The sequence below is a fragment of the Gemmatirosa kalamazoonensis genome (assembly GCF_000522985.1).
Lineage (GTDB): Bacteria > Gemmatimonadota > Gemmatimonadetes > Gemmatimonadales > Gemmatimonadaceae > Gemmatirosa > Gemmatirosa kalamazoonensis.
Genome location: NZ_CP007128.1, coordinates 576,716 through 633,924, shown reverse-complemented (window position 1 = coordinate 633,924; position 57,209 = coordinate 576,716). Strand labels below are relative to the sequence as shown.

Sequence of the window (57,209 nt, the reverse complement as noted above, 5' to 3'; positions counted from 1 at the left end):
GCATCAACTCGTTCATCAGCCCGTCCTGGCTCAGCAGGAGGGCGACGCGCCGACCGTAGAACGCGTCGGCGAGGCCGGGGTCGATCCGCATCGCCCAGTAGAACGCGTCCGCCGCGCTGCCGGGATCGACGGCGACGTTCCGCATCCCGTACTCGAGGTACGCGTGGGCGTCGTTGGTGTCGGCGACGTCGCCGAGGCGGGGGCGCTTCGGGAGGGAGGCGGGACGCTGGGCCGGGAGGGAGGGGACCAGCAGGACGGCCGCCAGGAGGGCGGCGAGCAGACGGCGCATGCGGCGGGAACGGCGGGGAGGATGCCCCCGGGACCGCGCGCCAGCGTCGGCACGCCCTGTTCCCGGGGGCTCCTCCCAATCTTACCGTTCAGCCCGCTTTTGTCACGAACACCGTTCGGCGAGCCGAGCCTGCCGGCTCAGGGGGCGCTCATCGACACGACGATCGCGCCCGCGCCGTGGTCCAGCCCCCATCGGGCGGACGCCGTGATCCCGTCCACGAACTCGATCTTCGTGATGCCGAGCGACGACAGCTCGCGCAGCGCGCTCACGCCGCCCTGCATCCGCGTGGTGCCGAGGTAGACCTGGATCTCGCTCGGCTTCTGGAACGAGTCGACGCCGCGCGTCTGCAGCCACCGCGGGCGCAGGCTGCTCACGAGGTCGAACACGTTCGGGATGTGGGCGTTCGAGATCTCGTCCGCGGTGAGCGTGTTCGTGCGCGCCCCGCGCTGCGAGCGACTCGACGCCTCCGTCTGCGGGGCGGGGCTCGACGGGCTCTTGGCGCCACCACTCGCGCACGCGACGGCGGCGAGCAGGACCCCGGCGGTGAGCCACCGCGACGGGCGGGGGTGGGACCGGATGGACATCGAAGGAGGGGCTGGGGGAATGCGTAGCGGGCGCGAGCGCGGCGCCGTTCCGTCAATCATGCAGGCGGTCACGCCACGTGCAACCCGCCGAGCAGCGCGCGCAGCCCGAGCCACGCGAGCACGATCCCGCCGACGAGCAGCGCCGCGAGCCCGAGGAGCACGAGCACGACGACGGCGCGGCTCGCGGCGCGCGTCGCCGCCGGCGCCTCGCCGTGCCGCTGCAGCAGCGCGACGTTGCGCGAGTTCGCGCGCCACGCGACGTCGAACACGTCCCCGATCACCGGCACGGCGCCGAGCACCGTGTCGATGGCGACGTTGAGGAGCATGCGCGTGAGCAGCGCCGGCGACGCGCCGCGGCGCGCGGCGGCGAGCACGATGTAGCCGGCGAGCGCCGCCCCCGCGACGTCGCCGATGCCGGGCACGAGCCCGATGACCGCGTCGAGCCCGACGCGCACGTTCGTGCCGGGGATGCGCACCGCAGCATCGAGCGCGCGCGCGAGCGCCGCGAGCCGCTCGCGGTCGTCGGGCACGACGGCTCGGCGCTCAGCCACCGAGCACCCGCTCCGCCGCCTCCGCCGACGTCACGACGGGCACGACCTCGAAGTCGACGAGGTCGGACCACCGCGCGATCCACGCGTCGAGCGCGGCGCGGTCGTCGCACTCCATGACCTGGTAGCAGCCGCGCAGATCGTCGGTCACCCAGCTCGCGACGTAGCGCAGCCCCTCCGGCGCGAGCCGCCCGCGCTCACGGAACCGCTCGTACACCGGGCGCGCCTGCCCGTCGCGGAACGTCTCCAGGACCATGAACAGCATGCGCCGGGTGCCTAACGGTGGAGCGACGTCAGCACGGCGTGCCGTCGCGCGCGTCGAGCCGGAACGGATACCAGCCGCCGGGCGGATCCTCGTCGGCCTCGCCGGCGATCTCGTCGTCGGTGATGATCTCCACGCGCACGCCGTCGGCGGCGATCTGCGGGCTGGTCCACCGCACGCTGCCGTCGGCGTCGACGCGCGTGACGTCCTCGCCGGAGGCGATGTAGAGCGCGTCGGTGGAGCGGTGCAGGCTCACGAAGTACGATCGCAGCGTGATGGTCCGGGGCGCACCCGGCCACGGCGGCACGAGGTGCACCTCGTGCCCGAAGCCGACGGCGAGCAGGTCGCCGATCTCCAGCGCCTGATGATACACGTAGAGCTGCGCGCCCGGCGCGGCGTACAGGTCGAGCCGCATCTCGGGCGCGCTGCCACGCTGCACGAGGCAGTGCAGGTCCGGCGGGCCCGTGCGCACGGAGCCGAGCGCGTGCGCGGGCACGTCGACCCAACGTTCGGGCGCCGTGCGGCGGAAGGTGACGGAGCGGCTCAATCGTCACCCGGGCTCGTTCACGATCGCGAGCGAGAAGCCGTCGTAGCCCTTCGCGCCCACGGTCTGCACCACGGTCGCGCTCACGCGCGGCTCGGCGGCGAGCGCCTCGGCGAACCGTTGCACGCCGCGCACGTTCGCGTCGGTCGTCGCCGGATCGGCCACCGCGCCGCCGCGCACGACGTTGTCGACGATGATCACGCTCCCGCGCCGCGACAGGCGCAGCGCCCACGCGAAGTAGTCGGGGATGTTCGCCTTGTCGGCGTCGATGAACACGAGGTCGAACGGCGCGCGTCCTTCGGCGGCGATCTGCGGCAGCGTGTCGAGCGCGCGGCCGAGGCGTAGCTCGACGAGCGTCGTTAGGCCGGCACGCGCGAGGTTCGCCCGCGCGACCTCGGCGTGCTTCTCGTCGGCCTCCAGCGTGACGAGCGACCCGCCGTCAGGGAGCGCGCGGGCGAGCCAGATCGTGCTGTAGCCGCCGAGCGTCCCGAGCTCGAGGACGCGGCGCGCGCCGATCATGCGCGCGATGAGGTGGAGCAGCTTGCCGAGCGCCGGCGTCACCTGGATCGCCGGGAGTCCCGCCGATTCGCTGGCGGTGAGCGCGGCGTCGAGCACCTCGTCCGGCGGGAAGAGCAGGTCGCCGAAGTACCGGTCGACGGCGGTCCACACGTCCTGACTCATGTCGCGCGCGTGCGTGACGCAATGAGAGGGAAAGGATGAGCAAGCCGCTGGAATATGGTCGCGCTCGCAACGCAGGCGCGCCAGGGCGGTGCAACGGCGGATGCACGAATCGCGTGACGCACGCCGCATCCCGGCGCGCGCGCCTCGAGCTAGTCGAGCTCGGGACGCAGGTCGGTGACGTGCACCGGCACCCGCTCGGCGAGCGCGCGGGCGACGAGGGTGCGGTGGCAGTGCGCGGGGTCGGCCTCGAAGCACAGCAGCGCGACGTGGCGGCCGCCGCGCACGAGCTCCTCGAGGCGGTGCAGGTCCTCCTGCGCTTCCCACGTCGCGAGATGCTCGCCGAAGATGCGGTGCATCTCCTCGTGCTTCCCGCTGCGCGCCGCCGCGCGGCCGTCCGCTGGGGTGCCGAGTCCGCGCAGGTGGAGGTACTCGATGCCGGCGCCGTCGAGGTTCGCGGCGAGCGCGGTCTTGGAGAACCCCGCGCGGCGCGAGCTCGCGACGGCACGCACGTCGACCAGCAGGTCCACCTTCTCGCCGGCGAGCGCGGCGAGGAAGCGGTCCATGGTGGTGCCCTGGTAGCCGATCGTGGCGACCGGGTGGACGGCTTTCTTGTTAGGCATGTGGCTCGGCGATGGTCTGCGGACAAACCTAGCCGAGCCGCAGCCGAATCACCTGCTCCAGGGCGGCGCGACCCCGACGGAGCGGGCGTACGCGATGAGCTGCCCGAGGTGCTCGTGGAGGTCGCCGGTCATGCCGAACGCGGCGCGGGGGAGCGTGGTGTTCCACGGCCGGTAGGTGCCGGTGAGGCTCGCCGGCGCGACGCCGGAGAGCTGCGCCTTGCAGTGCGTCCACGACTTGTCGAGCTCCGCGAGCACGAGCGACTTGTCAGCGATCTTCTCCAGCCGCGGCAGCGCCTCGCGCGGCGCGCCGAAGTCGGCGGGCGCCTTCGCGGCGACGGACATCGGCGCGAAGTAGTACCACTCGCCGGCGACGTGCATCAGCGCCTCGGAGATCGACCGCACCCCCGGCGCCGGCCGCCACGCGTACTTGTCGGCGGGGATCGCCGTCGCGAGCGCGACGATCTTCGCGTGCAGCGTGTCGAGATCGGCGAGGTACTGGTCGCGCAGGTACGCGGCGGCCCGCACGTCCATCACGTCGCCACCGTCCTGCGCGAGCGCGGGACGCTTCGGCGTGGCGACGAGCAGACCGGCGACGATGATCGTCGGGAGGAGACGGCGCACGGGGACTCCTTGTGAGGGGTGCGCCCAAGCTAGGAACGGGCCGGGTGGGAGACCCGCGGGATGTGGCGAAAGGCCGGACGAGCGTGATGAACGGCGGACACCTAGCGGCGGGACGCCTGAGGGCGGGACGTCAACGGCGGGACGTGAACGGCGGGACGTCAACGGCGGGACGTCAACGGCGGGACGTCAACGGCGGGACGTCAACGGCGGGACGTGAACGGCGGGATGTCTCCCGCAGCAAATCGTCCCGCCGTATTCGTCCCGCCGTATTCGTCCCGCCGTCAGTCGTCCCGCAGTAAGGTGTAAGGCTACCAATCCGTCGGCACGTAATCCTTCAGGAAGTTCCCCCACACGTGCTCTCCCGTGTTGAACCCGGCGATGATCGGGTCCACGATGCGGGCCGCGCCGTCGACGATGTCGAGCGGCGGATGGAAGCGGTGCTCCGCCGTCTTCCGCTCCGCGATCTCGATCGGGTCCTCGTCGGTCACCCACCCGGTGTCCACGGCGTTCATGTGGATGCCGTCGGCGTGGTAGTCGGCCGCGGACGTGCGCGTCATCATGTTCAGCGCCGCCTTCGCCATGTTCGTGTGCGGGTGGCGCGTCGTCTTGAAGCGGCGGTAGAACTGCCCCTCGACCGCCGACACGTTCACGACGTGCTTGTCGCGCTCCGGCGTGCGCAGCATGAGCGGCTTGAGGCGCGCGTTCAGCAGGAACGGCGCGACCGCGTTCACGAGCTGCACCTCGAGCAGCTCCACGCTCGGCACCTCGTGCATGCGCATGCGCCACGAGTTGTGGCCGCGCAGATCCACCTGCTGCAGATCGCCGTCGAGCCGTCCTTCGGGGAACAGGTCGCGCTGCGCGAGCAGCTCGTCGGGGAGCAGCGGCACCTGCGACAGCGCCGCCGCGTGCGTCATCCCCGCCGCCTCGACCACGCCGGCGAGCTGGCGCACGGCCGCGGATCCGTTAGGCGCCGACCCGTTAGGCGCGGTGCCCTCCGGCAGCATGTGGTAGCCGCGCAGCCCCTCGTAGTCGCCGAGGAGGCGCCGCACGTGCTCGGGCTGGTGCGCCAGCGGCCCCGTCTCCGCGTCCATCATGTGGCGATAGAAGTCGGGCGGGCGCCGGACGGTCTGGCAGGCGTTGTTGACGATGAAGTCGAGCCGGTCGCGCGTCTCCATCAGGTGCGTGCAGAACGCCTCCACGCTCGGCGTGTGCCGCAGGTCGAGGCCGAAGATCTGCAGCCGGTGTCCCCACTCCGCGAAGTCCGCCTCGCGCGCATAGCGCGCCGCCGAGTCGCGCGGGAAGCGCGTGGTGACGATGAGCGACGCGCCGGAGCGGAGCAGCTTGAGCCCCGCCTGGTAGCCGATCTTCACGCGCCCGCCGGTGAGCAGCGCGACGCGGCCGCGGAGGTCGGCGAGCTCGCTGCGCTTCGCGTAGTTGAACGCCGCGCACTCGGGGCAGAGCTGGTCGTAGAAGAAGTGGACCTGCGCGAAGTCCCGCTTGCAGATGTAGCAGTTCTGCGTCTCGTGGATCTCGCGGTGGTCGTCGTCGACGGTGCGCTGCTCGAAGTCGACGGGCGCGAAGATGTTCTTCGTCGCGGCGACGGTCGCCTCGCGGCGCGCGCGGCGGATGCCGGTCTCGGTGAGGACGGACTCCGCGCGACGCACCTTGTCCTGCTTGCGCTGCCGCTTCGCCTCCTTCACGAGCTGGCGCCGCGAGACCGCGTCGGGACGCGACACCTGGCCGGCGGCAGCGAGCAGCCGGGTGCGGTCCTCCTCGCTCAGGCTGGCCAGCAGGCCGCGGTCGGCGAGGATGGACTCCAGGAGCTCGGCGGCCTCACGGGCGCGCTCGGCGAGGGTCTGGCCTTCGAGGACGTTCGGATCGGTGGGATACGGCATGGGGCTGGTACGACGCAAGTGATTGTAGTCTTTGAGGATAACCCCATTCGGCGTTTTCTGCGACCCGGCCGCGACGATTCGATGCGGTGCGGCCGGACGCGCGGCACGAGCGGGGCCTCATGCTCGCTTGCCCACCTCACGTCGAGGCGCGTACCTATGGCCATGCCTGCGACCCACGCGGAGTGGACGGTCGACATGCTCGACGCGCTGCCGGACGACGGCCAGCGCTACGAGATCATCGACGGCGATCTGCACGTGACGCCGGTGCCTGGCGAAGCACACCAGGACGTCGTGGGCGACCTGTACATGCTGCTGCGGACGTATCTCCGCGGCTCCGGCGTCGGGCGCCCAATGGTGTCGCCGTCCGATGTCCGGCGTGGCGACCGCCGGCGCAATCGCGTCCAGCCCGACGTGTTCGTCGTCCGGCTCGTGGACGGCCGTCGGGCGCCGTACCCGTACGAGATGTCCGACCTCCTGCTCGCGGTCGAGGTCCCGTCACCGAGCAACCCGTCGTACGACTATCACACGAAGCGCGAGCTGTATCTCGCGAACGGCGTCCCCGAGTACTGGGTGCTGAACGCCGAGGCGCGCAACCTGTCGCGGTGGCGCGGCGTCGCCGACCCGGGCGAGGTGCTCGTCGAGTGGCACCCGGACGGGATGGCGGCGCCGCTCGTGATCGACCTGCCGGCGTTCTTCGACGAAGCGGTCGCGTGAGGATGGCGGAGTGGCTGCGTGGCTGCGTGGCTGCGTGCTGCGTTCGATTGGTACGTTCGCCCGGGGTCGCGTCAGCTAGTATGGGCGAAGGGGGGGAGCCCCCCAGCTATTAGCTCACGCAGCCACGCAGCCACGCAGCCACGCAGCCACGCAGCCACGCAGCCACGCAGCCACGCAGCCACGCAGCCTACGGACAGTTCGCGTACGGCGGCGTCCCCTGCTGCGCGGCGCGGAGCTGCAGCGCGTCGCGGTACACGTCGAGGTAGTAGTTCGTGTTCGTGTACGCCGCGTCGTCGGGGCCGCCGCCGTGCCAGAACTGCGTCCAGTCGGTGTCGGTGAGCGTCGCGTTCGGGTCGCCCTGGACGCTCTTCCACGTCGCCTCGGTCACCGGCGCCGTGAACAGCGCGGGGTCGATCACCATGCGCCGCCGCCGGAAGAAGCCGGGGCCGCGCACGCACAGCGTGGGCGCGACGTGCCATCCCCAGTTCACGAAGCAGCTCGGGTTGTTCTTCGTGGGCGTGTGCAGCGAGCCGTCGATCCAGACTTTGCGCGGCGTGAGGTGCATGCCGAGCATGAGGCGGCACATCTCGTGGGCGCGCGCCCAGCAGCCGTCGTCCGGATAGAGGAACGGGATGCACGGCGGCGGCACGGTGAGCGGGTCGCAGGTCGTCGCGGCCATCGCGTCGAACACCTGCTGCGCGCGCGCCTTCGAGATGCAGCCGCGCCACCACCGCCACGGCCACAGCCAGTACCAGAGGTCGCGCAGGAAGTCCACCAGCCAGCGCAGCGGCTCGAGCGCCCACGGCACGCGCGGCGGTGGCTCCGCGTCACCCGGGAAAGGGGGGACGGGGCCCTCGGGGTCCGGCGTGAACACGCGCACGTCGACCACGTTCTGCGCCTCGTCGGCCGTCACGAGCAGCACGCGCCCGGTCTGCTCGGCGTCGAGCACCAGGCGCTCCATCTCCGCGGCGTCGGGCGCGTCGCGGCGGATGGCGAGCCGCGCCTGCGCCACCTCGAGCCGCACCTCCAGCCCACCGTCGTCGAGCGCGCGCACGGCCTCCACGCGCGAGACGACGGGCAGCAGCACGCGCCGCACGGTGTCGCCCGCCGGATCGACCTCGAGATAGACTGGCCGACGACGCGCGCCGAGTCCCTCGAGCACGCGCGCGAGCGCCGCGTTCTCCCGCGTCGCGTCGAGACGCGCGCGCCGCCCCCCTTGCAGCTCCACGGTGTGCCCGCGCTCGTCGCGCTCCACGCGGACGATGCGGCCGACGATCGCGTTCTCGTTAGGCATCGCGGCGCTCCGGTGTTGCCGATCCGGCCGAGCTACCTGGCGTCGGCCGCCGCGGCGTAGATCGCGTCGAACAGGAGCTTGAACGTTCCGTGCGGCTGCGCCCTCTGCAAGATCTCGGGGCCGAACAGGACCACGCGCCCGCGCCCCACGCGCGCGTCGACCGCCGCGACGCCATGCTCGAGGTACTGCTGTCCCCACGCCCAGCCGCTGCGCAGCGGCGTCGCCGAGTCGAACCACGCCACCGCGCGCACGCCCTTCGCCGCCGCGTCGGGGCCCAACCGGAAGACCGGGCTGTCGTCGAAGAACACATCGGCGGAGGACGGCATCCCGAGCGCGATCGTGCTCGTCGTGTCGACGCGCACCCGGAGCAGCGAGCCGGGGACGTAGAACTTCGTGCGCGGCAGCGGCGCGCCGTTCTCCACGAGGTGGTTCTCGACGGGGAGCTGCAGGTACGCCGCGAGGTTCACCGCCGAGGTGCCGATGGCGATCACGGTGCCGCCGCGCTCGACGAACTCGCGCACGCGCGGCAGCGTGCGCTCCGCCGTCACGCGTCCCACCTGATCGCGGTACTCGGCCGGGAGATCGGGGATCACGCTATCCGCGGCCGCGCCGGCACGCCGGCCGGTCGCGGCACCGGGAATGGCCCCGGTGACGAACACCAGCACGTCGTACTTCGCGTTCAGGTTCCCCGCGTCGAGTTGCGGCGCGAACACGCGCTCGTAGGGAAACGCGAACTGCTCGAGGATCCACCGCGTCCAGCCGGACGGCATGGAGCCGCCGTACTGGTCCCACAACCCGATGCGCGGCGCGCGCACCGACGCCGCGTCCGATGGCGGTGCGGGCGACGCGGCGACCGTGATGCCTAACGGCGCGGCCACGCGGCGCAGCGCGTCGGCGTTGCCGGCGGGCACGAACCACGCGCCGCTCGCCGGCACCCGGCGCACCTCCACGCCCGCGGCGAGGAGCCGGTTCGCGGCGGTGAACGCGTCGTTCTGCCGCGGGTCGAGCAGGAAGCCGCCGCTGGACGCGGGGATCGCCGCCGCGGGCGGCGCCACGTTCCACGCCGTCACGCGCTCGAGCGGCAGCCCCGCCGGAAGCGCGTCGAGCACGCGGTCGAACCGGACGCCCATCTGGTACGCGAGGGTCCACCCGGCGTTGTCGTACGGCGGCGTGGGCGGCGCGCCGGGGTAGGGGAACACGTCCGGGTGCACCTGCGGCTCCATCATGTCCATCACGTGCGGCCGGAACGCCTGCGCCGCGGGGACCACGAACGATCCCGCCGCGTAGCGCCGCCCGCCGACCTCGAAGTCGCGCGTCGCGCGCTGCACCGTGATGCCGGTCTCGCGCAGCGCGTTCACGAGCTTCACCGCGGTCGGGAAGTCGGGCTGGTCGCGCGGGACGATCCACGCGCGCGGGTCGCGCAGCTCCGGCGCGTGCATCGCCGCCCACTTCGCGGAGTCGCTCGCGTCGGGCATCCGCTCGGCGATCGCGGCGTCGCGGCGCGGGTTCGCGGTCCACGTGTCGCGGCTCCCGCGCTCGATCGACGCGCGCCCCATGCGGTAGATGTCGTACAGCAGCGCCTCGCGGTTGCGCGACGCGTAGTCGAGCACCGCGCGGTCGAGCGACGTGGAGTACTCGATCGATTGCCGGAAGTGCCACGCCTGCGGCGCCACGGGGAGCGCCAGATCGCCGCCCGGGATCTGGCGCTGGAGGACCAACGGGACGCGCTGCGGCGTGGGCCCGCCGATCATCTCGGTGAGCACGGCGATGATGTTGTGGAACGTCGCCGTGTTGCGGATGCCGCCGTTCCACCAGCCGTCGTACGGCCCGCCCGAGCGCATCGTCGCGCCGCCCTTGCCCTCGAGCGCGAGCCGCGTGTGCATCGCCGCGCCGAGCGACTGCAGGCCGAGAATGAGCGCCGGGTCGAGGTTGTAGTTGTACGGGTCGCGCAGCGGCGGCGAATACACCACCGTTCCCGCGGGCCCGCTCTGGTGATGGTTGTACAGGAGCTGCGGGAACCACTCGTGGTACAGCACGCGGTTCTCGTTCTCGGTCTCCGCCTGCGTGCTCGCGAAGAAGTCGCGGTTGTCGTCGTGCCCGATGTACTTCTGATAGAGCCGCGGCAGCCCGGCGAGCGAGCGAGTCGTCGGATCCGTGCGCCGCATGTACCAGTCGGCGACGAGGTCGTTGCCGTCGGGGTTCGCGTGCACGAACAGGATCACGACGTCGTTCAGGATGCGCCGCGTCTCCTCGTCGTCGCGGCTGACCATCTCGTAGACGATCTGCCCGAGCTGCTGCGCGCCGAGCGTCTCCGTCGCGTGCAGCCCGCCGTCGATCCACACCACGGCCTTCCCCTCCTTCGCGAGCGCCAGCGCCTCGGCGTCGGTCAGGCCTTCCGCTCGCGCCAGGCGCGCGGAGATCTCGCGGTAGCGCGCGAGCCGCGCGTGGTTCTCCGGCGACGTCACGATCGCCATGAGATGCGGCCGCCCCTCGGCGGTCTTCCCGATCTCGACCACCTTCATGCGATCCGACTCCCGGTCGACCGTGCGCCAGTAGTCGGCGATCTGTCGGTAGCTCGCGAGGAAGTAGTCGTCGCCGAAGTTCGCGCCGAGGGCCTCCTTCGGCGTGGTGATGTGGCGTTGGGCGGAGAGCGGCGTCGCGAGCGTGCCGAGGGCGATCAGTGACGCGAGTCGCGAGCGAATGGGCATCGTGTGAAGAACGAGGGTATCGGACGGAGGGACGAGGCGAGTACTTCTGGGGATCCAAGAGCGATTGTGGAGATCTCGAGATCCTGCCAATCGCCTTTGGATCCCCAGAAGTCCTCGCCTTACATCTCACCCCTGTTCGCTGGATCGTTCGCCGGCAGCACGTCGCACGCCCAGGGGCTCTGCTTCCACGGCGGGATCGGCGTCGACTCGCCGGCGTGGGGCACGAACTTCGACCGCTCGACGAGCTGCAGGCGGTGGATGTAGCGCGGGCAGTTCGGGTAGATGCGGCGCGCCGTCACGCGGACGACGAACTGCGCCTCGGGGTACGTCGCCGCGAGTGGGTCGTCGAGCGCGATCGCGGCGGAGCCGTCGACGCGCATGCGCCGCTGCCGCTCGAAGTCGATGAACAGCAGTCCAACGCCGGCGTGCACGACGACGTTGCCCATCGACAGGAACATCCCGTTGCCGTCGTAGCACGGGAACGCCAGCGTGCGGTCGTCGAGCACGCGTACGAACCCGGGATCGCCGCCCTTGTACGAGCACGTCGGCTGTCCGTCCGCGTCCGCGGTGGCGAGGAAGAACATGTCGAGCCGCTCGATGAACGCGCGGTCGTCGTCGGTGAAGCGATCGTGGACCTTCACGTCCTCGAGCCGGTCGGCGAGGCGGCGGGTGTCGAATCGGTCCTGCAGCGCGCGCTGGCCATCGTGATAGACTCCCGTCATGGCTCCTCCTCGGACTGTCCAGGCACCAGAGTACGACCTCGCCGCCCGCCGGCGCGAGATCCCGCTGCTCGCGACGACCATCCCGATGAACAACTGCTCGCAGGCGCCGCAGACGCTCGCCACGCGCGCGGCGGCCGAGCGGTACCTCGACTCGTGGGCCGGTCGCGGGATGGACTGGGACGCGTGGATGGAGGAGGTCCGGCTCGCGAAGGCGGCGTTCGCCCGGCTCGTCGGCGCCTCGCCCGACGAGATCGCGATCTGCTCGTCGGTCTCCGAGGCCGCGAACCTCATCGCGAGCGCGCTCGACTTCGGCGACGACCGCCGGGAGCTCGTCGTGTCGGAGGCGGAGTTCCCGACGGTGGGGCACGTCTGGCTCGCCCAGCGTGGGCGCGGCGCCGAGGTGCGGTGGGTGCCGGTGCAGGGCGGAGCGGTGGCGCTCGACGACTACGCGACCGCGGTGACCGAGCGCACGCGCCTCGTCTCGGCCTGCCACGGCTACTACCAGAACGGCGTCGTGCAGGACGTCGCGCGGATCGCGAACGTCGCGCACGAGCGCGGGGCCCTGCTGTTCGTCGACGCGTACCAGACCGCGGGCGCGGTGCCGATCGACGTGCGCGCGCTCGACGTCGACTTCCTCGCCGCGGGGAACCTGAAGTACCTCATGGGCGTGCCCGGCGTCGCGTTCCTCTACGTGCGGCGCGAGCTGATCGAGCGGCTGGAGCCGACGATGACGGGATGGTTCGGCCGCGCCGATCCGTTCGCGTTCCGCGTGTCGGAGCTCGACTGGTCGCCGACCGCAAGCCGCTTCGACCTCGGCACGCCGCCGATCCCGAGCGCGTACGTCGCGCGCGCCGGCATGGAGCTCGTCATCGCCGTCGGCGTGGAGCGCATCCGCGCGTGGCACGAGACGCTCGCGCGGCGCCTGCTCGACGGCGGCCGCGCGCGCGGCCTGACGGTGCACGGGCCCGACGACGTTAGGCACAAGACCGCGTCGACCGCCTTTGTCGTGCGCGACGCGCACGCCGTGGAGGTCGCCATGCGCGCGCGCGGCGTGCTTCCCTCGGCGCGCGGCCCGGTAATCCGCCTCGCGCCGCACTACTACTCCACGCTCGACGACGTCGACGCGGCGCTCGACGTGCTGGTCGACGTGATCGATTGAACCGCAGAGGACGCAGAGGACGCAGAGGAGACCTTCTCGCTCTTTGTTCTTACCACAGAGGACACAGAGGACACAGAGGACACAGTGGAGTTGACCCGGTTTTGTGGACACCTCACCCATCGGTCTAGGTTGAGGGAGGAGGGAGTCCATGACGAAGTCACAGCACGTGCGCCGGGTCTTCACGGCGGAGTTCAAGGATGAGGCGCTCCGCCTGCTGGAGACGCGACGCGCGCGTGGCGGCTCGGTGACCGGCGTCGCCTGCGAACTGGGCGTCCGTCCGGGCCAGCTGCGCGAATGGGCGCAGCAGGCGGACCGCGCTACGAGCACACCCGTCAGCGCGGTCTCGACGAGCGGCGAGACGCTCGAGCAAGAGGTGCGGCGGCTCCGACGCGAAGTCGCGACGCTCAAACAGGAGGCCGAGTTCGCAAAAAAAGCCGCGGCGTTCTTCGCGAGGGAGTCGCGGTGAAGTACGCCTGCATCACGCGGCACCGCGACTCGTATCCGGTGCGCCTCATGTGCCGCGTGTTGGCCGTGGCGCCGTCGGGCTACTATGCCTGGCGCCGCGGGGCGAGCCCGACGGCCCACGCGCTCGCCGACGAGGTGCTGCTGGCGCGCGTGCGCGTCGCGCATCGCGAGAGCCGTGGCACGTACGGCGCGCCGCGCGTGCATCAGGAGCTCCGCGCGCAGGCGGTGCGCGTGGGCAAGAAGCGCGTCGCGCGGCTCATGCGCGCCGACGGCCTGGTAGGGCGGGTACGCCGGCGCGGCGGCGTGCGCACGACGCACTCGGCGCACGCGCGGCCGATCGCGCCGAACGTCCTCGCGCGGCAGTTCGCCGTGCACGACGGCGACGCCCCGCGCGCCCTCGACCGCGTGTGGGTGAGTGACGTCACATACGTCCCGACGCGCGCGGGCTGGCTCTATCTGGCCACGGTGCTCGATCTCGCGTCGCGGCGCGTCATCGGTTGGGCGATGCGCGACACGCTCGAGGTGGATCTCGCCCTCGCGGCGCTGCGCATGGCGCTCGGGGCGCGGCGGCCGGCGCCGGGCCTCGTCCATCACTCCGATCGCGGCGTCCAGTACGCCAGTGCCGAGTATCAAGCGCTGCTCACCCAGCACAGGCTCGTCGCGAGTATGAGCCGGAAGGGGGACTGCTGGGACAACGCGGTGGCCGAAAGCTTCTTCGCGACGCTCGAACTGGAGCTGATCACGCGCAGCGACTGGCGCACGCGCGACGAGGCGCGGCGCGCGATCTTCCGCTACATCGAAACGTGGTACAACCGGCAGCGGCGGCACTCGACGCTCGGTTACCTCAGTCCCGCGCAGTACGAAGCGCAGCTCGTGCCGCCCAGCGCGGCATAACCCGGGTGTCCACAAAGGCGGGTCAAGCCCACAGAGGACACAGAGCAAACCAACACGAGTGGTTCTCCTCTGTGTCCTCTGTGTCCTCTGTGGTTCAACACAAGAAGGAAGAGGCAGTCCTCTGCGCCCCTCTGCGTCCTCTGCGGTCAAAAACGCCGAGCACAACGTCATGAAAGACACCCCGCGCGAGACGTTCGCCTCCCGCTTCGGCACGCTGATGACGATCGTCGGCGTGGCGCTGGGGCTCGGCAACGTGTGGCGCTTCCCGTACATGGTCGGGAAGTTCGGCGGCGCGGCGTTCGTGCTCCTCTACGTCGTGATCTCGCTCGCCATCGGCGTCCCCGCGCTCATGGCGGAGTTCGCGCTCGGCCGCCTCACGCGGCGGGGGCCGGTGGGCGCGTTCGCCGGCGGCGGGTTCCCCGCGGGCCGGGCGGTGGGATGGTTCTTCTTCGCCGTCGTCATCGCCGCGACGGGGTACTACACCGCGGTCATCGGCTGGGTGCTGTACTACGCGGTCGGGCAGGCGGTGGCCATCGTGAACCCGTCGTTCGACGCGTCGGCGATCCTCCCGCCGGACACCGGGTTCGCGCCGACGTCGTTCGTGCTGCAGCTCCTGTGCACGGGGCTCGTCATCGTGGCCTGCGCGCTCGTCGTGCACCGCGGGCTGCGCGCCGGGATCGAGCGGGCGAGCAAGATCATCGTCCCCGCGCTGCTCGTCGTCATCCTCGTGCTGCTCGTGCGCTCCGTCACGCTGCCGGGCGCGATGGCGGGCGTGCGCTGGTACATCTTGAAGGTCCGATTCGCGGATCTCAACGCGGGCGTGCTCGTCGCCGCGCTCGGCCACGCGATCTTCTCGCTCTCGTTAGGCGGCACGTTCATGGTGGTGTACGGCTCGTACCTCGACGCGCGCGAGAGCCTCGCGCGGCCCGCGCTGTGGACCGTGTTCGGCGACACGGTCTCCTCGCTGCTCGCCGGGTTCGCGGTGATCCCGGCCGTGTTCGCGCTCGGCCTCCAGCCGACGTCGGGGCCGGGGCTCATCTTCTCCACGCTGCCGAAGGTGTTCGCGGCCATCCCGTTCGGCCGGGCGTTCGGGGTGCTGTTCTTCGCCGGGCTGCTCGGCGCGGGCTATCTCTCCGACGTCGGCGCGTTCGAGGTCCTCGTCGCCGGGCTCACCGACAACACGCGCCTGTCCCGCGGGTGCGCGGTCGTCGTCATGTCGGTGGCCGCGTTCGTGCTCGCCATCCCGCCGACGATCAACAACGCCGTGTTCGTGCCGTGGGACCTCACGTTCGGCTCGGGGATGCAGACGCTCGGCGCGCTGTTCGCCGTGCTCACGGTGGGGTGGTGCGTGAATCGCTCGGCCGCGCTGCGCGAGCTGGGACTCGGCGGGCGCGGTGCGTGGTTGTATTACTGGATCCGGTTCGGCATCCCGCTCGCGATCGTCGCGGCCGGGGTGTGGTGGCTCCTGACGAGCGTGCTCGGCACGGTGCGCGCGGTGTGACGGACGAGAGACGGGGTCGATGTTCCTGCTGATCACCGGCGCGAGCGGCGTCGGAAAGACGACGGTGCGGCGGCTGGTGCAGGGCGGCTTCGCGCGCGTGCTCGATGCCACGGAGCTCTCGGACGTCGCGGGCCCACCGCAGGCGACGCCGAGCTGGCGGCAGCACGCCGTGGAGCACGCGGTGCAGCGTGCGCTCGCGGCGCAGCGCGCCGGCCGCCACTTCCTGCTGTGCGGCGATCCGCTCGCGCCGGCCGAGCTGCTCGCGGCGCCGTCGGCGGCACGATTGAAGGGGCTCGCGGTGTGCCTGCTCGACGCGTCGGAGGACGCGCACCGCCGGCGGCTGTTCCTGCGCGGCGACACGCCCGCCGACATGGCGCGCCACGTCGCGTTCGCCGACTGGCTGCGCGCGCACGTCGTCGACGCGGCCCGGCCCCCGCGGTGGACGACGCAGGTCATCGACACCAGTGAGCTGCGCGACTACGAGGTGGCCGCGCGCGCATGGCTGTGGATGCGCCGCGTGATCGGCCTCCGCGCGCGGCTCCGCGTCGCGCGCCGCTGAGCCTCGCCGAGCGCCTAACGCGGCAGCCGGCGCAGCGCGAGCGCGCGCGTCTCCATCGGGTCGAGCGCCACCGCCCGCGCGTACTGCGCGTCCGCCGCGCGCGCGTCGCCGGACAGGGCGAGCGCGAGCCCGTACGTCGCGAGCGCGTTCGCCGTCTGCGGGTAGATCTCGGCGATCGTCCGCGCGAGCGGCACCGCCTCCGCGACGCGGCCGGACTCGATCGCGTTGCGCGCGAGGAGGTCGAGCCAGTACCAGCGCCCGTCCACCTGCTTGAACTTCGCGGTATCCGGCGGCGGAGGCCGGAACACCTCGCGCGCACGGGCGTACGCCGCGTCCGCGCCGCGCGCGTCGCCCGTCACCGCGAGCACGTGGCCGAGCAGCAGGTGCGCGCTCGCGAGCGTGGGGAACAGCTCCGCCAGCGCGCGCGACAGCGCGAGCGCGTCGGCCGTGCGCCCGTCGGCGAGCAGCGCGCGCACCACGAGATCGGGACCGACGAAGTACGCATCCCATCGCGCAGCGGGGACCGTGTCGTGCCGCGCGCGCAGCACCTTGACGTAGGCGTCGACGCCCTCGTCGTGGATGCGCTGCACCGCCGCGTCGATCTGCGGCAGTCGCTGGCTCGCCGCGTCGGTGCGATACGCCTCGATCTCGAGCGTGACGTCGACGCTGTCCGCCATCGTCGCGGCGCGCGCCCGGTCGAACCACGAGTTGTACGTGTCGCCGCCGACGATGCCGAAGTCCTTGCGCGCGACGCGCAGCGCGCCGGTGGCGTTCAGCATGATCCAGCGCGAGCGCGGGTCGCGCTCCAGCGGATGCGTGAGTCGGAACGGGATCGCGACGGGACGCGTGACGCCGTGCATGGTGAGCGATCCCTCGGCCACCCAGTCGTCGCCGGCGCGCCGGAGCCGCTCGCTCTGGAACGTGATCGTCGGGTAGCGCGCGACGTCGAAGAAGTCGCTCGTGCGCAGGTGCTCGTCGCGGTGCGGCCACCCGGTGTCGATGCTCCCCGTCTCCACGACGACCGTGACCGACGAGTTGCCGGGCGCGATGGAGTCGTAGAGGATCGTGCCGTGCGTCTGCGTGAAGCGGCCGCGGACGTGGGTGAACCCGAAGCCGATGGAGAACTCCACGCTGGAGTGCCCCGCGTCGAGCCGGAACTCCAGCGGCGGGCGCGCGGGCGCGGCGTCGTGGCGGAGGGGGAGGGGGAGGGCGCAGAGCAGCGACGTCGCGAGCAGGCGGCGCATGGCGGTGTCCGGTCGGTGTTCCCCATCCAACACCGCCGGGGCCGCGGATCTTACATCGCTCTACCGCACTCTACCGCGCCCGCCGGTCGACGACCACCGCGCCGCCCTTCATCACCCACACCACGTGGTCGGTGACGGCGCCGACGTCGCGCAGCGGGTCGCCCTCGACCGCGACGACGTCGGCGTAGAACCCCGGCGCGACGCGCCCCAGCTTGCGCGGCCTGCCTAACAGCTCGGCCGGCACGGTGGTGGCCGACGCGAGCGCCTCGCGCGGCGTGAGCCCGGCCTTCACGAGCTGCCCGAGCTCGCGGGTATTCTCGCCGAACATCCAGTAGACCGCGTCCGAGCCCATGGCGATGCGCACGCCGGCGCGGTGCGCGCGGCGCGCGGTCTCGAGGTTGAGCAGCCGGAACGAGTCGAGCGCCGCGACCTGCTCCGCGGTGTAGCCGAGCCGTGAGGCGTTCTCGGCGTAGAAGCGATTGTGGTCGATCGTCGGCACGTACACGGTGCGCGTGCGCGCCCACTCGCGCAGCGTGGCGTCGTCGAGCCCCGCGGGATGCTCCACCGATTCGGCGCCGGCGCGCATCGCGGCGCGGCCGCCGGAGTCGCCGTAGGAGTGGATCGCGATCGGCTTGCCGTAGCGGTGCGCGGCCGCGGCGGCCACGCGCATCTCCGCGTCGGTGAACGTCTGCACGCCGGTGACGTTCTGGAAGCTGCCCGTGGACCCGTACATCTTGATCCAGTCCGCGCCGGCGTCGACCTGTGCCTTCACGGCGACCTCGATGTCGGCCGAGTCGCGCACGCGGCCGCGCTCGGGCGCGGCGTTGGCCTGCACCTTCGACAGCCCGAAGCCCGCGACGAACATCCGCGGCCCGAGCATCGCGCCCTTCGCGATGGAGTCGCGCATGGCGATGTCGGTGTAGTTCGACGCGCCGAGGTCGCGCACGGTCGTGACGCCGGTCTCCAGCGTGTGCCGCGCGTTCTCGGCCGCCATCATCACCACCGAGTCCTTCGATCGCGGCCCCGGCACGTTGGGGTGCGCCCGGTCGCGCCAGTACGTCATGTGCGTGTGCACGTCGATCAGCCCCGGGATCGCCGTGTAGCGCCGCAGATCGACGACGCGCGCGCCCGCCGGGATGGACCGCGCGCCGGTGCCGACCCGCACGATCGTATCGCCCTGCACGAGCACCACCGCGTCGCGCACCGGCGGCCCGTCGGCGTTCACGAGCGCGCGGAAGCGGAGCGCGGTGATCGGCTGCGCACCGAGCGCGCTGCCGAGGAAGAGCGATATGGACAACGCGATAGCAGGGCGCATCTTCATCCGCCGAGTGATAGAAAGGATCTGCGTAATCTGCGTAATCTGCGGACTACTGCTGTTGGAAGAGCGTTCGTCCGCAGATTACGCAGATTACGCAGAACTGTCGCCATTCGTCGAAACCATGCCCGTCTCCACGTCCAGCTCGAAGCTGATCTACGACTGCCTGAAGCAGGTCGGCGTGCGTCTCGTCTCGGCGCTCCCCGAGACGTGGCTCGTGCACCTCATCCGCATGGCCGAGGACGACCCGGAGATGACGCTCGTGCGCCTCGCGAAGGAGGAGGAGGGCGTCGGGATCTCGGCGGGCGCGCACCTGGCCGGGGTGAGGTCGGCGATGCTCATGCAGAACCACGGCTTCCTCGCGTCGGTGAACGGCATCGTGTCGTGCGCGCAGCTCTACCGCATCCCACTCCTGATGCTCATCAGCCACCGCGGCGAGTTCGGCGAGCGCGACCCGTGGCAGACGGAAGGCGGCGGCGTGACGGAGCACGTGCTCGACGCGCTGCGCATCCCGCGCGCGCGGCTGGAGTCGCCCGATCACGTCGCGAGCCGCATCGCGAAGGCGCAGACGCTCGCCCAGTCGGCCAGCCGCCCCGTGGCGCTGCTGCTCTGCCGCGACCTGATGTGGGAGGAGGCGTGAGCGCCATGAAGCGCGTCGACGCCATGCGCGCCGTGTACCCGCAGCTCGAGGGGCGCGTCGTCGTCACCATCATGGGCGCGGTGGCGGCGGAGCTCCAGTCGATCGGGCACCGGCCCAACTTCTTCTACCTGCAGCACGCGATGGGACTCGCGTCGTCGCTCGGCCTCGGCATCGCGCTCGGCCGCCCCGAGCTGCAGGTCGTCGTGTTCGACGGCGACGGCTCGATCCTCATGAACCTCGGCGGCCTGACTACGTTGGCACGCTACCGGCCGCGCAACCTCGTGCACGTCGTGTTCGACAACGAGAGCCTGCTGTCGGTGGGCGGCTTCCCGACCGCGACGTCCACGGGCACCGACATCGCCGGCGTCGCCGCGGCAGCGGGCGTGCCGCACACGGCGACGGTTCGCACGATCGACGAGTTCACGCGCGCGTTCGACGAGGCGCTCGCGCGGAAGGATCTGACGACGATCGTCGCCAAGGTGGAAGCCGTCGGTCCGTCGGGATACGTGACGGATCTGTCGCTGCTGGAGAACCGGTACGAGTTCCAGCGCTGGTTGAAGAACGTTGCGGTGTGATGCTCCGCGCGAGAAACGACGAGCCCCGAGTCTTCACTTCCATGCCCCTCCTCATCGAGCTGGTCGACGCCCTGACATCCGGCCGCGTGCGCGTCGTGGATCTCACGCAGCCGTTAGGCCCCGAGACGCCGGTCATCGGCCTGCCGCCGCAGTTCGGCGCGTCGCCCGGCGTGACGATGGAGACCATCTCGCATTTCGACGAGCGGGGCCCGGGGTGGTACTGGAACGTGCTGCACCTCGGCGAGCACACCGGCACGCACTTCGACGCGCCCGTCCACTGGATCACCGGGAAGGACCTCCCCCACAACGCGTGCGACACGATCCCCGCCGAGCGGTTCGTGGGACCGGCGTGCGTGATCGACGTGACGCGCGAGGTCGAGGCCGACGAGGACTTCCTGCTGATGCCGGAGCACGTGGAGGCGTGGGAGCGCGAGCACGGGCGCATCCCGCCGAAGTCGTGGGTGCTGCTGCGCACCGGCTGGAGCGCGCGTGAGGAGCCGCTGCGGTTCCTCAACGTGCACGAGGACGGGCCGCACAGCCCCGGCTTCCACAAGAGCACCTCCGAGCTGCTCGCCCGCGACCGCGACGTGCTCGGCGTCGGCGTGGAGACCGTCGGCACCGACGCCGGCCGCGCGGGCACGTTCGATCCGCCGTTCCCGAACCACGCGACGATGCACGGCGCCGGGAAGTTCGGCCTCGCGAGCCTCCGCAACCTCGACCAGCTGCCGCCGACGGGGGCGATCCTCATCGCCGCGCCGCTAAAGATCGTGCACGGGAGCGGGAGCCCACTGCGGGTGCTGGCGCTCGTCGAGAGCTGAACCGGCTGCGGCGCGCCACCTCACGACTTCCCGTGGAGCACGACCCCTCGTGTTCGGTAGCGGATCGAACGATTCCTGGATTCGTCGATCCGCTACTGAACACAAGGAGTCTTCTTTGGTGTGGCGTCGTGAGATGGCGCGCCTAGGAGAAGTCCTCGCCAAGGATCCGCTCGAACGTCTCCACGAGCCGATCCGCGTCCGAAAAGCCGAACGGCATCGGCGGCCGGATCTTGACGACGTTGTGCCACGGCCCGTCGGTGCCTAACAGGATGCCGAGCTCGCGGAACCGGTTCGCGACGAACGACGCTTCCTCGCCCGCGGGCTCCAGCGTCTCGCGGTCGCGCACCAGCTCCGCGCCGAGGAACAGCCCCGAGCCGCGCACGTCGCCCACGATCGGGTAGCGCGCGATCAGCGGCCGCAGTCCCGCCAGCAGCCGCTCGCCGACCGCGTGCGCGTGCGCCTGCAGCCCCTCGTCGCGCAGCACGTCGAGCACCGCGAGCCCCGCCGCGCACGACACGTCGTTGCCGCCGAACGTGCTGAAGTACTCCATGCCGTTGTCGAACGCGTCGGCGATCGCGCGCGTCGTCACCACGGCGGCGACGGGATGGCCGTTGCCCAACGGCTTGCCGATGACGACGATGTCCGGCACGACGTCGTGCGCCTCGAACGCCCAGCAGTGCGTCCCCATGCGGCCGAGGCCCGTCTGCACCTCGTCGGCGATGCACACGCCGCCGGCGGCGCGCACGTGGCGGTAGACCTCCGCGAGATAGCCGGCCGGCAGCACGAGCTGCCCGCCGACGCTCGGACACGTCTCGGCGATGAACGCCGCGACGCCACGTCCCTCGTCCACCAGCTCGCGGGCGATCTGCGCGACGTGTCCCGCGTACTTCGTCGCGGCGGTCGGATCGTCGCGCCGGTACGGGCCGCGGTAGACGTCGGGCAGCGGCGCGACGCGCACCCAGTCGGGCGTCCCGGTGCCGCCGGGGCCCGCGTGCTTGTACGGGCTGATGTCGACGAGCGACGTCGTGTTGCCGTGGTACGCCGCCTCGAGCACGATCGTCTCGCGGCGCCCCGTGTACGCACGCGCGAGCCGCAGCGCGAGCTCGTTCGCCTCGCTGGCCGAGTTGACGAACGCGCAGACCTCGAGGCCCTCCGGGAGCGTCGCCGCGAGTCGCTCGGCGAACGTCACCGCGCGGTCGCTGAGGTAGCGCGTGTTCGTGTTCAGCACCGCCGCCTGCGCCTGCACGGCGCGCACGACGCGCGGATGGCAGTGTCCCACGTGCGGCACGTTGTTGTACGCGTCGAGGAAGCGGCGCCCCTCGTCGTCGTACACGTGCTGCATCCACCCGCGCACGATGCGCAGCGGCTCGCGATAGGCGAGGCTCAGGTTCGCCGGAAACCGCCGCCGCCGCTGCGCGAGCGTCTCCCGCTTCGCCGGCGTGGGCGGCGGGAAGCGCTCCGCCGGCACGCCGACGATCAGGTTCGGGTCGGGCGACAGGGAGCGCCACACCGCGCGCTGGCTCGCCGGCGCGACGCCGGGGAAGTCGGTGCCTAACGCGAGCGGGTCGGTGATGATCTGCAGGTGCAGGTGCGGCGTCCAGCCGACGTTCTCCTCCGGCGTGCCGAGCGACGCGAACCGCTCGCCCCGCGCGATGCGCCGGCCGACCGCGAGCCCGTCGAGCGACGCGCGGCTCAGATGGCCGTAGAGCGCGAAGAACGCCGTGCCGTCGTCGGTCGCGTGGCGCAGCACGATCACCGGCCCGTAGTCCTGCACCACGTGGTTGTCGGCGAAGGCGTGCACCGTGCCGTCGAGCGGCGCGTACACCGGCGTGCCCGCCGGCGCGAACAGGTCGAGGCCGATGTGGATCGTGCGCGGCTCGCCGTCCGGCGTCACGAAGAACGGCGCCGTGTAGAGCAGTCGGGGCTCGTCCCACCGCCCGATCGCGATCGCCTCATGCGGAGCCGCGGAGGACGCGGAGAACACCAACTCGTTCGGTGTCTCCGCGCCCTCCGCGCCTCCGCGTGAGACGTCCGCAATGCGCTGCGTCAACGCCGGCTCGGCGTTGTCCCTGGGATCGCCACTCACGAGCGGGCTGCCCACGCTCAGATCCAGCACCACGCACGGATCGCGACGCAGATCCACACCGAGCACCGGCGCGAATTGCCCCGTGTGCGCGGCGAGCCACGCGCGTACGCGCGCGCTGCTCGGCACCGGTTCCAGCCCGCACGCGTCGCGAAACACCGCCGCCGCGAGCCGGAACGGGATCCGCGCGAGCCGCGGCAGCGCGCGCCGGATCGCCGACTGGCTCACGTCGAGGTACGCGTTCTCCGGACGCTGCCGTCGCTGGTGCGCGGCGAGGCACGCGCTCGCCGCGAGCCGCATGAGCGCGAGGCCGAACAGCGCGTCGATCTCCGGCTCCTCCAGCGGGAACGTCGCGTGACACCCGCGCACGAGGCTCGCCGCGGCGGCGAGTGGGTCGTCGGCCTCCGTCATCACGTACGCCGCCGCGATCGCGAGATCGCCCGCCGTCCAGCCATGCACCATGTCGCCGAGGTCCACGATCCCCGTCACGCGCTGGCCCCGCGTCCACGGGTCGGCGCCGTCGAGCACGAGCACGTTGTGATCGTTCAGGTCTCCGTGCAGCGCGCTCCGGCGCAGCGACGCGAGCAGCGGCGCCGTCTCCGCGTCGAACCGCGCCATGACCGCGTCCACGTCGGCGCCTAACGCATCGTCGAGCAGCGCGCGGTGCTCCGCCACTACGTGACGCGCGCGGGCCAGGTCCCAGTGGAAGTCGCGATGGATCGCCGGGTGGTCGAACGTCGCGAGCCCGCGCGCCAGCTCCCCTGCGCGTCGGCCGAGGTCCTCGAGCAGCGCCGGCGAGCGACGACGTGCACGCGCCAGCGGCACCCCCGGCCGGTGTGTCACCGCCCACACGAGATGTCGCGGCCCGTCCGGCGCGCCGACGTCGGCGAATGCCTCGCCGGCGAGCGTCGGGATCGGGCGCGGCACGACGTCCACCGTCGTCGCGAGGTGCGCGAGCGCCTGCTGCTGCGCGTCGAGCATCGCGCGGTCCTCGCGCGCGTTCGCGATCTTCAGCACGGCGCGCGGCCCGTCGGGCGTCGTGAGCAGGAAGTTCTGATCGCGCTCGCTCGGCAGCGGCGTCGCCGTCGCGTCGAGGTCGTAGAGCTCGCGGGCGATGCGCGCGGCGGCGTCGGTGGTGAAGCGAGGGACGTGATCGAGCATGAGTGTGAGGCGCGTCACACGGCAATTGATCGGCCGGTGCGCAGGTTCGCGTACGGAGGCGGTGACGGACGGCGAGCGGAAGCGATACGATCGGCCACCAGCAAGATAGGGACATCCCGTGCGTGTCACTCCCAGCTCCGGTGCGGCGCGTCTCAGCCCGCTCGTCCCGAGCGCGTCCACGGGCGCGCGCGACGTCGAATGGCACGCCGTCTCGTTCGCGAGCCAGGGCGACGTATCGCTCACCGGCGCGTGGTGCACCCCGGCCGGCGTCGAGGAGCCCGCGGCGGTCGTGGTCATCGTCGGCGGAGCGGGGGCGCCGGCGCGTGCCTACCGCCATCTCGCGAGCCATCTCGCGTCGTGCGGCGCCGCGGTGCTCACGTTCGACTACCGCGGCGTGGGCGCGTCGCGCGTCGGCGCCCTGCGGCGCCTCGTCGCCCGCATCGAGGAGTGGAGCGCGGACATCGGCGCGGCGCTGCACGTCGCGCGTCGGCGCTACCCTGGGGTGGAGCTGCACGCCGTCGCGCACAGCGTGGGCGGCTTCCTGCTCGGCTGCGCGCCGGGGGCGCCGTGGCTCGGACGCGTGGTGCTGCTCGCGCCGCACACCGCGTACTGGGGCGACTACCCGCGCCGCTGGCGACCGGTGATGCGGCTCGCGTGGCACGTGCTCATGCCCGGCGTCACGCGGCTCGTCGGCTACTTCCCGGCGCGCGCGTTAGGCATGGGAGACGACCTGCCGAAAGGCATCGCGCTCGACTGGGCCGCGCGGCGGCACCCCGACGTGCTGCACTCGCCGGCGGCGCGCGCGCGGCTCGCGGAGCTCGTCCGGCGCTTCGACCACGTGCACGCCGCCACCCTCGCCGTCACCGCGCTGGACGACCCGTTCGCCCCGGTGCGCGCGGGCGCGCGGCTGCTCGGCTACTACCCGAGTCGTGCCGAGGCGGCGCACGAGGTGGTGGCACCCGCCGACCTCGGCGTGCGGCGGGTCGGGCACTACGGGTTCCTGCAGCCCGGCCCGGGCGAGTACTTCTGGGAGCGTGCGGCGCGCTGGCTCGAGCTGAGCGCCGACGACCGTTAGGCCTGTCGCCGCTCGCGTGTCGCCGATCAGGGCAGGCGCGTGAAGTAGCCCACCACCACGTTCCCCTCGCCGCCGATGCGCAGGTCGTAGTCGTGCGCGTCGACCCGAAGGCGCGCCGTGTCGAAGTTGATGAGCGCCGTCGGGTCGCCGCCGCGCGACTGGTTGCGGATCTGCGCGATCGGCCGGCACGCCGCGTCGACCGCCGACTCGACGCGGTAGAGATCCGCGCTCGCGTTCGGCGCGCGGTAGAGCCGCAGCCGCAGCGCCGCGATGCGCCGGCCGTTCTCGGTGAGCACGAGCCCGAACGGCGTGTCGAGTGGTTGGTTCGAGCCGAGCACCTCGACGTCGCGCATGCCCGTCTCGATGCTCGCGATCCGCTCGGGCGCGACGTTGGTGAAGATGCTTGTCACGCAGCCGAGGCTCGTGTCGGCCGCGGCGGTGGTGGTCTCACGCGCGCCGCCCGCCGTCCGTCGCGGCCAGCCGTCCGGCGCGCGCTGCACGCCGAGCACGACGCAGAGCACGCCGAGCGCGATGAGCGGCAGTCCCGCGCCGGCCGACGTGAGCTCGACGCCGAGCATCTTGATCGTCCCGCCCGGCTTGTCCGAGTGGCGGAGCAGCACGACGCCGCCGAACACCAGCAGCGCGACGCCGAGGACGAGGAGGACGGCGAACATGGAGCGCTAAACTGTGCCCGCAGGCCCCCAGCGCAAGCTCGGCACGTGCCGAGCGATCGGCGGGGAGTTCTCACACGGCCTCGGACAGCGACGTGAAGTTGAAGTCGTGCACCTTGATCCCCGGCATCACGATGTCGCCGCCCCCCTCCGTGCCCGCGAGCCGCTCCGCGCGGCCGAGCATGTCGAGGTTGTTCAGCATGAACAGCGGGCTCTCGTTGAACCGGAAGTTCCGGAGCGACTTCGAGATCTTGCCGTCCTCGATGAGGAACGTGCCGTCGCGCGTCAGCCCCGTGTAGAGCGCCGTGCGCGGATCGACCTCGCGCAGGTACCAGAGCCGCGTCACGAGCACGCCGCGCGGCGTCGCCTTGATCATGTCCTCGATCGACGACGTGCCGCCCTCCATCTTGATCGTCGTGGGCGCGCCGGTCGCCTGCTTGCCCTGCTTCTTCGCCCAGAAGCGCGAGTAGTAGAGCTGCTTCAGGACGCCGTGGTCCACCCACACCTGGCGGCCGATCGGCAGCCCGTCGCCGTCCCACGGCTGGCCTAACAGCTGCGGGTCGCGGGGGTCGGAGAGGATCGTCACCCGCTCGTCCATGATCTTCTCGCCGATCTTGTTGCCGCCGCCGGCGCCCTGCTTCACGAACGGGCTCCGCCCCTCGTCGGCGCTGCGCGCGGCGATGTAGCCGCCCAACAGCTGCACGAGATCGCCGACCGCCTGCGGCTCGAGGATCACCGTGTAGCGCCCCGGCTCGATCGCCACCGGGTTGCGCGACAGCCGCGCCTTGTCCGTCGCGCGCTGCGCCACCGCGCGCACGTCGATCTGCGCCCAGTCCGGGTGGTCCGCGGCGGCCCACCCCGACCCCGTGCCGTCGGTGGTGCGCACGGTGAGCGTGTAGTTGTTGCTCGTGTTGCGGTGGTACGCGAACAGCCCCGTGTTGTTGCCGAGCGCGCTCGCGTTGAGCCCCGACTGCAGGTAGCCCGCGGCGCGCAGGTCCGGCGCGGCGCGCGCGAGCTCCAGCGCGGCGAGCGCGGCGCGCGCGCGGTCCTCGGGCGAGAGGTTCGCCGTCGCGTCGAAGAACGCGTCCACCGTGTCGTACTGCTGTGACGGCAGCTCGGGCATCGCCTCCGGGTCGTCGGGGGCGAGCTTCGCGAGACGCTCGCTCTGCTCCACGCAGCGGCGGATCGACTCGTCGGAGAGGTCGTTGCTCGTCACCACGGCGTGCTTCGCGCCGAACGCGCTCTGCACCGCGATCCCCGCGTCGGCGATGCCGCCCGAGGTGGACATCGTGTTCGCCGCGAAGCGCACGTTGCCCTGGTAGTTCGAGTTCACGCTCACCTCGATCGCGTCCGCCTTCGAGAGCTTGAGCGCCTTCTCGACGATCGTCTGCGCCTGCTCGCGCGACAGCAGCGCGTCCTTCGCCAGCTCGCCCAACGGCGCGGCACGGCGCAGCGACTCGGCCAGCGACCGCACGGGGGCGTTCAGCAGCGAGCGGCGCATGATGTCTGGCGTCGGCATCAGGCCTTCCTCCCCGTGTTGATGACGTTGACCTGCTTGAAGCGCACCGCCGGCGCGCCGTGGCTCACCGCGTTCACCTGCCCCGGCTGCCCCTTCCCGTCGAAGAAGCTCCCGCCCATCTGGTACGAGCGGCGGCCGCCTAACATGTCCATCGACCGCCAGAAGTCCGGGGTGCGGATCTGGTAGGCCACGTCCTTCAGCATCCCCGCGACCTTGCCCCCCTTGATCTCGTAGAACGTCTGCCCGCCGAACTGCGCGTTGTAGCGCTGCTGGTCGATCGAGAACGAGCCGTCGCCGACGATGAGGATCCCGTTGTCGGTCGCCGCCACGAGATCGTCGCGCGTGAGGTCGCGCGTGCCGGGCTGCAGGCTCACGTTGGGCATGCGCTGGAACTGCACGTTGTTCCACCCCTGCGCGTACGAGCAGCCGTGCGACTGCACCGGCTTGCCGCTCTTCTCGTACCACCAGCGCAGCCACGGCGCCTGCTCGCGCGTCGTCTGGTAGTCGACGACGAGGCCGCCCTTGATGATGTCGAACGGCTCGGGCTTCACGCCGTCGTCGTCCCATCCGATGGTGGAGAGCCCGCCCTCCTGTGTGCGGTCGCCGACGACGTGCATCATGTCGGGACCGTACCGGAACGCGCCGAGCATCTTCTCCGGCGGGCTCACGAAGCTCGTGCCCGCGTAGTTCGCCTCGTAGCCCATCGCGCGGTCGAGCTCCGTCGGGTGCGCGATGCTCTCGTGGATCGTCAGCCAGATGTTCGACGGATCGAGCACGAGGTCGTAGCGCCCCACGTCGACCGGCTTCGCCTTCAGCTTCTCGCTCGCCTCCTCGCCCCACCGCTTCGCGTTGCCGGCGAGGTCACTCGACAGCACGTACTCCCATCCGCGCGCCATCGGCTGCACGACGTTGCCGCGGTTCTGGAAGTCGGTGAAGTCGGGCGCCACCGCGGTGATCTGCATCAGCGGCCACGTGCGCACGACGTCCTGCCCGATGACCGACCCGTCGCTGTTCGCGTAGTTGCGCTCGTCCTTCACGAAGAACAGCCCCGAGAAGACGAACTTCACGTTCGCCGCCTTCATCGCCGCGGCGTTCGCCTGCAGCAGCAGGTCGGCCTTCTGCTCGAGCGGCACGTCCCACGGATCGGTGGCGTACGCGCCCTTCCACTTCACGTCCTTGTATGCGGGGCTCGGCAGCCACTCCACCGCCTTGTCGCGCGCCACGCGCGACGCCTTCGCGATCGCGGTCGCCTCGCGCGCCGCGGCCGCCGCGCCGTCGGTCGTCAGGCGCCGCGTCGCCGCGAAGCCCCACGTGCCGTCGACGAGCGCGCGCACGCCGACACCGACCGAGTCGGTGTCGACGACGTTCTGGATCTGCTGCTCGCGCGTGAACACGAAGTTCTGCCGCTGCCGGCTCACGCGCACGTCGGCGTACGTCGCGCCGGCGGCCTTCGCGGCATCGAGCGCCGCCATCATGATCGCGCGCGTCGCCGCGGGGTCGGCGAACGTCTCGAGCGCGCGGTCTGCGGGCGCGGGGGACGCCGCGGCGAGCACGCGCGGGATCGCCTCCAGCGGGCTACCGCCGAGCACCGCCGCGCCGACGGCGGCGCCGCTCTGCTTCAGGAAGTCACGTCGGTGAGTCATTGCCACTCGGCCAGGTGGGAAAGATCGGGGGCGCTGCAGCGCGGTACGCTACGTCGCGTCGCGCCGTTCCGCACCGGACTGGGACGAACCGTTCGCATCGCGTGCGGAGACGTCTCACGCGGAGACGCGGAGAACGCGGACAGAGCATCAGCTCCGCGTTCTCCGCGTCTCCGCGTGAGACATCTATGTCGAGTGTCGGCGAATCAGCGCCTGCCGCGCAGTCGCCGCGATGCCACCTCTGCCAGGAGCGCGGCTCCGGCCAGCGTCGCGAGGGCGCCGTCCGACGGGCGTGGACCGGTCGGCGTGCGGCCTCTGGCGGTGGACGGCGCGGCACTCGGCGAGCCGAGGGCGGCGATCGCGTCGGCGAGCGGCGCGGGGTCGTTCGAGGAGCTCCGTGCGTTCGACACCGCGCCCACGCCAAGGGTTTCGTCCGTCGCGTTAGGCACCGTCGACACCGGCGCGTACGCCGCGGCCGCGACCACGCGCGCCCACCACGCGCGGTGCGCCGCCGGCGCGTCGTCCGCCGCCGCCATGCGCCACCGCCACGTCTCCACGTATCCGGCCTGCACCACGCGCCCGGCGCCCACGCGGCGCGCCGCGACCGCGACGTGCGCACCGCGTCGCTCGAGCGGCACCGCGTCGGCGTGCGGTGCGACAGGGAAGAGGGCGAGCCCGCGCTCCGGTGTCCCGTCGTCGAGCGCGCCCGGCACGCCCGCTTCCACCGCGCCCACGTCGCCCGCCGCGAGCGTGCGCAGCGAAGACGCCGCGGCCGCGTCGCCGGCGAGCACCAGGCCGCCGCCCTGTCGCACGTAGCGCGCGACACGCGCCGCCGTCGCCGCGTCCACCGCGCCGCTGTCGAGCACCACCACGGCTGCCGTCGTCGCGGTGTCGAACGCTTCGGCCGCGCCCTGCGTCACGTCGATCCCCGGTGCGACCGCGACGCGCAGCCGCACGCTCCAGCCGCGCTCCTCGAGCGCCGCCGCGACGAACTTCGCCTCCCATCCCGCGCGGCCGAGCACCGTCACCGCGCCGAGGCGCGGTGCGGCCGGCGCGGCGAGCGTTGCCTGTGCGGCGCCCGCGCGCACGACCGTCGCGCTCCCGCCGAGCGGCGTGACGAGCGACGCGCCCGTGCCGCGCACGCGCACCGTGTCGAGCGCGCCCGCGCCCGCCGCGAGCGTGTCGCCGATCGCGACCGCCGATCCCGCCGGCGCCGTGACGTCGACGCGCGTCCCCCCGCCGGATCCGCCGCCGCCCACGCGCTCGCCGCGAGCGCCGGCGCCCGGGTCGCGCTCCACGTCACGCGCATCCCCGCCGCGCCTAACGCGCGAAGCCAGTCGCGCGTCCGTGCGTCGGGCGGCGCGGCGAGCGCCGCGTGCGCCGCCGGCACGTCGGTCGTCGTCCATCGCCGCAGCGCGTCGACGCTCGCGTCCGCGACCTCCGGTGTCGGCGCCGTCGGCGGGACGGGGTGCGTCCACCGCCAGAGCACGACGCCCAGCGCCGCGAGCGCCGCCGCGCGCAGCGCCCATTCGAGGACCACGCGGAGGCGCGTCATCGGGTGAGCGCGTAGACCACGATGTTCACGCCGAAGCGCGTCGTGTCCACGCTCTGGAAGCGCTTGTTCTCGGGGTGGAAGTTCCACTCCGAGCTGTAGTCCTTGTTGCTGTACAGCACCGCGATCCGGTCGCCGCGCTTCGCCGCCAGCAGGTGCTTGTGCACGAGGTTGTCCCCCCACCCGTTCAGCTCGTGGCTCGTCGTCGGCGGGCCGTCGGCGAACGTGAAGAACGCGCGGTACAGCGGGTCGTCGTTCGGCAGCTCCGCGAGCGGTCCGGCGACGCGGGTCAGCTCCTCCGTCGCGGTCTTGTGGAACATCCCGTCGACGTCGTGGTTGTGGTCGTCGACGAACAGCATGCCGCCGCGGTCGAGGAAGCGCCGCAGCGTCGCGCGCTCCGCGTCGTTGAACCGCACCGGCAGGTGCCCCGTGAGGTACACGAGCGGATGCCGGAGCAGCGCGTCCGACGACAGCGGCACGATCGCCCCCTGCGGCGCGACGCGGATGCTGGTGTACCGCGCCACCGAGTCGATGAGGTTCGCGGGCACGAGCGGCGCCGAGTCCCAGTCGCCGGACTCGTACTGCGCCGTCGTGAACACGAACTCGTCGGCGACGAGGCTCATCGGCTCTGCGGAATCTGCGGACGACACGGCTCTCACCACGCCCACCCGCCTAACGAGTCCACGCGGGCCGCTCCTCCCGCCGCGATCCGCCGCGCCCGTACGAGCGCCGCCGTCGCGTCGCGCCCCGCCCGCAGCGCCTCCGCCGCCTCGCCGAGCGCCGCGGCGAGCGTCGGGGCGTCGGCGAGCGCGTCGACGCGCAGCAGCGCGAGCGTGTCCGCCGCGGCCGACGCGTCGCCGGGCAGCAGCGCCACCGCGCGGCCCAACGACGTGAGGCGCGCGCGCGTCCGCGCGTCGAGCGGCGGCCGCGCCGTGCGCGCCGCGAGGTGCATGGTGTCGGGCGACAGCCGCGCGGCCAGCCGCACCTTCGAGAGATCCACCACCGCCGCCGGGGGCCGGCCGCGCAGGTAGATGCGCTCCGCGGCGCGCGCCCGCTCCAGCGCGAGGATCGCGCGCCGCATCGGCGGGATCGCGCGCGCCGGCTCCCCGATCTCGAGCGCGCGCCCCGCGTCCCACATGTGGTTGTATGCCTCGAGCAGCGGCCGGTTCACCGCGAGCACCGGCGTCTCCTCCTCCTCACCCTCGAGCGGCTTCGCGAGATCCTGCCCCGTCGCCGCGTTCGCCGCCGCGAGCAGCTCCTCCGGCGTCATGCTCGCGCGCTTCCCGCTCTCCCCCTGCGTCTCCTCGCCCTCCGACTCGCCGAGCCGCTGGAACACGAGGTCGCCGACGCGCTTTCGCAGCCGCGCCTGGTCCTGCGCGATCGTGCGCGACTCGGCCAGCACGGTGGGGCGGGGCAGCGCGCGCTGCCGCTTCACGAGCGCCTCGGTGAGCTGCAGCAGCATCCGCTGGCCGAGCTGCGACGTGTCGCCCGTCATCGGCGGCGCGGCGTCGACGGCGACCGAGTCGTACTCGCCCGCGCGCGCGATCCGCAGCGTCCGCGTCTCCGACGCGCCCGACGGGTGCCGCGGGTCGGGATGTCGGTCGCGTGCCACCGCCCGCAGGTGCACGATGTCCCCCGGCTTGAGCTCCAGCGCGGCGAGCGACAGCGACGCGCGCATCGCCGCCGCGCGCCCGCCTAACGACGTGCGCCCGACGACGCCGTTGCGGAACTTGAAGCTCTCCCCCTCGCCCGAGCTGACGATCCACTCGAACTGCGCCGCGCCGAGCCCGAGGTCGTCCTCCGCGCGCGCGGCGAGCGGCAGCGTGCCCACGGCCTCGCGCAGCACGGTATCGCGCGCCGGGAGCGACAGGGTGACCTGCGGCGGTGCATCCGCGCGCGGCGCGAGCACGACGAATCGCGTGCGCGCGCCGTCACCGAGCCGCAGCGCGGCCGGCCGCTCCGGCATGCCGAGTCGCACGCGCCAGCCCTCGTCGCGCGACTCGACGACGAGCGTCGCGCGCGTCGACGACGAGTCCTCGCCACCCGCGACCGACGCGAGGAGCCCCGCCGCCGGTCCGTCGCCCTCCACCACCACCGCGCTCCCGACGAGCGCCTCCACCGCCGACGGATCGTCGAGCCGCTGCGACGGCAGCCCGCTGTACGCCGGCGGCACGACCGTCGCCCGCACCCGCCGCAGCCGGTCGATCGATGCCGTCGTCGCGGCGGGCCCGCCTCGTCCCAGGACCGTCACCGCGCGCGCCGGCACCACGCGCGCGAGCGCGACCGCGGCGACGAGCACCACGAGCGGCGCCACCGTCGCGCGCACCGCGGCGCGGCGCAGCGCGTCGCTCCACCGCGCCGCGCGCACCGTGGCGTCGAGCGCGCGCGCCGCGGCGTCGGGCACCGGCGCGCCGTCGGCAAGCGTCACGAGCGCGTAGCGCAGCGTCGGCACGCGCGCCTCCACCCACAGTGCGGCGCGCTCCGTCGACACGCCGCGCGGCGCCGCGCGCAGCATCGCCAGCAGCGCCACCCCGACGCTCGCCGCCACCGTGAGCACGTCCCACCACGCCGCGCGCGCGTCGCCCGCCATCGCGCGCGCGAGCGCCACCACGGCGGCCGCCGCCGCGCCCCACAGCACCGCGTGCGCGACGACGATCGCGCGCAGGCCGAGCCGCGCGCCGCGCAGCCGCGCCCGCGCCGCGTCTCCCGGCCGCCCCGTGCTCACGCCGCCGCCTCCGTCGATGCGTCGGCCGCGATGTCGTTAGGCGGCTCGACGGGCCGCCGCGCGAGCCGCAGCGGCAGCTCGATCACGAGCAGCGCGATCGCCGCGGCGAGCAGCCACTGTGCGAGCGGATCGGGCGGCGTGGGCGCGCGCCCGAGCGCGTCCGTCGCGAGCAGGCGGCCGCTTCCGGCGAGGGCGCGGACCGTCGCGTCGCCGAGCGGTGCACCGGTCGCGCGGTGCGCGCACGGCGCCGTCAGCGCCGCGAGCAGCGCGCGGAACGGCGGCCGCAGTGCCGCGTCGCCGACCTGCGGCACCGGCACGGCGACCCCGCGCACGCAGCCGTCGCCGAGCGCGCGCTCCACCGCGGCGGGCTCGCCGTCGGCCCACCGCGCGATCACGCGCGCGGCCGCGTCACTCCCCGGCCACGCCGCGCGCCGCGCGATCGGCGCGACGAACGCCGCGGTGCCCGCGACGACGGCGCCCGCCGTGTCGACGCGGGCGCGCGGTCGCCAGCCGTTAGGCACGCCGTCCGCCGGCCAGTCCACGAGCGCGCCGGCGTTCGCGCGCGCCCACGCGGAGTCGGCGGCGGTCGCGCCGTCGCGCACGACGAGCGCGGTCGTGCGTTCCGCGGATCCGCCCGGCGTCGGATCGGTACGGCGCTCGCGCGCATCGGGTGCGATGTTGGGCGTGGGGGGGGAGCCCCCCTGGGGACTAGGGACCGTGCCGTCGAGCATGCCCGCCGCCGCGGCCAGCGCGTCGTCCGAACCGCCGCGCCGCCACGTCACGCGCACCGCGCCCGCCGCCGGCGGCTCGGCCGCCGCCACGCGCATGACGCGCGCGCGCCCGGCCCACGTCGCGCGCACCGCACCCGTCGCCGCGTCCGCCTCCCGCGTCGTGAGCGGTGCGACGATCACGAGCTCCACCGAGTCCGCTCCATCGCGCAGCCTCGGCGCCGCCCGCCGCGCGGCCGCGAGCGCCGCCGACAGCGACCCCGCCGGCGCAGACGACGCCGAGTCGCGTGCCAGCGCACGATCGATCGCGCTGTCCCGCGCCGCCGGCGTGGTGCCTAACGCGATCGCGGCACGCGCCGCCGTGTCGAACGCGACCAGGAGGTCTCCCGTCGACCCGACCGCGCGCACCGAGTCACGCACCGCGCCCACGTCGCGCACCGCGCCCGAGCGGTCGGCGACGATCACGCGCGCGATCGGCCGTCGCTCCGGCGTGCGTGTCGGCCGCGCGAGCGCGAGCGCGCCGGTCAGCACCGCCGCCGCGCGCATCGCGAGCAGCAGCAGATCGCGCGGCCGGCGCGCGAGTCGTCGTGCCCGCGCCGACCGCATCGGCACGAACCGCGCGGTCGGCAGCAGCAGCGGCGCCGGTCGGCCGAGCGCGAGCAGGTGCAGCGCGACGAGCGCCAGCGCCGCCGCGACGCCCACCAGGATCCAGCCCGGCGCGAGGAACCTCACGCCCGAGCCTCCGCGTGGCTCTCGACGGCGCCGCGCACCACGCGGCGCACCGCGCGCGCCGGCGGCTCGTCTGTCGTCACCGCCACGTACGTCGCGCCCGCGTCGCGCCACGCGCGCGCCGTCTCCGCGCGCCACTTCGCGAACGCGGCGAGATACGCGGCGCGCGACACCGCATCGAGCGGGCGGCGCACGTCCGGACGCTCCGGGTCCACGGCGAGCACCGCGCCGCGCGGCGGATCGAGCTCCTGCGCGTCGAGCACGTGCAGCGCGTACACCTCGCCGCCCTGCGCGCGGTGCGTCGTCGCCGCGCGCAGCGTCGCCGCCTCGTCGCCGAGGAAGTCGGACACGAGCACGAGCCGCGTGCCGCGCACCGCCGCCGCGTGCGTCACGAGCGGAGCGAGCGGCGCATCCCCGTCCGGCGTCACCGCGTCGAGCGCGCGTGCGACCTCGTGTACCACGCCGCGCCGCGCGCGGGCCGGCAGCCACCGGTCGCGCGCGTCCGGCGCCGCGACCGCGAGGCCCACGGGATCCCCCGCCGCGTGCGCGACCGCGGCGAGGCCTAACGACAGCGCACGTGCGGCGCGCCACTTCGCGCGGAACGCCATCGATGCGCTCGCGTCCACCACGAGCACCGTCGGCAGCAGCGCGTGGTCGTCGGCCAGACGGATGAATGCGCGGTCGCTGCGCGCGAGCAGCCGCCAGTCGAGCCGTCGCGGATCGTCGCCCTGTCGGTACGCGCGATACTCGCTCAGCTCCCCGCCGGGGCTGCGCAGCCGTGCGCGGTGCGCGCCGGGCAGGGTCGCCGCCGCCAGCTTGCGTGCGGCCCACCGCACGCCGCGCAGCTCGTCCAGCAGGCGCGTGTCCGAGTCGTGCATCACGCGCCCCCGCGGGGGACGTCGAGCGTGGAGCGTGGAGCGTGGAGCGTGGAGCGTTCTCCGGGTGGTCGGCGCGTCGGAATGGTTAGGCGGACGGCACGCACCCTCGCACACTTCGCCGACACGCTACATGGAGGCCTCACATGGCGACCGGCGACTTCCGCGACCTGATCGTCTGGCAGCGCAGCCAGGAGCTGCTGCGTGAGGTCTACCGTTTGAACCGGCAGCTCCCCCCGGAGGAGCGCTACGAGATGGGATCGCAGCTGCGTCGCGCCGCTGGCTCGGTGTCGTCGAACATCGCCGAGGGCCACAGCAGCGCCTACCGGAAGGTGTTCCTCGCCCAGCTCTCCTCGGCCCACGCATCGCTGAAGGAGGTCGACAACCACCTCATTTCCGCCGTCACGGTGGGTCACCTGTATCCGGAGGATGTCGCCGACGCCCTGGCCCTGAGCGACGAGGTCAGTCGCATGCTCCGCGTGATGCGCCGCAAGCTGGGAGGCTGAGCAGGGAAAGGCGCTCCACGCTCCACGCTCCACGCTCCACGCTCGCTCAGACGCGGACACCGGCGCTCGGTGCCGCGACACGTTCCAGGAGGTCCGCCACCACCCGGTCCGCATCGATCCCCTCCGCTTCGGCGGCGAACGTCGGCAGCACGCGGTGGCGCAGCACCGGCGCCGCGACGCGCCGCAGATCCTCGGGCGCCACCGCGGCGCGCCCGGCGAGCAGCGCGTGCGCCTTCGCGCCTAACACGAGCGCCTGGCCCGCGCGCGGTCCCGCGCCCCACCGCACCGCGCGCTTCACCAGCGCCGTCGCGTTCGGGTCGTCGGGGCGCGTCGCGCGCACGAGCGACGCCGCGTAGCGCAGCGCGGCGTCGCTCGCCGGGATCTCGCGCGCGAGCCGCTGCAGCGCGAGCGCCTGCGTCGCGTCGAGCACCGCGTCCAGCGGCCCCGCCGGCGCGCCCGTCGTCGCGCGCAGGATCGCCACCTCCTCGTCCGCCGCCGGATAGCTCACCCGCACGTCGAACAGGAAGCGGTCGAGCTGCGCCTCGGGCAGGGGATACGTCCCCTCCTGCTCGATCGGGTTCTGCGTCGCGAGCACGAAGAACGGCTCCGGCAGCCGCATCGTGCGGCCGGCCGCGCTGACCGCGTGCTCCTGCATCGCTTCCAGCAGCGCGGCCTGGGTGCGCGGCGGCGCGCGGTTGATCTCGTCGGCGAGCACGATGTTGCCGAAGATCGGACCCGGCACGAAGCGGAACGCACGCCCGCCCGTCGCGTGGTCCTCCTCCAGGATCTCCGTGCCCGTGATGTCGCTCGGCACGAGGTCCGGCGTGAACTGGATCCGCCGGAAGTCGAGGTGCATCGCCTCCGCGAGGCTCTTCACGAGCAGCGTCTTCGCGAGCCCCGGCACGCCGACCAGCCGCGCGTGCCCCCCGGCCACGATCGCGAGCAGCAATTCCTCCACCACCTGGTCCTGCCCCACCACCCGCCGCGCCACCTGTGCGCGCAGCGCGCGCACGGCGTCCACGAGCGGTCCGGCGTCGTCGAGCGTGGGCGCACCGCGCGGGGCGCGGGCGTCGAGTCGTGCGGGGTTGGCCATGTCGTTGCTGGAATACGGCGACCGGTGCACTGCGACCTGATGACTACGACCTAGTACCGGCGACCGTTCGCCGTCCACCGGTTGCCGTCACAAGGTCGCGGCCGCACGGTCGCGGTCTCGAGCGTGTCCGTGCACGGCCTAGAGATTGCCTCAGTCCGTGGTCCGAAGTCAGCATCGCAGTCGTCGTATCGTAGTCACCGGGAGTTGCAGACGTGCAGCAGAGATGCGTCATCCAGCGGCTGTCGCCCGACGTGCGCGCCGCCCTCGCCAGCTACGGCGCGAAGGCCAGCTGGCCCGCCGGATTCGGCATCTATCAGCGCGGCGCTCCGGCCGACGGCGTGTTCGTCGTCCTGTCGGGTCGCATCGTGCTCCGCAGTCGCGTGAAGGCCGGACGCGGCTTCGTGCCCGCCATCGCCACCGACGGGGAGACGTTCGGTGCCGAGGGGCTCGAGATAGCCGGGCGATACGCCACCGATGCCCGCGCCGAGGAGCCGAGCGAGACGCTGCACCTGAGCGGCGCCCGCTTCCGCGCGTTCCTCCGCGAGCAGCCGCTGTACGCCCAGTCGCTCATCGGCCAGATCATGGCCGAGCGGACGCAGCTGCTCGACAAGCTCCACGAGCTCGCGACGCTGTCCGTCGAGGAACGCCTCATCGCCTCGATGCTGCGCCTCGCCGACCAGTCCCGCCTGGCCGACGGCCGCCCGCTGCGCCTCGGCTCCACCGACTACCGGCTCCTCTGCGAGCTCGTCGGTGCCACGCGCGAGAGCGTCTCGCTCGTCTTCAACCGGCTCGTCGGCGCCGGGCTCGTCGAGCGCGAGGGGACCACCTACACCATTCCCGACCTCCACGCCCTCGGCTCCCGCCTCGGCGCCACCTGGTCCGACAGCGAGTCCATCGTCCCGCTCGTCGACGAGTCGCGCCCGGCCGACCGCGTCGCGCGCATCTGAAGGACGAGGGCAGGAGGGCAGGAGGGCACGAAGCGAGGGCAGGAGAGCCACAAGGTCTCCTGCCCTCGCTTCGTGCCCTCCTGCCCTCCTGCCCTAACGCACTTCGATCGGCACCCACGGCGTCCACAGCTGCTTCGTGCGCAGCAGCTGCGCCATCACCCGGGCGCGCACGCGGTACCGGCCGCGTCGCACGAAGCGGCCCGTGTCGTCCGTCCCCGGCCACGTCACCTGGAACGTCGTGTCGCGCCCGGCGGGCAGCGGGTCGGTGAGCGTCGCCTCGAGCGACATCTGCTGCATCCTCGGCGGGCTCCACACCCCGCCCGAGTCCGGGCGCATCCCGATCTGCGCGACCAGCACGTCGTACGCCTGCACTTGGCCGAGCCCGACCGCGATCGGCCGCGTGGTGCCGTTGTGCAGCGTGATGCGGATCGGCATCGGCTTGCCGTACGCCACGGTGCCCGGCACGTCCATCGTGACCGTCACCGGCTCTTCCGGGGTCGGCACCCACGGCTTCTGCTTCGCCGCCGCGGTCCCGAGCGCGAACGTGTCGTCGTTCTGCATCGGGGCCACGTCGCCGCACGCCGTGGCGAGCGCCATGAGCGCGCCGACCGCCGCGACGCGCACGCTGAGGGGGCTGGGCATGCGGTTAAGATACCGACGTCCGCGCCCACGTCACCCGTCCCGTTCCGGAGGTCCGTGCCCTCGATCCTCGACGCCCGCGTCCAGCGGCTCCGCCGCGAGGTCGCCGAGCGTCTCCCACTCGGCCCCGAGGGCTACGTCGTCGGCGCGGAGCCGATCGCCCTCGATGGCGATCCCGGGCGCGCCGTCCTCCTCCTCCACGGCTTCGGCGACGCCACCGACACGCTCGTCGGGCTCGCGGCGCACCTCCACGCGCGCGGATGGACCGTGCGGGCCCCGCTGCTCCCGGGTCACGGCCGCACCCTCGACGCGTTCGCCGCGTCCGGCGCCGATGCCTGGCTCACCGCCGCGCGCGAGGCGTACGACGCACTCCGCGCCCGCTGCCCGCGCGTCGCGGTCGTCGGCCTCTCCATGGGCGCCGCGCTCGCCGTCGTCCTCGCCGCGGACGCGCCGCCGCCGGCCCTCGTCCTCCTCGCGCCGTATCTCTCGGCGCCGCCCGTGGTGCGCGTCATCGGCGCGCTCCACCGCGTGCTCGGGCTGCTCGCGCCGTGGCTCCGGACGCGGGGCGAGGGCTCCATCCACGAGCCGGTGGCCCGCGCGGCGAGCCGCGGCTACGGCGTCGTCACCCCGAGGCTCGTCTCGCAGCTCGGACGCGTCGTCCACCGGGCGCGCGCGGCGCTGCCGCGGGTCGCGGCGCCCACGCTCGTCGTGCTCTCGCGCCGCGACAACCGCGTCGCTCCTGCCGCCGCCCTCTCCGCCCTCGCGCGACTCGGCGGCGCGCCAGCGGAGGTGGTGTGGCTCGAGGGATCCGGTCACGTGATCACGGTCGACTACGAGAAGGAGCGCGTGTACGCGCTCGTCGCGGCGTGGATCGACGAGCACTGATGCTCGGCGACTCGGCGTCCCGTCGCGCCCGCCTCGGTTCCGTGCTCCCGTTCCGCTCCCTAGGTTCCCCCGCGCAACGACCAGCCAGCCCCTTCCTCCCGAATCGATGCGGATAAGCGTTTTGAAGGAGATCGATCCGCGCGAGCGGCGTGTCGCGCTCGTGCCCGAGAGCGTGAAGAAGCTCACCGCCGCGGGGCACGAGGTCGTCGTGGAGCGCGGCGCGGGCGCCGCCGCGTACTTTCCCGACGCGCAGTACGAGGCCGCCGGCGCCACGTTCGCCGGCGGCGCGGCCGCCGCCGCGCGCGGCGCGCAGGTCGTCGCGAAGGTGCAGCGCCCGAGCGACGGCGAGGTCGCGTTGCTCGACGAGGGCACGTCGCTCGTCTGCCTCATGCAGCCCGCGCAGAGCGCCGACCTCCTGAAGCACCTCGCCGCGCGCAGGGTCACCGCGTTCGCTCTCGAGCTCGTGCCGCGCATCACGCGCGCGCAGTCGATGGACGTCCTCTCGTCGCAGGCGACGATCGCCGGCTACAAGGCCGTGCTGCTCGGCGCCGCGCAGGCCGCGCGCCTCCTGCCGATGCTCACCACCGCGGCCGGCTCCATCACGCCGGCGAAGTGCTTCGTCATCGGCGCCGGCGTCGCGGGGCTGCAGGCCATCGCCACGGCGCGCCGGCTCGGCGCCGTCGTGAGCGCGTTCGACATTCGCCCCGCCGCGCGCGAGCAGGTGCAGAGCCTCGGCGCGTCGTTCGTCGCCGCGGAGCTGGTCGCGGCCGGCGCGGAGACGGCGGGCGGCTACGCGAAGGAGCAGAGCCAGGACGAGCAGGCGCGCACCGCCGCCGCGCTCGCGAGGCACATCCGCGACATGGACCTCGTCATCACCACCGCGTCGGTCCCCGGCCGGCCCGCGCCGAAGCTCATCACCGAGGAGATGGTCGCCTCCATGCGCCCGGGCTCCGTCATCGTCGATCTCGCCGCGGAGTCGGGCGGCAACTGCACGCTCACGCGCCCCGGCGAGACCGTCGTCGCGCACGACGTCACGATCGTCGCACCGTTGAACATTCCGGCCAGCGTGCCGTTCCACGCGAGCCAGATGCTGAGCAAGAACGTCCTCACGTTCCTCCAACACGTCACCAAGGACGGCGCGCTCACCGTCGATCTGGCCGACGAGATCACGGGCGCCATGGCCGTCACCCACGCCGGAGAGGTTCGCCGCTCATGACCGCGATCATGCAGCTCTACGTGTTCGTGCTCGCCGGCTTCGTCGGCTTTCTCGTCATCGCGCGCGTGCCGCCCCTGCTGCACACGCCCCTCATGTCGGCGGCGAACTTCATCTCCGCCATCTCCATCGTCGGCGCCATCCTCACCGCGGGCTCGCACTCGCGCGTCGCGCAGATCCTCGGCTTCGTCGCCGTGACGTTCGCGATGATCAACGTCGTCGCCGGCTTCGTCGTCACCGACCGCATCCTCGGCATGTTCCAGAGGAAGCCGACCCCGAGCTCGAGCGAAGCGAAGAGCGTTGTGATGAACGACGGCCAGCGGAGCTGACCGATGGTGCGCGACCTCCTGATCCAGCTCCTCTACTTCGCGTCGTCGATCCTGCTCATCCTCGGGATCAAGGGGCTCACGCGCCCCGACACCGCGCGCCGCGGCATCCAGTACGCCGGCGTCGGCATGCTGCTCGCCATCGTCGGCACGCTGCTCTACGAGGAGATCGTCTCCTACGGGTGGATCGTCGGCGGCATGGTGCTCGGCGCCGCGATCGGGCTGCCCATCGGCAAGCGCGTCGCCATGACCGCGATGCCGCAGCTCATCGCCATCACGCACATGTTCGGCGCCGTCGCCGTCACGCTCGTCGGCGTCGCCGAGTACGTGACCCACGGCTACGGCGCCGAGCTGTCGCGCGCCACGATGACCGCGCTCGGCTTCGAGGTGCTGCTCGGCGCGCTCACGGTGACCGGCAGCTTCATGGCGTTCGGCAAGCTGCAGGGCTTCCTTCCCGACCGGCCGATCGTGTTCGCGGGCCAGAACGCGATCAACCTCACGATCTTCGGCGGCACGTTCGTGATGCTCGCGTACCTCGTGTACGCGCCCGCCACGCCGGCGGTGTTCTTCGCCATGATCGCGCTCGCGCTCATGATCGGCGTGTCGATGGTGATCCCCATCGGCGGCGCGGACATGCCCGTCGTGATCTCGCTGCTGAACTCGTACGCCGGTCTCGCCGCGAGCGCGACGGGCTTCGCGATCGGCAACAGTGTGCTCATCATCTGCGGCGCGCTCGACGGCACGGCGGGCTTCATCCTGTCGATCCTCATGTCGAAGGCGATGAACCGGTCGTTCACGAACGTGCTGTTCGGCGGCTTCGGCACCGCGCCGACCGTCGCCGCGCGCGTCGACTCGGGGCTCGTCGCGAAGCCGATCGCGGTCGACGACGCGGCCATGCAGCTCGCCTACGCGTCGAAGGTCGTCGTCATCCCCGGCTACGGCATGGCGGTCGCCCAGAGCCAGCACCAGGTGCGCGAGCTCGCGGCGCTCATCGAGAAGCGGGGCGGGGAGGTGCGCTACGCGATCCACCCCGTGGCCGGCCGCATGCCGGGGCACCTGAACGTCATCCTCGCCGACGCTGGCGTGGAGTACGACCGGCTCATCACCGACGTCGACGACGCGAACCAGCAGCTCTCGCGCGCCGACGTCGCCGTCGTCATCGGCGCGAACGACATCGTGAACCCCTCGGCCGAGACCGACGAGGGAAGCCCGATCTACGGCATGCCGGTGCTCGAGGCGTGGAACGCGGGACGCGTGTTCGTCGTGAAGCGCGGCCAGGGCGTCGGCTTCGCCGGCATCGAGAACCCCCTGTTCTTCCGCGACAACACGAACATGATCTACGGCGACGCGAAGAAGGTCGCGTCGGCGCTCATCACCGAGATCAAGGCCATGGACGAGGGACATTGATGACACGGTCGCCCCACGCTCCACGCTCCACGCTCCACGCTCGCTCCGCTTCGCGACCACGCCGGGCGTGGAGCGTGGAGCGTGGAGCGTGGAGGATGCTTTTGGTGTTCACGCTCGCGTGCACGTCCGAAGGGGGCGACAGCGCGAAGACGCCGCCGCCGCCCGGCAATCCGGACCCCACGCAGAACACGTATGCCCCGCAGCTCGGCGTCGCGCTGCCGGCGTTCTACAAGACGCAGCGCGGCACGTATTATCAGGACGTCGCCGTCGGCACTGGCATCGCGTCGATCCCGGGGCGCAAGGTGAAGGTGCGCTACACCGGGTGGCTGCCGAACGGCACGAAGTTCGACGCCGGCGAGATCGACTTCACCCCCGGCGCCGGCGAGGTGATCGTGGGGTGGGACGACGGCATCGTCGGCATGAAGGTCGGGGGCAAGCGCAAGCTCGTCATCCCCGCCAGTCTCGGATACGGGGCGCAGGGCGCGCCGCCCGACATCCCGCCCAACAGCGTGCTGGTGTTCGACGTGGAGCTGTTGTCAGTGGCGTAGCGGAGAAAACGCGATCGGTACTGCGCTGACGATACCGCGCCCCTTCCACCCCCAGGCAAGAAGGGAACGCCGTACCGCCAACGCAGTACCGACCGCGTTTCGTCTACCGCGACCGCTTCAGATCACCGCCGCGCGGAGCGCGGACGTCCACCGCTTCCAGTCGAACCCGGCGCCGCGCTCGAGCGCGTCGTGCAGCTCGCGCCCGCTGTCGAAGCGCGCCGCGGGATCCTTCGCGAGACACCGCTCGATCACCGCGACGAGCGACGTCGGCGCGTCCGGCGCGAGCCGCGCGAGCGCGGGCACGCGCTGCAGCAGATGACGCGCCGACAGCTCGCGCAGCGTGCGCCCGCCGAACGGCGGACGTCCGGTGAGCAGCGTGAACCCGAGCACGCCGAGCGCGTACAGGTCGCTGCGCCGGTCGATCGCATGCTCGCCGACGAGCTGCTCCGGCGACATGTACTGCGGCGTCCCCATCGAGAACCCCGGCATCGGCTGCGCGTCGTACGACGGGAGCGCGGCGACGCCGAAGTCGGTGAGGATCACGCGCCCACCCGCGCCGGTCGACGAGCGCTCCAGCAGCACGTTCTCCGGCTTCAGGTCGCGATGCACCACGCCCTCGTGGTGCGCGTAGTCGAGCGCGAGCGCGAGCTCGCCGAGGATCCGCCGCACCTCGCTTCCCTTCAGCGTGCCCTCGCGCCGCAGCCGCTCGGCGAGCGATTCGCCGTCGACGTGGCGCATCACGAAGTACGGCACGCGCTCGGCGCCGAGCGTGACCTCGCCGAACGCGTGCACGGGCACGATGCTCGGGTGCGTGAGGCGCGCCATGAGCCGCGCCTCGCGCTGGAAGCGCGTGCGCTCGTCCTCCAGCAGCGCGAGCTCGCGCCGCATCAGCTTGATCGCCACGACGCGATGCAGCGCGAGGTCGCGCGCGAGCACGACCACTCCCATGCCGCCGCGCCCCAGCTCGCGCACGAGCTGGTACTGCGCGCCGAGCGCGTCGGCGGCGAAGACGTCGGCCAACCAGACGCGCTCCGCGTCGGGATCGGCAGGGACGTCGGCGATGGGAGTCGGAAGCGAGAGCAGCGCGGACATGAGTCGAGGGGCCTTGGCGCGGTCACCAGCCCGTTGCCCTAAGGGAAGGGGCGTGCCGCCGCGCCTCTGCGGGCTATGCGTGTGACAGCGAATGACTTGGAAAAGGTTTGCCGGTTTCGCCCGGCGCCCCGGAGTGTCCGCTGGTGGGACAGGGTGTCCGATCTCGGATACAGCACTGGCGACGACCTCGGACGCGGAAACGGCGGACGGAGACACTACGGAGGCGGGAACCGCGGAGATTCTGCCGACTCCGCCGCACCCGCCTCCGTCGTGACCGCACCCGCCGTTGTCGGATCCGTCGTTGCTCGGATCCGCCGTGCTGGATCGGGTCAGATCACCTTGTGCACGAGATCCCCGATCCCTTCCGTCACGCGCTCGCCGAGCGACGTCGCCGTGTCGACGACCGCGCCGGCCGCGCGCTTCACGCGGGCGACGGGACCGCTGGTCGATCCCTCCGAGCTCGATCCGCCGCCGCTGCGGCTGCTGCTGGAGGCGCCGGCCCGTGAGCCGCCGCGCTTCGCCGCGGACGCGCGCTTGCCGGAGGAGCGCTTGCTCGACGCGCGCTTGCCGGAGGACTTCTTCGCCGAGCCGCGCTTACTGGAAGCGCGCTTGCTGGACTTCTTCGCGGACCCGCGCTTCGACGCGCGCTTGGTGGACTTCTTCGCCGACGACCGCTTCGCGGAGGACTTCTTCGCCGACGACTTCTTCGCGGAGGAACGCTTCGCGGACGAACGCTTCGCGGAGGACTTCTTCGCCGAGGACTTCTTCGCCGACGAGCGCTTCGATCCGCCGCTCGACTTGCGCGCCGAGGACTTCTTCGCGCCGCCCTTGCGTGCGCCCGTCTTCTTCGTCGCCGACGCACCCGAGGTGCGCGTGCTGCGCCGCGCGGTGCCGCGCTTGCGCGTCGACGTGCTGCCCGAGGACTTGGAACGAGTCGCCATTGGTGAGCTCCTGGTTGGAGGAGGTGTGTCTCACGGGTACGCAAGAATTAGGCACAGAACGGCACCAGCGCAACAGCCGCGCGCGACATTCGGGGCAAATTGACGCTTATTTGTCGTCCGATCCGCGCGCGACGCGCCCAACGCGCGCACGATGCGCATGCGAGACGCGTGCGTCCGACGCACGCGCGCGACACACGCGACGCGCGCTCAGTCGATCCGCCGCGTCTCCCCGAGCGACGGGATCCACAGCCGCGATGCGTCGCGACCCGAGCGCGCCCACGCGTCGCGCGTCCGGCGCGGCGGCTCGTCGCACGGCTCGTCGGCGAGCGCGAACGCGCCCCAGTGCGACGCGCCGAACACCGGCGCGTGCCGCGCGCCCGCGCACAGCGCGTCGTACGCCGCGAGCGCGTCGTCGGGATCGCAGTGCACGGGGCGCATGAACCACCGCGGCGCGTACGCGCCGATCGGCAGCAGCGCGAGCGCGAACGGCCCGTGTCGCCGCGCGATCTCGCCGAATGCCGGGTGCAGCCCCGTGTCCCCCGCGAACAGCACCGCGTGCGCCGCGTCGATCGCGCGCACCGCCCAGCCGCACCACAGCGAGCGGTCGCGATCCGCCGGGCCGCGCCCCGAGAAGTGCTGCGCCGGCACGCACGCGACCGACAGCGGCCCCACCGTCGCCGTCTCCCACCAATCGAGCTCCGTCACGACGTCGGCGCGCACGCCGCGCGCGCGGAGCCACCGCGCGAGCCGCAGCGGCACCGCCCAACGGGCCGCCGGCCACCGCGCCGCGATCCGCCGCACCGTCGCGTCGTCGAGGTGGTCGTAGTGGTCGTGCGACAGCAGCACGAGATCGATCGGTGGCAGCGCGTCGAACGCGACGCCGGGCGGTGCGTAGCGGCGCGGCCCCGCCCACGCCACCGGCGACGCGCGCTCGCTCCACATCGGATCCGTGAGCACGTTCCACCCGCCGAGCTGCAGCAGGAACGTGCTGTGTCCCACCCACGTCGCCGTGAGCACGTCGCGCGGCGCGCGCGGCACGGGGAACGACGGCGCGACCATCGGTGGCGCGCACGCGCGCCCGTCGCGCCCCTCGCGCTCGGCGCGCGGCGTGCGCTCGCCGAGCATCCATTTCACCACCCCCGCGAACCCCGCCGGCTCGCCGCCGGGCCACGGATTGCGAAAGCCCTTGCTCGTGTGATGCGGTGCGGTCACGGCGACTCGTGAACGACGACGTGAAAGCGGCGACCTCGAAAAACGGCGACCCCTCGCCGTGCGAAGGGTCGCCGTCACGACCTCGTTGTCACAAGGTCGCCGTTACATGGTCGGAGTCTACTGGCCGGCGGGGAGCGACGTGTTGGTGACGGCGCGGTACGAGTTCACGCGGCCGTAGCCGAACTTCGTGTCGTAGCCCGCCGTGCCGAGATCGTCGGTCGTCGACAGGAGACGCGAGCGCAGCGCGCTGCCGCGCAGCCCCGCCTTCGACGCGACGATCGCCGCCGTGCCGGTCACCTGCGGCGCCGCCATCGACGTGCCCATCATGTACGCGTACGTGCCGCCCGCGAGCGGACCGCTGTACGTGCGCCCGCCCGTGTAGCCGCTCACGACGGAGCTGAAGATGCACCCGTCTTCCGTCGTGTTCGAGTAGCAGTACCCGCCCGGCGCGCTGATGTCGAGCCCCGACCCGTACTGCGAGTACGCGGCGAGCGCGTCCTGCCACGTCGTCGACGCGACCGAGATCGCGTTCGCGTCGCACGCCGGGCACGCCACCTTGCCCGAGCCCGAGTTGCCCGCCGACGCGATCACGAGCACGCCGCGGTCCGTCGCGTACTTGATCGCGTTCTTCTCCGACGTGCTCTCGCTGTTGCCGCCGAGGCTCATGTTCACGGCGACGAGGTGGTTGCCGCTCGCGTCGAGGTAGTCGGCCGCCGCGTACAGCGCGTTCACGATCGACGACGTGTAGCACCCCGCGGTGCCGCACACGCGCTGCACGAGCACCTTCACGTGTGGCGCCGCGCCGGAGACGCCCGCCACGCCGACCGTGTTCCCGGCCATCGTGCCGGTGGTGTGCGTGCCGTGCCCCTCGTCCGGCGTGTCGTACGGCGTAAAGTCGCTGCACGTCGCGCTGCCGTTCCCGGCCGCCGCCTGCGAGTACCAGTCGCATCCCGCGATCAGGCGCCCCGTGAACTCGGGGTGGTTGAAGTCCACGCCCGTGTCGATGCTCCCGATCGTGACGTCGGCGCCGCCCGCCGCGTACCCTTCGACGTTGTCCTCGTCCGCGTCCGCCTTCGATGCGTAGCTCGCGCCGATGGAGCCCGTGCGGCCGTTCGGGTCGTTGTAGAACGACATGTTCAACCCGCCCGGGTTGAAGAACGCCCACAGCCGCGAATCGATCGCGTCGACGTGGCGGATGTAGTTCGGCTCCGCGTACGCGACGCGCGGATCGGCCGCGAGCCGCGCCGCCGCCGCGCGCTCGTTGCCGTTCGCCACGGTCATGACGCGGAACTTCCCGGCGTACCCGAGGTGCCCGACGCCCAGGCCGTGCGCCTTCGCGAGTGCCGGCGCGTCGGCGTCGTCGTTCAGTCCCACGAGGATCTCGCCCGCCACGATGTCGTCGTCCTGCTGGCTGGCGGCGGCGCGCGCGAGCGCCGGGTCCTGCGGACTCCGCGATGACGTCGCGGTGGGTGCGTCGGAGCAGTTCGCGAGCACGACGACGAGGGCGGCGCTGGCGCCGCAGGAGAGGAGCTGCCGAATCGAACGGTTCACTGCCTGACCTCCACGAAGGGGACCACACGGCCGCCGCACCCGTGCGGCCGCTTCATACGCCCATGCCGGAGCCGTCGTCGGCACCGGAGGGCGAACGCGCTGGATCTTCTTGGATCTTCGGAGTATCAGGCGCGACCACGGGGCGGCCGCGAGACTCGTCGTCCCGCTCCGATGCGCCCGTCGTCCCGCATCTTGCGATCGACAGATGTTTACGGGCGGGGGCCATCCTCGCAAGGGCATCCCCCCGACAACTTCGTGACGATTCTTACACGAGGAGGCGCTCCGTGAGCTCCCAGCCCCCCGCGCTCCCCGAGATCCCGCGCGTGCGCGCCCCCGAGTTCCCGGAGGCGCTCGACTGGATCCACACCGGCGGCCGCGCGGTCCGCCTCGCCGACCTGCGCGGTCGCGTCGTGCTGCTCGACTTCTGGACCTACGGCTGCATCAACTGCATCCACCTCGCGCCGCAGCTCCACGAGCTCGCGCGCCGCATCCCCGACGCGCTCGCGGTCCTCGGCGTCCACAGCGGCAAGCACCCGGCGGAGCGCGTCACCGCGCGCATCCGCGACGCCGCGCTCCGACTCGGCGTCACGCACCCGGTGTTGAACGACCGGCAGTTCCGCGTCTGGCGCGCGTTCGCCGTGAATGCGTGGCCGACCGTCGTGCTCATCGACCCGCAGGGCTACGTCGTCGCGTCGCGCGGCGGCGAGCGCACCGCCGACGAGCTCACGCCGGTGGTCGAGCGACTGATCGCCGCGCACGACGCGGCGGGCACGCTCGACCGCGGCCCGCTCCCCGACTGGGCGCGTGGCATCCCCGACGCGCCGTCGCACGCGCCCGGCGCGCTCTGCTTCCCGACGAAGATCGCGACCGACGGTCGACGACTCGCCATCGCCGACTCGGCGCACCGCCGCGTGCTCGTCGGCACGCTCCACGCGCGCGACCGCCTGCAGGTGGAGCGCGTCGTCGGCCGCGGCACGCCGACGTCGGCCACGCGCGGCCACGTCGCGCAGGGCGCCACGCGCGACGCGCTCGCCGCCGCGGCCGACGGCCCGGCGAGCGAGGCGTCGTTCGAGCGCCCGCAGGGCCTAACGTTCGGCGGCGACGGGCGCCTCTACGTCGCCGACACCGGCAACCACGCCGTGCGCGCCGTCGATCTCGCCACCGGTGCGATGCGTACGCTCGCCGGCACCGGCGCGCGCGTGCGCACGCGCGACGACCGCGCCGCCGGCGCCCTCGCGTCGCCGTGGGACGTCGCGATCGTCGCGCGCACGCTCGTCGTCGCGATGGCCGGCACGCACCAGCTCTGGGCGATCGATCTCGACGACGAGCGCGCGCGCCCGCTCGCCGGCGGCCGCGGCGAGGCGCTCGTCGATGCGCCGCTCGCCGACGCGCTCCTCGCGCAGCCGATGGGGCTCGCCGCGGGCGACGCATCGGTGTCCTTCGCCGACGCCGAGTCGAGCGCCGTGCGCGTCGCCGACCTCTCGGCCGGCGCGGTCCGCACGCTCGTCGGCACGGGACTGTTCGACTTCGGCGACCGCGACGGCGAGGGCGACGCGGTGCGCCTCCAGCACGCGCAGGGGCTCGCGCGGCATCCCGACGGCCGTCTGCTCGTCGCCGACTCGTACAACGACGCGCTGAAGTGGCTCGACCCCGCCACGCGTCGCGTCACCACCTGGGTGCGCGGCCTCCACGAGCCCGCGGGCCTAACGATCGTCGACGGCGCCGCCTACGTCGCCGACACGAACGCGCATCGGATCGCGGTGGTCGACCTGGCGACCGGCGACGTCACGGACCTCTCGATCGAAGGGCTCTGACATCCTCTCACGCGGAGACGCGGAGAACGCGGCGAACACCTAGAGCAGTTGGTGTTCTCCGCGTTCTCCGCGTCTCCGCGTGAGGCCGAACGGCTCACCGCGCCGAGCGCAGATTCTCGGTGAGATGCTCCACCGACCGCGTGCCGACGAGCGCCACCGCGACGCCGGGGAGCGACCGCACGAACGTGATCGCGCGCTGCGCGTCCGTCTCGCAGCCGGGGAACGCGTCGCGCAGCGCCGGCGGCAGGTTCGACGCGAGCTGCGCCTGCATGAGCGGCGCGCTCGCCACCACCGCGACGCCAAGCTCCTGCGCCGCCTGCAGCAGCGGCACCGTGCGTTGCGGGCTCGCGCCGCGCGTCGCCAGCGGCTGTGTCGGCGCGCGCACCGCTTCGGGCATCGCGAGGCTGATCGGGAGCTGCACCGCGGCGAAGTGGTGCGCGTCGCCCGCCACGTCGCGCGCCGCGGCGACGACGTCGGCGAGCGCGAGGTGGTCGCGCGCCTTCGCGCCCGGCGGCACGCGGAGGCCGCGCCACGTCGCGATCCCCCACCGCGCGATCTCGCCGCGTGCCACGCTCGCCTCGAGCGCCTCGATCGCGCGGCGCAGCGTCGTCGCGAACGCGGTGCCCGCCGACGAGTCGAGCTGCCGCTCCGGCTCGTGCAGGTAGTAGAGATCGATCGTGTCGACGCCGAGGTTCGCGCGGCTGCGCGCGATCTGGTGCGCGAGGAATCCCGGCGCGAACGAGTGTCCACCGTGCACGACGTCCTCCGGCCGCATCACGCCCGGCCCGAAGAACTCGTCGGCGAGGTACGCCTCGTACGCCTCGCGCGTCGCCGGCGGCGCGCCGTCGAGCGCGATGTAGCCGCCCTTCGTGCACACGACCACCTCGTCGCGCCGCGCGACACCGTCGGCGAGCGCGCGCGCCACGGCGCGTCCCACCGCGCGCTCCGAGCGCTGGCAGCGGTAGTTGATCGCCGTGTCGACGACGTTGCATCCCGCCGCGAGGCCCGCGTACACCGCCGTCTCGTAGCGCGCGTCGTCGTCGTCGCTGCATTCGCCGAGGTACGTGCCGAGCCCGATCGACCCGACGGCGAGCGCGCTGCCGCGGGCGCCCATGGCGCGGAAGTAGTCCTCCGTGAAGCGCGACGCGAACCGCGCGACGTAGCGCGCCGTCCCCTCGCGCGTGGCGCGGCGGGCCTCCTGCGAGGGCGCGGTCGCGGTGGCGGCGGGCCGGGTGGAGCGCGTACCGGGTGACATGCGTCGGACGCTATCGGTGCCCGGCAGGGCGCGGCAAGGGCGTCTACGTTCCACCGGGCCACGCGGGCGCGTCGTCCGGCGGCGGGTGCGGCACCCCCGTTGCACCGCAGCGGCTCGACCTCCATCCCGTTCGCCGTGCCTTCTGAGCTCTTCCACCGGCGCCGTGCCGCGCTCGCCGCGCTCCTCGCCGTCGGGTGTGCGCGTCCCGCCGCGCAGGTGATGACGCCCGTGCGCATCGACATGAGCGGCAACGTGGTTGGCGCGGCGCGCGCGGCGGACGCCGGCGACCCGTTCCAGATCTTCGCCCCGCTGGGCCGCGTCGACTGGCCCGGTCCGAACCCGTACCGCGCCGCCTCGGGCGCACCCGGCCCCGCGTACTGGCAGCAGCGCGCCGACTACACGATCGCCGCCACGCTCGACACGGCGAACGGCGGCACGGTGAGCGGGCAGGTGACGATCCGCTACACGAACAACTCCCCCGACACGCTGCGCTTCGTCTGGCTGCAGCTCGATCAGAACCTCTACCGCCCCGGCAGCAAGGGCTCAGCGATGAATCCCGCCGAGTCGCGCTGGGGCGTGCGCGGGTTCAAGGGCGGCTACGATCTGAGCGACGTGCGCGTGGACGGCCGCCCGCCGGTGGGCGCGCCGAAGATCGACGACACGATGATGCGCCTCGATCTCGACGCGCCGATCGCACCGAAGGGCGGGCGCGCGACGATCACGCTCCGCTTCCGGTTCGCCGTCCCGGAGCACGGCTCCGACCGCATGGGCCGCGACGGCACGCTGTTCGAGATCGCGCAGTGGTACCCGCGCATGGCCGTGTACGACGATGTGCGCGGGTGGAACACCGACCCGTATCTCGGCCAGGGCGAGTTCTACCTCGAGTACGGCGACATCGACTACAGCATCACCGCGCCGGCGGGCTACGTCGTCGCCGGCAGCGGCGTGCTGCAGAACGCGCCGGAGGTGCTCACCGCGGACCAGCGCGAGCGGCTCGCGCACGCGCGCACGCTGAGCGCCGCGCCGGGGCGTCCGGAGACCGTCGCCGCGGTCGTCACGCGCGAGGAGGCGGCGGCCGCGCGCACGCGTCCCGTGTCGGGCACGAAGACGTGGCGCTTCCGCGCCGAGGACGTGCGCGACGTCGCGTGGGCCGGGGCTCCCGACTTCCGGTGGGACGCGACGAGCTGGAACGGCATCCTGTGCCAGGCGTTCTACCAGATGGAGAAGGCGCACCGCTCGTGGGAGAGCGGCGCCGAGCAGACCTGCTGGTCGATGCGCACCTACTCCACGCTGTTCTACCCGTATCCGTACCCGCAGGCGACGAGCGTCGCCGGCCCGGTGGGCGGCATGGAGTACCCGATGTTCGTGATGGTGCACTACGGCAGCGACGATCCGTCGTCGATCTTCAGCACCGTCGATCACGAGCAGGGGCACGAGTGGTACCCGATGCTCGTCGGCTCGAACGAGCGGCGCTACGCGTGGATGGACGAGGGGTTCAACACCTACATCAACGCGTTCTCGAACGAGCGCCGCTATCCTGGCATGAGCGCGTACGCGGGGTACGTCGGCGACTGGCGGCAGGCAGTGGAGCAGCGCACGCAGGCGCCGCTCATGACGCGCCCCGACTGGATCGACGCGCGCGCGTTAGGCGCGATCGCGTATCGCAAGCCGGGCGTCGCGCTGCTCACCTTGCGCAACCACGTCGTCGGCGCCGACACGTTCGACCGCGCGTTCCGCGAGTACACCCGGCGTTGGGCGTTCAAGCATCCGACGCCGGGAGACTTCTTCCGCACGATCGAGAACGTGAGCGGGACGGATCTGTCGTGGTACTGGCGGAGCTTCTGGTACACGAGCGACGTGCTGGACATCGCCGTCGACAGCGCGGCGACGCACACGACCCCCGCCGGCACCATCGCGACGCTGTACCTGCGACGCACGACGAGCATCCCGTTCCCCGTCGCGGCTCGGCTCAAGCTCGCCGACGGCAGCGCGCGCGACGTGCGCTTTCCGGTCGACCTGTGGGCGCGGCCGAGCACCGGCGACCGGATCGAGGCGAGCGTCGAGGTGCCGGCGCGGGTGGTGGGCGTCCGGCTGTGGCCCGACGGCACCGTCCCCGACTTCGACGCGACGAACGACACGTGGGGGGACGCCCCGCCGGCCGGGGCGTCGGGGGCGGTCACGGTGGTGCCGTGAACGCATCGCAGACACGCCGGTAGCACGGCCCGCCGGCCGTTCCGGCAGCCCCGAGTCGCCAACATTTCAGTATGCGTTTCGGGAGATCTTCGGTAGATTCCTTGAGCCCAGGGGAGCGAGGTTCTGGAATCGCGGGGACGGGTTCGGGGTATCATTCCGACGTCGGCCCGCTCCGCGGCCGACACTCGTTTCCGTTGCTCGCAGGACGATTTTCCGAGGTAGCACCCGTGCTCGTGACCGTGACCCCCCGCCTCCGCATCCATCGCGACGAGGTTCTCTGCGCGATCCTGCGAGGCAACAGCGTGCTGCTGCGCTTCGTCGGCATGAAGCCGATGCGCGTGCCGGTCGACGATCTGACCGACGAGGCGCGTCACTGGCTCCTCCCGTCGCTCGCGCCCCGCGACATCCCGCTCGACGAGGGCGAGGAGGTCGAGGAGAGCGTGGAGGAAGAGGTCGAGGAAGAGGAGGAGCCGCGCAAGGAGCGTAGAGCGTAGAGCGTAGAGCGCAGAGCGGGCTCCGAGGACTCTCCCCGGGGCCCGATCTGCGCTCTACGCTCTACGCTCTACGCTGCCTGTAAGGCTTTCCGGCACTGGCCGTGCGATCAGGGTCGGCTAGATTCCACGACTCTTCGTGGGATCGTCGTTCGACCTTGTTCTTGGAGTGATGCGAGATGCCGGAGTTCGGTAGTTGGGCGACGCACTGGTGGAAGCCCGTGCTCTTCATCGTCGTCGCCGGGCACCTCACCAACGTCTGCGTGACCCTGTTTCTGCACCGGGCGCAGACGCACCGCGGCGTGAAGTTCCACTGGCTGGCCGAAGTGCCGATGCGCGTGTGGCTGTGGCTGACCACGGCGATCAAGACCAAGGAATGGGTCGCCTGCCACCGCAAGCACCACGCGTTCGCCGACCGCGAGGGTGACCCCCACAGCCCGCTCCTCGAGGGGCTGCGCAACATCATGCTGAAGGGGGCGCTCTATTACCGGCAGGCGGTGCGTCAGCCGGGCGTGCTCGAGAAGTACGGCAAGGGCACCCCGAACGACTGGCTCGAGCGGCACCTGCTCGACAAGCGCTCCGCGTTCGGCATCCTCGTGATGCTCGGCATCGACATCTGGCTGTTCGGCTTCTTCGTCGGGCCCCTCGTCTGGGGGATCCAGATGATCTGGATCCCGTTCTGGGCCGCAGGGGTCATCAACGGCGTCGGCCACGCCCTCGGCTACCGCAACTACGAGGTCAAGGACGAGAGCCGGAACATCAGCCCGATCGCGATCTGGCTCGGCGGCGAGGAGCTCCACAACAACCACCACGCCGACCCGCACTCGGCCAAGTTCGCCCACCGCGGCTTCGAGCTCGACATCGGCTGGATCTACATCCGGGCGCTCTCGCTGCTCGGCCTGGCGAAGATCAAGTACGCCCACGGCGTCTCCGGCTACGACCGGGACCGTGGCGAGGACCCGACCGCGAAGGCTGCCGCCTGACCGGCCCGCCACCCTCGGACGTCCATCGGCTCCCCACGCTTCGGCGTCGGGGAGCCGATTAGCTTTCCGGGGGTACCCAACGATCCAACGTCCGTCCGTAACCATCGAAAATGCCAGACGTTACCTGCTCCCGCTGCGGCCAGACCCGGGCCGGGTTCGAGAAGCCGCCGATCGGCGTCACGGGTGCCACGGGCGAGCGCATCGTCCGCGACATCTGCCAGGACTGCTGGGGCCAGTGGCTCCGCCAGCAGACCATGCTGATCAACCACTACGGCCTCAACCTGATGGACCCGCAGGCCCGGACCTTCCTCGCCCGGCAGCGCGACGCGTTCCTGTTCAAGACGGATCTGACCGATCAGGTGGACACGTCGAAGCAGGGCACGATCAACTGGTGAGGCGTGCGCGCCACACGTGTCGTCACACGTGGCGCCACGCACGCACAGAGGGCAATTGGTGGTCCGCTTTCACGACTTGACTTTAGTGTCAACGCGTGAATAATTGCGCCCATGAGCCCTGTTCTGACCTCCCCGCGGCCCCGCACTTCGCGTCGGCCTGCGATCCACCGGAGCCCCTTCTCGGTGGACGTCGTGCTGCTGACCGTCCTCGACGGCCAGCTCGCCGTCGCGCTGCGCCGCGCTCCCGCGGCGAAGGGCGGGGAACGGTTACGGGAGCGGTGGGTGCTGCCGTGGGGCATCGGCCGCTTCGAGGAGACGTTCTCCCAGGGCGCCGAGCGCATCGCCGCCGAGACGCTCGGTGAGGCGCCCGACTGGCTGCTCCAGATCGGCGCGTTCGGCGACGGCCGCCGGCACCCCGGCGCCTCCGAGATCTCGGTGGCGTTCGTCGGGCTCGTGCCGGTCGGCACCTCGCTGCCGTCGGAGGACGACGCGGAGTTCTTCGCCATCGCCGACCTGCCCGCGCTCGCCCCGCGCCAGCGCGCCATGGTCGACGCCGCGGTGGAGCTGGTGCAGTCGCGCGTGAGCCAGGCGCCGGTCGCCTTCCGCCTGCTGCCGCCGACGTTCACGCTGAGCGAGCTCCAGGAGATGTACGAGCTCCTGCTCGACCGCCCGCTCCACAAGGCGAGCTTCCGCCGCTCGCTCCAGGCAGCGCGCATCGTCGAGGCCACCGACGAATGGCGGAGCGAGGGGCGCGGCCGTCCGGCGCAGCTGTTCCGCTACGCGCCCCGCCGCCGCAAGAACCCGCCGCGCGGCGTCCGGTTCGAGTAACCGTTCACCGCCCGGCACGACGTCACGCGGCCCCCGACCGATCGAGTCGGGGGCCGCGTTTCACATCGAGACTCACATCGCGCCCGGCCGGCGCGTCGCCTGCCAGCGCCGGATCGCGAGCGCCAGCGACAGGTTGTCGCACGCGAGGGGCCGCAGGCGGTCGAGGGCCCCGTCGGCGTCGGACGCGTTGCACTCGGCGATGATCGGCGGGAGGTGCCCCGAGCGGCGCAGTGGGTCCGATCGACGTTCCACCCACAGGCGTGCGTGATGACCGCGCGCGTCGATGACCGCGTCGATGGCGACGTAGCCGCCACCCGGCAGCTCACGGGTGTAGAGAATGGCGCGCGACACGGGAGGGCGGGAAGACCGGGGGAGGCGGGAACGGCGGGACCCCGGTGGTGCGCAAGGGAGAGGCGCCCAATGTGTGTCATCACGTCCCTTGCGGCAATATCCTCCGTCGCCGCCCGTCCCAATTCCGGGACTTCGGGCGCGCCCCGCCTAACCCATGAGCGAGCGCCAGCGCGTCATGAGCGAGTCCCGCTGGCGCGTGACGGTGCGGATCGTGTAACGCTCGGGCTGCAGCGTGGTCGTGACCTGCCGCCACGTGATCGGTGTGGAGACCGTCGCGTGCGGCCTCGCCCGCACCGAGAACACTGCGGCGAGCGTCTTCCCGGCCGCGTTCTGCAGATGGTCGACGTACACCGTGCCGCGCCGCCGCTCGTCGAGCGAGCGCTCCACGGTGGCCATCTCCGGATGCTCGGTGGCCACCTCGCTCGCGATCTCCTCGGCCAGCGATGCCGCGTCGTCGAACGACGAGCCGCCAGGGAGCGGGATCAGCATGTGAATGCCGCGCGATCCCGACGTCTTCGCGGCGCTCGCGAGGTGCCTCCGCGCGAGCGCGTCGTGGACGAGGCGCGCCACCGCGATGACTCCCGCGAAGCCCGCCTTCGGGTCGGGGTCGAGGTCGAGCACCGCGTAGTCGGGGCTGGCGATGGAGCCGACGCGCGAGTGCCAGACGTTCACCGGGATCGTGCCCAGCTGCACCGTGTACAGCAGCGTGGCGAGGGCGACGCCCGGCTCGTCGACGGGGCCGCCGACGAGGCGCCGTTCGGCCGGCTCGCCGCGCTGCACGACGACCTCCTCGACGCGGACGCCGTCGGGGGTGTTGTCGCCGGGGTCGTGCTGGTGGAACGACGGGCCGTCGATCCCACCGGGGTAGCGGCGAAGGACGAGCGGGCGGTCGGCGATGGCGTCGAGGAGCACGGGGGCGACGCGCACGTAGAACCGCATGAGGTCGCCCTTCGTGATCCCATCACCGGGGAAGTACGGCTTGGCGAGGCTCGTGACGCGGAGCGTCACGTCGCCCGGGAGACGCAGCTCCCCCTCGCCGTCGCCGCGCTCGATCGCCTCGAGCTGGGCGACGACGTCCGCGAAGGGATCGGCCCCGGCTCCGCGTCGCGGAGGCCGGGGCCGACTCGAG

The 57,209-nt window shown here is 72.6% G+C and carries 54 protein-coding genes (2 of these 54 running past the window's edge); 23 read left to right on the top strand and 31 right to left on the bottom strand.

Annotated elements, in window-relative coordinates; genetic code table 11:
• The 9 genes from J421_RS02755 to J421_RS02715 all read right to left on the bottom strand — a co-directional run.
• Positions 1–289 carry the 5' portion of a tetratricopeptide repeat protein gene (locus J421_RS02755; RefSeq protein WP_025409636.1) on the bottom strand. It extends 926 nt beyond the left edge of the window, so only the first 289 of its 1,215 coding nucleotides appear in the window; it begins with the start codon at positions 287–289; its stop codon lies off the left edge, out of view.
• A gap of 137 nt (positions 290–426) precedes the next feature.
• Positions 427–873: a hypothetical protein gene (locus tag J421_RS02750; protein WP_025409635.1), complete on the bottom strand. Its 447-nt coding sequence runs from the start codon at positions 871–873 to the stop codon at positions 427–429.
• Positions 874–941: 68 nt separating this feature from the next.
• Positions 942–1,424 carry a DUF4112 domain-containing protein gene (locus tag J421_RS02745; RefSeq protein WP_104022173.1) on the bottom strand — a complete coding sequence of 161 codons (483 nt, stop codon included), beginning with the start codon at positions 1,422–1,424 and terminating at the stop codon, positions 942–944.
• Positions 1,417–1,686, bottom strand: a complete 270-nt coding sequence (locus J421_RS02740) for a DUF3303 domain-containing protein (RefSeq protein ID WP_025409633.1) — start codon at positions 1,684–1,686, stop codon at positions 1,417–1,419. The genes J421_RS02745 and J421_RS02740 overlap by 8 nt, the downstream gene beginning before the upstream one ends.
• Positions 1,687–1,714: 28 nt before the next feature.
• Positions 1,715–2,230: a hypothetical protein gene (locus tag J421_RS02735; protein ID WP_148306123.1), complete on the bottom strand. Its 516-nt coding sequence runs from the start codon at positions 2,228–2,230 to the stop codon at positions 1,715–1,717.
• Positions 2,231–2,233: 3 nt separating this feature from the next.
• Positions 2,234–2,908: an O-methyltransferase gene (locus tag J421_RS02730; protein WP_025409631.1), complete on the bottom strand. Its 675-nt coding sequence runs from the start codon at positions 2,906–2,908 to the stop codon at positions 2,234–2,236.
• Between the two features lie 149 nt (positions 2,909–3,057).
• On the bottom strand, positions 3,058–3,528 hold the full coding sequence (locus tag J421_RS02725; protein ID WP_025409630.1) for a DUF488 domain-containing protein: 471 nt from the start codon (positions 3,526–3,528) through the stop codon (positions 3,058–3,060).
• A gap of 48 nt (positions 3,529–3,576) precedes the next feature.
• The gene (locus J421_RS02720; protein WP_025409629.1) at positions 3,577–4,149 is read right to left on the bottom strand and encodes a DinB family protein; all 573 of its coding nucleotides are present in this window, start codon (positions 4,147–4,149) and stop codon (positions 3,577–3,579) included.
• Between the two features lie 308 nt (positions 4,150–4,457).
• Positions 4,458–6,044, bottom strand: coding sequence for an SDR family oxidoreductase (locus tag J421_RS02715; RefSeq protein WP_025409628.1), 1,587 nt, complete (start codon positions 6,042–6,044; stop codon positions 4,458–4,460).
• A 162-nt stretch (positions 6,045–6,206) separates the two neighbouring features.
• On the opposite strand from J421_RS02715, the gene J421_RS02710 reads away from it, so the two are divergent.
• Entirely contained in the window at positions 6,207–6,758 is a 552-nt protein-coding gene (locus tag J421_RS02710) for a Uma2 family endonuclease (protein ID WP_158508639.1), read from the top strand.
• 187 nt (positions 6,759–6,945) lie between these two features.
• Here J421_RS02710 and J421_RS02705 read toward each other — a convergent pair whose 3' ends face one another.
• The 3 genes from J421_RS02705 to J421_RS02695 all read right to left on the bottom strand — a co-directional run bounded on the left by J421_RS02705 (position 6,946) and on the right by J421_RS02695 (position 11,482).
• Complete coding sequence (locus tag J421_RS02705; RefSeq protein WP_025409626.1) at positions 6,946–8,052, bottom strand: protein-glutamine glutaminase family protein; 1,107 nt, start codon at positions 8,050–8,052, stop codon at positions 6,946–6,948.
• Between the two features lie 32 nt (positions 8,053–8,084).
• Entirely contained in the window at positions 8,085–10,760 is a 2,676-nt protein-coding gene (locus J421_RS02700) for a M14 family metallopeptidase (protein ID WP_104022171.1), read from the bottom strand.
• Positions 10,761–10,879: 119 nt separating this feature from the next.
• Positions 10,880–11,482 carry a pyridoxamine 5'-phosphate oxidase family protein gene (locus J421_RS02695; protein WP_025409624.1) on the bottom strand — a complete coding sequence of 201 codons (603 nt, stop codon included), beginning with the start codon at positions 11,480–11,482 and terminating at the stop codon, positions 10,880–10,882.
• On the opposite strand from J421_RS02695, the gene J421_RS02690 reads away from it, so the two are divergent.
• The 4 genes from J421_RS02690 to J421_RS02675 all read left to right on the top strand — a co-directional run bounded on the left by J421_RS02690 (position 11,481) and on the right by J421_RS02675 (position 16,060).
• Positions 11,481–12,641, top strand: coding sequence for an aminotransferase class V-fold PLP-dependent enzyme (locus J421_RS02690; protein WP_104022170.1), 1,161 nt, complete (start codon positions 11,481–11,483; stop codon positions 12,639–12,641). The genes J421_RS02695 and J421_RS02690 overlap by 2 nt on opposite strands.
• A gap of 148 nt (positions 12,642–12,789) precedes the next feature.
• A protein-coding gene (locus J421_RS02685) for an IS3 family transposase (protein WP_236646284.1) occupies positions 12,790–14,000 on the top strand; the annotation gives its coding sequence in 2 pieces (ribosomal slippage) (positions 12,790–13,066 and positions 13,066–14,000; 1,212 coding nt in all).
• A 169-nt stretch (positions 14,001–14,169) separates the two neighbouring features.
• A complete protein-coding gene (locus tag J421_RS02680; RefSeq protein WP_025409620.1) occupies positions 14,170–15,501 on the top strand; it encodes a sodium-dependent transporter in 1,332 nt (443 codons plus the stop codon).
• A gap of 19 nt (positions 15,502–15,520) precedes the next feature.
• A complete protein-coding gene (locus J421_RS02675; protein ID WP_025409619.1) occupies positions 15,521–16,060 on the top strand; it encodes a P-loop NTPase family protein in 540 nt (179 codons plus the stop codon).
• 14 nt (positions 16,061–16,074) lie between these two features.
• Here J421_RS02675 and J421_RS02670 read toward each other — a convergent pair whose 3' ends face one another.
• A complete protein-coding gene (locus J421_RS02670) occupies positions 16,075–17,304 on the bottom strand; it encodes a YceI family protein (RefSeq protein ID WP_025409618.1) in 1,230 nt (409 codons plus the stop codon).
• A 70-nt stretch (positions 17,305–17,374) separates the two neighbouring features.
• Positions 17,375–18,601: an amidohydrolase family protein gene (locus J421_RS02665; protein ID WP_025409617.1), complete on the bottom strand. Its 1,227-nt coding sequence runs from the start codon at positions 18,599–18,601 to the stop codon at positions 17,375–17,377.
• Positions 18,602–18,743: 142 nt separating this feature from the next.
• Here J421_RS02665 and J421_RS02660 point away from each other — a divergent pair, with 142 nt between their 5' ends.
• The 3 genes from J421_RS02660 to J421_RS02650 are packed head-to-tail and all read left to right on the top strand — an operon-like array spanning position 18,744 to position 20,652.
• The gene (locus tag J421_RS02660; RefSeq protein WP_025409616.1) at positions 18,744–19,259 is read left to right on the top strand and encodes a thiamine pyrophosphate-binding protein; all 516 of its coding nucleotides are present in this window, start codon (positions 18,744–18,746) and stop codon (positions 19,257–19,259) included.
• Positions 19,260–19,264: 5 nt separating this feature from the next.
• A complete protein-coding gene (locus J421_RS02655; protein ID WP_025409615.1) occupies positions 19,265–19,834 on the top strand; it encodes a thiamine pyrophosphate-dependent enzyme in 570 nt (189 codons plus the stop codon).
• 41 nt (positions 19,835–19,875) lie between these two features.
• On the top strand, positions 19,876–20,652 hold the full coding sequence (locus tag J421_RS02650) for a cyclase family protein (protein ID WP_025409614.1): 777 nt from the start codon (positions 19,876–19,878) through the stop codon (positions 20,650–20,652).
• Positions 20,653–20,794: 142 nt separating this feature from the next.
• On the opposite strand, the gene J421_RS02645 is transcribed toward J421_RS02650, so the two are convergent.
• Positions 20,795–23,896, bottom strand: a complete 3,102-nt coding sequence (locus J421_RS02645) for an aminotransferase class III-fold pyridoxal phosphate-dependent enzyme (RefSeq protein WP_025409613.1) — start codon at positions 23,894–23,896, stop codon at positions 20,795–20,797.
• A gap of 118 nt (positions 23,897–24,014) precedes the next feature.
• On the opposite strand from J421_RS02645, the gene J421_RS02640 reads away from it, so the two are divergent.
• Positions 24,015–24,971, top strand: a complete 957-nt coding sequence (locus tag J421_RS02640; protein ID WP_025409612.1) for an alpha/beta hydrolase family protein — start codon at positions 24,015–24,017, stop codon at positions 24,969–24,971.
• 26 nt (positions 24,972–24,997) lie between these two features.
• On the opposite strand, the gene J421_RS02635 is transcribed toward J421_RS02640, so the two are convergent.
• From J421_RS02635 to J421_RS31955, 8 genes are all read right to left on the bottom strand, one after another.
• A complete protein-coding gene (locus J421_RS02635) occupies positions 24,998–25,645 on the bottom strand; it encodes a hypothetical protein (protein WP_025409611.1) in 648 nt (215 codons plus the stop codon).
• Positions 25,646–25,715: 70 nt separating this feature from the next.
• Positions 25,716–27,161 carry a TldD/PmbA family protein gene (locus J421_RS02630; RefSeq protein WP_025409610.1) on the bottom strand — a complete coding sequence of 482 codons (1,446 nt, stop codon included), beginning with the start codon at positions 27,159–27,161 and terminating at the stop codon, positions 25,716–25,718.
• On the bottom strand, positions 27,161–28,804 hold the full coding sequence (locus J421_RS02625; RefSeq protein WP_025409609.1) for a metallopeptidase TldD-related protein: 1,644 nt from the start codon (positions 28,802–28,804) through the stop codon (positions 27,161–27,163). The genes J421_RS02630 and J421_RS02625 overlap by 1 nt, the downstream gene beginning before the upstream one ends.
• A gap of 203 nt (positions 28,805–29,007) precedes the next feature.
• Complete coding sequence (locus tag J421_RS02620; RefSeq protein WP_025409608.1) at positions 29,008–30,099, bottom strand: hypothetical protein; 1,092 nt, start codon at positions 30,097–30,099, stop codon at positions 29,008–29,010.
• A gap of 253 nt (positions 30,100–30,352) precedes the next feature.
• Entirely contained in the window at positions 30,353–30,976 is a 624-nt protein-coding gene (locus tag J421_RS02615) for a DUF4159 domain-containing protein (RefSeq protein ID WP_025409607.1), read from the bottom strand.
• A 32-nt stretch (positions 30,977–31,008) separates the two neighbouring features.
• Complete coding sequence (locus tag J421_RS02610; RefSeq protein WP_025409606.1) at positions 31,009–33,078, bottom strand: hypothetical protein; 2,070 nt, start codon at positions 33,076–33,078, stop codon at positions 31,009–31,011.
• Complete coding sequence (locus J421_RS02605) at positions 33,075–34,538, bottom strand: hypothetical protein (RefSeq protein WP_025409605.1); 1,464 nt, start codon at positions 34,536–34,538, stop codon at positions 33,075–33,077. The genes J421_RS02610 and J421_RS02605 overlap by 4 nt, the downstream gene beginning before the upstream one ends.
• Entirely contained in the window at positions 34,535–35,413 is an 879-nt protein-coding gene (locus J421_RS31955) for a DUF58 domain-containing protein (protein ID WP_025409604.1), read from the bottom strand. Before J421_RS31955 ends, J421_RS02605 begins: the two co-directional genes overlap by 4 nt.
• A 143-nt stretch (positions 35,414–35,556) precedes the next feature.
• On the opposite strand from J421_RS31955, the gene J421_RS02595 reads away from it, so the two are divergent.
• Positions 35,557–35,916 (top strand): four helix bundle protein, encoded by a 360-nt coding sequence (locus tag J421_RS02595; RefSeq protein ID WP_025409603.1) that lies wholly within the window; start codon positions 35,557–35,559, stop codon positions 35,914–35,916.
• A gap of 46 nt (positions 35,917–35,962) precedes the next feature.
• Here J421_RS02595 and J421_RS02590 read toward each other — a convergent pair whose 3' ends face one another.
• Complete coding sequence (locus J421_RS02590) at positions 35,963–37,009, bottom strand: AAA family ATPase (RefSeq protein WP_025409602.1); 1,047 nt, start codon at positions 37,007–37,009, stop codon at positions 35,963–35,965.
• 212 nt (positions 37,010–37,221) lie between these two features.
• Here J421_RS02590 and J421_RS02585 point away from each other — a divergent pair, with 212 nt between their 5' ends.
• The gene (locus J421_RS02585) at positions 37,222–37,956 is read left to right on the top strand and encodes a Crp/Fnr family transcriptional regulator (RefSeq protein WP_025409601.1); all 735 of its coding nucleotides are present in this window, start codon (positions 37,222–37,224) and stop codon (positions 37,954–37,956) included.
• Positions 37,957–38,049: 93 nt separating this feature from the next.
• Here the strand turns inward: J421_RS02585 and J421_RS32555 are convergent, their stop codons facing one another.
• Entirely contained in the window at positions 38,050–38,598 is a 549-nt protein-coding gene (locus tag J421_RS32555) for a hypothetical protein (protein ID WP_158508638.1), read from the bottom strand.
• Between the two features lie 54 nt (positions 38,599–38,652).
• Between J421_RS32555 and J421_RS32550 the strand changes: the two genes are divergently transcribed.
• From J421_RS32550 to J421_RS02560, 5 genes are all read left to right on the top strand, one after another.
• The gene (locus tag J421_RS32550; RefSeq protein WP_025409599.1) at positions 38,653–39,480 is read left to right on the top strand and encodes an alpha/beta hydrolase; all 828 of its coding nucleotides are present in this window, start codon (positions 38,653–38,655) and stop codon (positions 39,478–39,480) included.
• A 106-nt stretch (positions 39,481–39,586) separates the two neighbouring features.
• A complete protein-coding gene (locus J421_RS02575) occupies positions 39,587–40,696 on the top strand; it encodes a Re/Si-specific NAD(P)(+) transhydrogenase subunit alpha (protein ID WP_025409598.1) in 1,110 nt (369 codons plus the stop codon).
• Positions 40,693–41,022, top strand: coding sequence for an NAD(P) transhydrogenase subunit alpha part 2 (locus tag J421_RS02570; RefSeq protein WP_025409597.1), 330 nt, complete (start codon positions 40,693–40,695; stop codon positions 41,020–41,022). Before J421_RS02575 ends, J421_RS02570 begins: the two co-directional genes overlap by 4 nt.
• Before the next feature lie 3 nt (positions 41,023–41,025).
• Positions 41,026–42,426 (top strand): NAD(P)(+) transhydrogenase (Re/Si-specific) subunit beta, encoded by a 1,401-nt coding sequence (locus tag J421_RS02565; protein ID WP_104022165.1) that lies wholly within the window; start codon positions 41,026–41,028, stop codon positions 42,424–42,426.
• 95 nt (positions 42,427–42,521) lie between these two features.
• A complete protein-coding gene (locus tag J421_RS02560; protein ID WP_025409595.1) occupies positions 42,522–42,974 on the top strand; it encodes an FKBP-type peptidyl-prolyl cis-trans isomerase in 453 nt (150 codons plus the stop codon).
• Positions 42,975–43,091: 117 nt separating this feature from the next.
• Here J421_RS02560 and J421_RS02555 read toward each other — a convergent pair whose 3' ends face one another.
• Positions 43,092–44,066: a serine/threonine-protein kinase gene (locus J421_RS02555; RefSeq protein WP_025409594.1), complete on the bottom strand. Its 975-nt coding sequence runs from the start codon at positions 44,064–44,066 to the stop codon at positions 43,092–43,094.
• A 393-nt stretch (positions 44,067–44,459) separates the two neighbouring features.
• Between J421_RS02555 and J421_RS02550 the strand changes: the two genes are divergently transcribed.
• Complete coding sequence (locus J421_RS02550; RefSeq protein WP_025409593.1) at positions 44,460–45,110, top strand: hypothetical protein; 651 nt, start codon at positions 44,460–44,462, stop codon at positions 45,108–45,110.
• Between the two features lie 104 nt (positions 45,111–45,214).
• On the opposite strand, the gene J421_RS02545 is transcribed toward J421_RS02550, so the two are convergent.
• The gene (locus J421_RS02545) at positions 45,215–46,219 is read right to left on the bottom strand and encodes an MBL fold metallo-hydrolase (protein ID WP_025409592.1); all 1,005 of its coding nucleotides are present in this window, start codon (positions 46,217–46,219) and stop codon (positions 45,215–45,217) included.
• Between the two features lie 117 nt (positions 46,220–46,336).
• The gene (locus J421_RS02540; protein ID WP_025409591.1) at positions 46,337–47,770 is read right to left on the bottom strand and encodes a S8 family peptidase; all 1,434 of its coding nucleotides are present in this window, start codon (positions 47,768–47,770) and stop codon (positions 46,337–46,339) included.
• 284 nt (positions 47,771–48,054) lie between these two features.
• On the opposite strand from J421_RS02540, the gene J421_RS02535 reads away from it, so the two are divergent.
• Complete coding sequence (locus J421_RS02535) at positions 48,055–49,584, top strand: thioredoxin-like domain-containing protein (RefSeq protein ID WP_025409590.1); 1,530 nt, start codon at positions 48,055–48,057, stop codon at positions 49,582–49,584.
• A gap of 94 nt (positions 49,585–49,678) precedes the next feature.
• Here J421_RS02535 and J421_RS02530 read toward each other — a convergent pair whose 3' ends face one another.
• Entirely contained in the window at positions 49,679–50,839 is a 1,161-nt protein-coding gene (locus tag J421_RS02530) for an aldo/keto reductase (protein WP_025409589.1), read from the bottom strand.
• A gap of 135 nt (positions 50,840–50,974) precedes the next feature.
• Here J421_RS02530 and J421_RS02525 point away from each other — a divergent pair, with 135 nt between their 5' ends.
• From J421_RS02525 to J421_RS02505, 5 genes are all read left to right on the top strand, one after another.
• Positions 50,975–53,032, top strand: coding sequence for a M1 family metallopeptidase (locus J421_RS02525; protein WP_148306120.1), 2,058 nt, complete (start codon positions 50,975–50,977; stop codon positions 53,030–53,032).
• A gap of 227 nt (positions 53,033–53,259) precedes the next feature.
• Entirely contained in the window at positions 53,260–53,526 is a 267-nt protein-coding gene (locus J421_RS02520; RefSeq protein ID WP_025409587.1) for a hypothetical protein, read from the top strand.
• A gap of 176 nt (positions 53,527–53,702) precedes the next feature.
• On the top strand, positions 53,703–54,506 hold the full coding sequence (locus J421_RS02515) for an acyl-CoA desaturase (protein WP_201773085.1): 804 nt from the start codon (positions 53,703–53,705) through the stop codon (positions 54,504–54,506).
• Between the two features lie 110 nt (positions 54,507–54,616).
• Entirely contained in the window at positions 54,617–54,901 is a 285-nt protein-coding gene (locus tag J421_RS02510; protein WP_025409586.1) for an oxidative damage protection protein, read from the top strand.
• A 192-nt stretch (positions 54,902–55,093) separates the two neighbouring features.
• Positions 55,094–55,729 carry an NUDIX hydrolase gene (locus tag J421_RS02505; protein WP_148306119.1) on the top strand — a complete coding sequence of 212 codons (636 nt, stop codon included), beginning with the start codon at positions 55,094–55,096 and terminating at the stop codon, positions 55,727–55,729.
• Between the two features lie 72 nt (positions 55,730–55,801).
• Here J421_RS02505 and J421_RS02500 read toward each other — a convergent pair whose 3' ends face one another.
• Both J421_RS02500 and J421_RS02495 read right to left on the bottom strand, forming a co-directional pair.
• The gene (locus J421_RS02500) at positions 55,802–56,080 is read right to left on the bottom strand and encodes a hypothetical protein (protein ID WP_025409584.1); all 279 of its coding nucleotides are present in this window, start codon (positions 56,078–56,080) and stop codon (positions 55,802–55,804) included.
• A gap of 147 nt (positions 56,081–56,227) precedes the next feature.
• Positions 56,228–57,209 carry the 3' portion of a DNA polymerase domain-containing protein gene (locus J421_RS02495; protein ID WP_025409583.1) on the bottom strand. 26 nt of this gene lie beyond the right edge of the window, so the window shows 982 of its 1,008 coding nt (coding positions 27–1,008); its start codon lies off the right edge, out of view — the gene reads right to left on this strand; it ends in the stop codon at positions 56,228–56,230.

Coding starts and splice junctions, on each gene's coding strand:
- J421_RS02750 (WP_025409635.1), bottom strand. CDS start 873: ATGTCCATCCGGTCCCACCCCCGCCCGTCGCGGTGGCTCACCGCCGGG.
- J421_RS02740 (WP_025409633.1), bottom strand. CDS start 1,686: ATGCTGTTCATGGTCCTGGAGACGTTCCGCGACGGGCAGGCGCGCCCG.
- J421_RS02730 (WP_025409631.1), bottom strand. CDS start 2,908: ATGAGTCAGGACGTGTGGACCGCCGTCGACCGGTACTTCGGCGACCTG.
- J421_RS02725 (WP_025409630.1), bottom strand. CDS start 3,528: ATGCCTAACAAGAAAGCCGTCCACCCGGTCGCCACGATCGGCTACCAG.
- J421_RS02715 (WP_025409628.1), bottom strand. CDS start 6,044: ATGCCGTATCCCACCGATCCGAACGTCCTCGAAGGCCAGACCCTCGCC.
- J421_RS02710 (WP_158508639.1), top strand. CDS start 6,207: ATGCCTGCGACCCACGCGGAGTGGACGGTCGACATGCTCGACGCGCTG.
- J421_RS02705 (WP_025409626.1), bottom strand. CDS start 8,052: ATGCCTAACGAGAACGCGATCGTCGGCCGCATCGTCCGCGTGGAGCGC.
- J421_RS02700 (WP_104022171.1), bottom strand. CDS start 10,760: ATGCCCATTCGCTCGCGACTCGCGTCACTGATCGCCCTCGGCACGCTC.
- J421_RS02690 (WP_104022170.1), top strand. CDS start 11,481: ATGGCTCCTCCTCGGACTGTCCAGGCACCAGAGTACGACCTCGCCGCC.
- J421_RS02695 (WP_025409624.1), bottom strand. CDS start 11,482: ATGACGGGAGTCTATCACGATGGCCAGCGCGCGCTGCAGGACCGATTC.
- J421_RS02680 (WP_025409620.1), top strand. CDS start 14,170: ATGAAAGACACCCCGCGCGAGACGTTCGCCTCCCGCTTCGGCACGCTG.
- J421_RS02675 (WP_025409619.1), top strand. CDS start 15,521: ATGTTCCTGCTGATCACCGGCGCGAGCGGCGTCGGAAAGACGACGGTG.
- J421_RS02670 (WP_025409618.1), bottom strand. CDS start 17,304: ATGCGCCGCCTGCTCGCGACGTCGCTGCTCTGCGCCCTCCCCCTCCCC.
- J421_RS02660 (WP_025409616.1), top strand. CDS start 18,744: ATGCCCGTCTCCACGTCCAGCTCGAAGCTGATCTACGACTGCCTGAAG.
- J421_RS02655 (WP_025409615.1), top strand. CDS start 19,265: ATGAAGCGCGTCGACGCCATGCGCGCCGTGTACCCGCAGCTCGAGGGG.
- J421_RS02650 (WP_025409614.1), top strand. CDS start 19,876: ATGCCCCTCCTCATCGAGCTGGTCGACGCCCTGACATCCGGCCGCGTG.
- J421_RS02645 (WP_025409613.1), bottom strand. CDS start 23,896: ATGCTCGATCACGTCCCTCGCTTCACCACCGACGCCGCCGCGCGCATC.
- J421_RS02635 (WP_025409611.1), bottom strand. CDS start 25,645: ATGTTCGCCGTCCTCCTCGTCCTCGGCGTCGCGCTGCTGGTGTTCGGC.
- J421_RS02630 (WP_025409610.1), bottom strand. CDS start 27,161: ATGCCGACGCCAGACATCATGCGCCGCTCGCTGCTGAACGCCCCCGTG.
- J421_RS02625 (WP_025409609.1), bottom strand. CDS start 28,804: ATGACTCACCGACGTGACTTCCTGAAGCAGAGCGGCGCCGCCGTCGGC.
- J421_RS02615 (WP_025409607.1), bottom strand. CDS start 30,976: ATGAGCCTCGTCGCCGACGAGTTCGTGTTCACGACGGCGCAGTACGAG.
- J421_RS31955 (WP_025409604.1), bottom strand. CDS start 35,413: ATGCACGACTCGGACACGCGCCTGCTGGACGAGCTGCGCGGCGTGCGG.
- J421_RS02595 (WP_025409603.1), top strand. CDS start 35,557: ATGGCGACCGGCGACTTCCGCGACCTGATCGTCTGGCAGCGCAGCCAG.
- J421_RS02590 (WP_025409602.1), bottom strand. CDS start 37,009: ATGGCCAACCCCGCACGACTCGACGCCCGCGCCCCGCGCGGTGCGCCC.
- J421_RS32555 (WP_158508638.1), bottom strand. CDS start 38,598: ATGCCCAGCCCCCTCAGCGTGCGCGTCGCGGCGGTCGGCGCGCTCATG.
- J421_RS02575 (WP_025409598.1), top strand. CDS start 39,587: ATGCGGATAAGCGTTTTGAAGGAGATCGATCCGCGCGAGCGGCGTGTC.
- J421_RS02570 (WP_025409597.1), top strand. CDS start 40,693: ATGACCGCGATCATGCAGCTCTACGTGTTCGTGCTCGCCGGCTTCGTC.
- J421_RS02565 (WP_104022165.1), top strand. CDS start 41,026: ATGGTGCGCGACCTCCTGATCCAGCTCCTCTACTTCGCGTCGTCGATC.
- J421_RS02560 (WP_025409595.1), top strand. CDS start 42,522: ATGCTTTTGGTGTTCACGCTCGCGTGCACGTCCGAAGGGGGCGACAGC.
- J421_RS02555 (WP_025409594.1), bottom strand. CDS start 44,066: ATGTCCGCGCTGCTCTCGCTTCCGACTCCCATCGCCGACGTCCCTGCC.
- J421_RS02530 (WP_025409589.1), bottom strand. CDS start 50,839: ATGTCACCCGGTACGCGCTCCACCCGGCCCGCCGCCACCGCGACCGCG.
- J421_RS02515 (WP_201773085.1), top strand. CDS start 53,703: ATGCCGGAGTTCGGTAGTTGGGCGACGCACTGGTGGAAGCCCGTGCTC.
- J421_RS02510 (WP_025409586.1), top strand. CDS start 54,617: ATGCCAGACGTTACCTGCTCCCGCTGCGGCCAGACCCGGGCCGGGTTC.